This is a genomic window from Acinetobacter soli (assembly GCF_000760595.1).
Lineage (GTDB): Bacteria > Pseudomonadota > Gammaproteobacteria > Pseudomonadales > Moraxellaceae > Acinetobacter > Acinetobacter soli.
In genome coordinates, this window is record NZ_BBNM01000007.1 from 115,344 (window position 1) to 172,835 (window position 57,492).

General features: G+C 42.4%; 57 protein-coding genes (1 of these 57 cut by a window edge). 21 read left to right on the forward strand and 36 right to left on the reverse strand.

Annotated features, from left to right (window positions below; genetic code table 11):
• On the forward strand, window positions 1-313 hold the 3' portion of the coding sequence (locus tag Aso01_RS10095) for a GatB/YqeY domain-containing protein (RefSeq protein WP_025094844.1). It extends 131 nt beyond the left edge of the window; only the last 313 of its 444 coding nucleotides appear in the window; its start codon lies beyond the left edge, outside the window; its stop codon occupies window positions 311-313.
• Between the two features lie 9 nt (window positions 314-322).
• On the opposite strand, the gene Aso01_RS10100 is transcribed toward Aso01_RS10095, so the two are convergent.
• From Aso01_RS10100 to Aso01_RS10160, 13 genes are all read right to left on the reverse strand, one after another.
• Window positions 323-685, reverse strand: a complete 363-nt coding sequence (locus Aso01_RS10100) for a hypothetical protein (protein ID WP_004936674.1) — start codon at window positions 683-685, stop codon at window positions 323-325.
• A gap of 97 nt (window positions 686-782) precedes the next feature.
• The gene (locus tag Aso01_RS10105; RefSeq protein ID WP_004936673.1) at window positions 783-2,213 is read right to left on the reverse strand and encodes a M48 family metalloprotease; all 1,431 of its coding nucleotides are present in this window, start codon (window positions 2,211-2,213) and stop codon (window positions 783-785) included.
• A gap of 138 nt (window positions 2,214-2,351) precedes the next feature.
• Complete coding sequence (locus Aso01_RS10110; protein ID WP_004936669.1) at window positions 2,352-3,320, reverse strand: 2-hydroxyacid dehydrogenase; 969 nt, start codon at window positions 3,318-3,320, stop codon at window positions 2,352-2,354.
• A gap of 10 nt (window positions 3,321-3,330) precedes the next feature.
• On the reverse strand, window positions 3,331-3,972 hold the full coding sequence (locus Aso01_RS10115; protein ID WP_004936666.1) for a hypothetical protein: 642 nt from the start codon (window positions 3,970-3,972) through the stop codon (window positions 3,331-3,333).
• Window positions 3,973-4,065: 93 nt separating this feature from the next.
• A complete protein-coding gene (locus tag Aso01_RS10120) occupies window positions 4,066-5,955 on the reverse strand; it encodes a M48 family metallopeptidase (RefSeq protein WP_025094839.1) in 1,890 nt (629 codons plus the stop codon).
• 81 nt (window positions 5,956-6,036) lie between these two features.
• Window positions 6,037-7,575 (reverse strand): amidophosphoribosyltransferase, encoded by a 1,539-nt coding sequence (gene purF, locus Aso01_RS10125; protein ID WP_004936661.1) that lies wholly within the window; start codon window positions 7,573-7,575, stop codon window positions 6,037-6,039.
• 24 nt (window positions 7,576-7,599) lie between these two features.
• A complete protein-coding gene (locus Aso01_RS10130; protein ID WP_004936658.1) occupies window positions 7,600-8,190 on the reverse strand; it encodes a CvpA family protein in 591 nt (196 codons plus the stop codon).
• Between the two features lie 3 nt (window positions 8,191-8,193).
• Complete coding sequence (locus Aso01_RS10135) at window positions 8,194-9,198, reverse strand: quinone-dependent dihydroorotate dehydrogenase (protein ID WP_004936654.1); 1,005 nt, start codon at window positions 9,196-9,198, stop codon at window positions 8,194-8,196.
• Window positions 9,199-9,290: 92 nt separating this feature from the next.
• The gene (locus Aso01_RS10140; protein ID WP_004936651.1) at window positions 9,291-9,770 is read right to left on the reverse strand and encodes a type II secretion system protein GspM; all 480 of its coding nucleotides are present in this window, start codon (window positions 9,768-9,770) and stop codon (window positions 9,291-9,293) included.
• Window positions 9,770-10,909, reverse strand: coding sequence for a type II secretion system protein GspL (gene gspL, locus Aso01_RS10145; RefSeq protein ID WP_004936649.1), 1,140 nt, complete (start codon window positions 10,907-10,909; stop codon window positions 9,770-9,772). The genes Aso01_RS10140 and gspL overlap by 1 nt, the downstream gene beginning before the upstream one ends.
• 27 nt (window positions 10,910-10,936) lie before the next feature.
• Window positions 10,937-11,392, reverse strand: a complete 456-nt coding sequence (sixA, locus tag Aso01_RS10150) for a phosphohistidine phosphatase SixA (protein WP_004936646.1) — start codon at window positions 11,390-11,392, stop codon at window positions 10,937-10,939.
• Window positions 11,393-11,448: 56 nt separating this feature from the next.
• Window positions 11,449-12,522, reverse strand: a complete 1,074-nt coding sequence (locus tag Aso01_RS10155; protein ID WP_004936643.1) for an NAD(P)H-dependent glycerol-3-phosphate dehydrogenase — start codon at window positions 12,520-12,522, stop codon at window positions 11,449-11,451.
• Window positions 12,523-12,543: 21 nt separating this feature from the next.
• Entirely contained in the window at window positions 12,544-13,122 is a 579-nt protein-coding gene (locus Aso01_RS10160) for a nitroreductase family protein (RefSeq protein WP_004936641.1), read from the reverse strand.
• Between the two features lie 207 nt (window positions 13,123-13,329).
• Here Aso01_RS10160 and Aso01_RS10165 point away from each other — a divergent pair, with 207 nt between their 5' ends.
• Entirely contained in the window at window positions 13,330-13,707 is a 378-nt protein-coding gene (locus Aso01_RS10165) for a hypothetical protein (RefSeq protein ID WP_004936637.1), read from the forward strand.
• A 60-nt stretch (window positions 13,708-13,767) separates the two neighbouring features.
• Here Aso01_RS10165 and rhlB read toward each other — a convergent pair whose 3' ends face one another.
• Window positions 13,768-14,919, reverse strand: coding sequence for an ATP-dependent RNA helicase RhlB (gene rhlB, locus Aso01_RS10170; protein ID WP_004936633.1), 1,152 nt, complete (start codon window positions 14,917-14,919; stop codon window positions 13,768-13,770).
• 101 nt (window positions 14,920-15,020) lie between these two features.
• Entirely contained in the window at window positions 15,021-15,233 is a 213-nt protein-coding gene (locus Aso01_RS10175) for a cold-shock protein (protein WP_004653893.1), read from the reverse strand.
• 372 nt (window positions 15,234-15,605) lie between these two features.
• On the opposite strand from Aso01_RS10175, the gene Aso01_RS10180 reads away from it, so the two are divergent.
• The 6 genes from Aso01_RS10180 (at window position 15,606) to Aso01_RS10205 (ending at window position 19,111) form a co-directional block, all read left to right on the forward strand.
• On the forward strand, window positions 15,606-15,848 hold the full coding sequence (locus Aso01_RS10180; RefSeq protein ID WP_039909889.1) for a sulfurtransferase TusA family protein: 243 nt from the start codon (window positions 15,606-15,608) through the stop codon (window positions 15,846-15,848).
• Between the two features lie 131 nt (window positions 15,849-15,979).
• On the forward strand, window positions 15,980-16,849 hold the full coding sequence (gene rpoH, locus Aso01_RS10185) for an RNA polymerase sigma factor RpoH (RefSeq protein WP_004936628.1): 870 nt from the start codon (window positions 15,980-15,982) through the stop codon (window positions 16,847-16,849).
• Between the two features lie 116 nt (window positions 16,850-16,965).
• Window positions 16,966-17,331: a DUF423 domain-containing protein gene (locus Aso01_RS10190; protein ID WP_004936625.1), complete on the forward strand. Its 366-nt coding sequence runs from the start codon at window positions 16,966-16,968 to the stop codon at window positions 17,329-17,331.
• A 12-nt stretch (window positions 17,332-17,343) separates the two neighbouring features.
• Window positions 17,344-17,541 carry a sulfur carrier protein ThiS gene (gene thiS, locus Aso01_RS10195; protein ID WP_004936622.1) on the forward strand — a complete coding sequence of 66 codons (198 nt, stop codon included), beginning with the start codon at window positions 17,344-17,346 and terminating at the stop codon, window positions 17,539-17,541.
• Between the two features lie 14 nt (window positions 17,542-17,555).
• Entirely contained in the window at window positions 17,556-18,341 is a 786-nt protein-coding gene (locus Aso01_RS10200; protein WP_004936619.1) for a thiazole synthase, read from the forward strand.
• 80 nt (window positions 18,342-18,421) lie between these two features.
• Entirely contained in the window at window positions 18,422-19,111 is a 690-nt protein-coding gene (locus tag Aso01_RS10205; RefSeq protein ID WP_004936617.1) for a hypothetical protein, read from the forward strand.
• Between the two features lie 42 nt (window positions 19,112-19,153).
• Here Aso01_RS10205 and Aso01_RS10210 read toward each other — a convergent pair whose 3' ends face one another.
• Entirely contained in the window at window positions 19,154-19,765 is a 612-nt protein-coding gene (locus tag Aso01_RS10210) for a glutathione binding-like protein (protein WP_004936615.1), read from the reverse strand.
• 461 nt (window positions 19,766-20,226) lie between these two features.
• Here Aso01_RS10210 and trmB point away from each other — a divergent pair, with 461 nt between their 5' ends.
• The gene (trmB, locus tag Aso01_RS10215; RefSeq protein ID WP_004936614.1) at window positions 20,227-20,943 is read left to right on the forward strand and encodes a tRNA (guanosine(46)-N7)-methyltransferase TrmB; all 717 of its coding nucleotides are present in this window, start codon (window positions 20,227-20,229) and stop codon (window positions 20,941-20,943) included.
• 104 nt (window positions 20,944-21,047) lie between these two features.
• On the opposite strand, the gene Aso01_RS10220 is transcribed toward trmB, so the two are convergent.
• The 3 genes from Aso01_RS10220 to Aso01_RS10230 all read right to left on the reverse strand — a co-directional run bounded on the left by Aso01_RS10220 (window position 21,048) and on the right by Aso01_RS10230 (window position 24,197).
• Window positions 21,048-21,830, reverse strand: coding sequence for a Rossmann-like and DUF2520 domain-containing protein (locus Aso01_RS10220; protein ID WP_004936612.1), 783 nt, complete (start codon window positions 21,828-21,830; stop codon window positions 21,048-21,050).
• A gap of 104 nt (window positions 21,831-21,934) precedes the next feature.
• Window positions 21,935-23,170 (reverse strand): dihydroorotase, encoded by a 1,236-nt coding sequence (locus Aso01_RS10225; RefSeq protein ID WP_004936611.1) that lies wholly within the window; start codon window positions 23,168-23,170, stop codon window positions 21,935-21,937.
• A 10-nt stretch (window positions 23,171-23,180) separates the two neighbouring features.
• Entirely contained in the window at window positions 23,181-24,197 is a 1,017-nt protein-coding gene (locus Aso01_RS10230) for an aspartate carbamoyltransferase catalytic subunit (RefSeq protein WP_004936609.1), read from the reverse strand.
• A gap of 300 nt (window positions 24,198-24,497) precedes the next feature.
• Here Aso01_RS10230 and rlmKL point away from each other — a divergent pair, with 300 nt between their 5' ends.
• A complete protein-coding gene (rlmKL, locus tag Aso01_RS10235) occupies window positions 24,498-26,702 on the forward strand; it encodes a bifunctional 23S rRNA (guanine(2069)-N(7))-methyltransferase RlmK/23S rRNA (guanine(2445)-N(2))-methyltransferase RlmL (RefSeq protein ID WP_004936607.1) in 2,205 nt (734 codons plus the stop codon).
• Window positions 26,703-26,728: 26 nt separating this feature from the next.
• Here the strand turns inward: rlmKL and Aso01_RS10240 are convergent, their stop codons facing one another.
• The 5 genes from Aso01_RS10240 to Aso01_RS10260 all read right to left on the reverse strand — a co-directional run bounded on the left by Aso01_RS10240 (window position 26,729) and on the right by Aso01_RS10260 (window position 33,194).
• On the reverse strand, window positions 26,729-27,157 hold the full coding sequence (locus Aso01_RS10240) for a hypothetical protein (RefSeq protein ID WP_004936605.1): 429 nt from the start codon (window positions 27,155-27,157) through the stop codon (window positions 26,729-26,731).
• 195 nt (window positions 27,158-27,352) lie between these two features.
• On the reverse strand, window positions 27,353-29,182 hold the full coding sequence (gene ilvD, locus Aso01_RS10245) for a dihydroxy-acid dehydratase (RefSeq protein WP_004936603.1): 1,830 nt from the start codon (window positions 29,180-29,182) through the stop codon (window positions 27,353-27,355).
• A gap of 241 nt (window positions 29,183-29,423) precedes the next feature.
• Window positions 29,424-32,003 carry an ATP-dependent chaperone ClpB gene (gene clpB / locus Aso01_RS10250; protein ID WP_004936600.1) on the reverse strand — a complete coding sequence of 860 codons (2,580 nt, stop codon included), beginning with the start codon at window positions 32,001-32,003 and terminating at the stop codon, window positions 29,424-29,426.
• Window positions 32,004-32,351: 348 nt separating this feature from the next.
• Window positions 32,352-32,633, reverse strand: a complete 282-nt coding sequence (locus Aso01_RS10255; protein ID WP_174428799.1) for an alpha/beta hydrolase family protein — start codon at window positions 32,631-32,633, stop codon at window positions 32,352-32,354.
• A 138-nt stretch (window positions 32,634-32,771) separates the two neighbouring features.
• Window positions 32,772-33,194, reverse strand: coding sequence for an OsmC family protein (locus Aso01_RS10260; protein WP_004936595.1), 423 nt, complete (start codon window positions 33,192-33,194; stop codon window positions 32,772-32,774).
• 144 nt (window positions 33,195-33,338) lie between these two features.
• Between Aso01_RS10260 and crp the strand changes: the two genes are divergently transcribed.
• Both crp and Aso01_RS10270 read left to right on the forward strand, forming a co-directional pair.
• A complete protein-coding gene (gene crp, locus Aso01_RS10265) occupies window positions 33,339-34,043 on the forward strand; it encodes a cAMP-activated global transcriptional regulator CRP (RefSeq protein ID WP_042065398.1) in 705 nt (234 codons plus the stop codon).
• A gap of 164 nt (window positions 34,044-34,207) precedes the next feature.
• Complete coding sequence (locus Aso01_RS10270) at window positions 34,208-35,254, forward strand: NADP(H)-dependent aldo-keto reductase (RefSeq protein WP_004936589.1); 1,047 nt, start codon at window positions 34,208-34,210, stop codon at window positions 35,252-35,254.
• Between the two features lie 53 nt (window positions 35,255-35,307).
• Here Aso01_RS10270 and Aso01_RS10275 read toward each other — a convergent pair whose 3' ends face one another.
• The 5 genes from Aso01_RS10275 to Aso01_RS10295 form a co-directional block, all read right to left on the reverse strand.
• Window positions 35,308-36,087, reverse strand: a complete 780-nt coding sequence (locus Aso01_RS10275) for a M48 family metallopeptidase (protein ID WP_004936586.1) — start codon at window positions 36,085-36,087, stop codon at window positions 35,308-35,310.
• A 115-nt stretch (window positions 36,088-36,202) separates the two neighbouring features.
• On the reverse strand, window positions 36,203-36,514 hold the full coding sequence (locus Aso01_RS10280; RefSeq protein WP_004946486.1) for a hypothetical protein: 312 nt from the start codon (window positions 36,512-36,514) through the stop codon (window positions 36,203-36,205).
• Between the two features lie 109 nt (window positions 36,515-36,623).
• Entirely contained in the window at window positions 36,624-37,943 is a 1,320-nt protein-coding gene (locus tag Aso01_RS10285; protein WP_004936582.1) for an adenylosuccinate synthase, read from the reverse strand.
• A 69-nt stretch (window positions 37,944-38,012) separates the two neighbouring features.
• A complete protein-coding gene (locus Aso01_RS10290; RefSeq protein WP_004936579.1) occupies window positions 38,013-39,179 on the reverse strand; it encodes an ATP phosphoribosyltransferase regulatory subunit in 1,167 nt (388 codons plus the stop codon).
• A 164-nt stretch (window positions 39,180-39,343) separates the two neighbouring features.
• Window positions 39,344-40,369, reverse strand: a complete 1,026-nt coding sequence (locus Aso01_RS10295) for a type I glyceraldehyde-3-phosphate dehydrogenase (protein WP_004936576.1) — start codon at window positions 40,367-40,369, stop codon at window positions 39,344-39,346.
• A gap of 466 nt (window positions 40,370-40,835) precedes the next feature.
• On the opposite strand from Aso01_RS10295, the gene alaS reads away from it, so the two are divergent.
• From alaS to csrA, 3 genes are all read left to right on the forward strand, one after another.
• Complete coding sequence (gene alaS / locus Aso01_RS10300; protein WP_004936572.1) at window positions 40,836-43,472, forward strand: alanine--tRNA ligase; 2,637 nt, start codon at window positions 40,836-40,838, stop codon at window positions 43,470-43,472.
• Window positions 43,473-43,537: 65 nt separating this feature from the next.
• Complete coding sequence (locus Aso01_RS10305; protein ID WP_004936569.1) at window positions 43,538-44,818, forward strand: aspartate kinase; 1,281 nt, start codon at window positions 43,538-43,540, stop codon at window positions 44,816-44,818.
• 246 nt (window positions 44,819-45,064) lie between these two features.
• On the forward strand, window positions 45,065-45,319 hold the full coding sequence (csrA, locus tag Aso01_RS10310; protein WP_004925987.1) for a carbon storage regulator CsrA: 255 nt from the start codon (window positions 45,065-45,067) through the stop codon (window positions 45,317-45,319).
• Between the two features lie 72 nt (window positions 45,320-45,391).
• Here csrA and rnhB read toward each other — a convergent pair whose 3' ends face one another.
• The gene (gene rnhB / locus Aso01_RS10315) at window positions 45,392-45,979 is read right to left on the reverse strand and encodes a ribonuclease HII (protein ID WP_004936567.1); all 588 of its coding nucleotides are present in this window, start codon (window positions 45,977-45,979) and stop codon (window positions 45,392-45,394) included.
• 23 nt (window positions 45,980-46,002) lie between these two features.
• Window positions 46,003-46,383: a hypothetical protein gene (locus Aso01_RS10320; RefSeq protein ID WP_004936563.1), complete on the reverse strand. Its 381-nt coding sequence runs from the start codon at window positions 46,381-46,383 to the stop codon at window positions 46,003-46,005.
• A 200-nt stretch (window positions 46,384-46,583) separates the two neighbouring features.
• Between Aso01_RS10320 and Aso01_RS10325 the strand changes: the two genes are divergently transcribed.
• Window positions 46,584-47,135 (forward strand): cytochrome b, encoded by a 552-nt coding sequence (locus tag Aso01_RS10325; protein ID WP_004936560.1) that lies wholly within the window; start codon window positions 46,584-46,586, stop codon window positions 47,133-47,135.
• Between the two features lie 38 nt (window positions 47,136-47,173).
• Here Aso01_RS10325 and Aso01_RS10330 read toward each other — a convergent pair whose 3' ends face one another.
• The 3 genes from Aso01_RS10330 to Aso01_RS10340 all read right to left on the reverse strand — a co-directional run bounded on the left by Aso01_RS10330 (window position 47,174) and on the right by Aso01_RS10340 (window position 50,152).
• A complete protein-coding gene (locus Aso01_RS10330; RefSeq protein ID WP_004936559.1) occupies window positions 47,174-48,172 on the reverse strand; it encodes an adenosine deaminase in 999 nt (332 codons plus the stop codon).
• Window positions 48,173-48,234: 62 nt separating this feature from the next.
• Window positions 48,235-49,554: an NCS2 family permease gene (locus Aso01_RS10335; protein ID WP_004936556.1), complete on the reverse strand. Its 1,320-nt coding sequence runs from the start codon at window positions 49,552-49,554 to the stop codon at window positions 48,235-48,237.
• A 394-nt stretch (window positions 49,555-49,948) separates the two neighbouring features.
• Window positions 49,949-50,152 carry a hypothetical protein gene (locus Aso01_RS10340; RefSeq protein ID WP_004936555.1) on the reverse strand — a complete coding sequence of 68 codons (204 nt, stop codon included), beginning with the start codon at window positions 50,150-50,152 and terminating at the stop codon, window positions 49,949-49,951.
• A gap of 581 nt (window positions 50,153-50,733) precedes the next feature.
• Here Aso01_RS10340 and Aso01_RS10345 point away from each other — a divergent pair.
• Window positions 50,734-52,188, forward strand: a complete 1,455-nt coding sequence (locus Aso01_RS10345; protein ID WP_004936553.1) for a SulP family inorganic anion transporter — start codon at window positions 50,734-50,736, stop codon at window positions 52,186-52,188.
• Between the two features lie 52 nt (window positions 52,189-52,240).
• Here Aso01_RS10345 and Aso01_RS10350 read toward each other — a convergent pair whose 3' ends face one another.
• Complete coding sequence (locus tag Aso01_RS10350; RefSeq protein ID WP_004936552.1) at window positions 52,241-54,439, reverse strand: TonB-dependent receptor; 2,199 nt, start codon at window positions 54,437-54,439, stop codon at window positions 52,241-52,243.
• A gap of 419 nt (window positions 54,440-54,858) precedes the next feature.
• Here Aso01_RS10350 and Aso01_RS10355 point away from each other — a divergent pair, with 419 nt between their 5' ends.
• The 3 genes from Aso01_RS10355 (at window position 54,859) to Aso01_RS10365 (ending at window position 56,368) form a co-directional block, all read left to right on the forward strand.
• Window positions 54,859-55,128: a hypothetical protein gene (locus Aso01_RS10355; protein WP_004936547.1), complete on the forward strand. Its 270-nt coding sequence runs from the start codon at window positions 54,859-54,861 to the stop codon at window positions 55,126-55,128.
• Between the two features lie 408 nt (window positions 55,129-55,536).
• Complete coding sequence (locus tag Aso01_RS10360; RefSeq protein WP_004936545.1) at window positions 55,537-55,980, forward strand: universal stress protein; 444 nt, start codon at window positions 55,537-55,539, stop codon at window positions 55,978-55,980.
• Between the two features lie 169 nt (window positions 55,981-56,149).
• Window positions 56,150-56,368 (forward strand): DUF1653 domain-containing protein, encoded by a 219-nt coding sequence (locus Aso01_RS10365; RefSeq protein WP_004936541.1) that lies wholly within the window; start codon window positions 56,150-56,152, stop codon window positions 56,366-56,368.
• Between the two features lie 7 nt (window positions 56,369-56,375).
• Here Aso01_RS10365 and Aso01_RS10370 read toward each other — a convergent pair whose 3' ends face one another.
• The gene (locus Aso01_RS10370) at window positions 56,376-56,582 is read right to left on the reverse strand and encodes a KTSC domain-containing protein (RefSeq protein ID WP_004936538.1); all 207 of its coding nucleotides are present in this window, start codon (window positions 56,580-56,582) and stop codon (window positions 56,376-56,378) included.
• 253 nt (window positions 56,583-56,835) lie between these two features.
• Between Aso01_RS10370 and Aso01_RS10375 the strand changes: the two genes are divergently transcribed.
• Window positions 56,836-57,492 (forward strand): thioredoxin family protein (locus Aso01_RS10375; RefSeq protein WP_042065404.1); only part of this gene is annotated, 657 nt, incomplete at its 3' end.

Below are 57,492 nucleotides of genomic sequence, written 5' to 3' on the forward strand. Positions count from 1 at the left end.
TGACGACGCGCAAGTTCTTGCGGTCATTGAAAAGCAAATTAAACAGCGTAAAGAATCGATCAAAGCCTTTGAAGGCGCTGGTCGTGATGATTTAGCTAGTAAAGAGCAAGCCGAGATTGAGGTTATTTCTCAATTTCTACCAGAAGCTATGACTGAGGAAGCGCTTGACTCTCTCATTGAGCAAACGATTGCTGCTCAAGGTGCTACTAGCATGAAAGATATGGGTAAGGTGATGAATTCTCTACGTCCGATCATAGCCGGGCGTGCCGATCCTGCACAAGTCTCTTCCAAAATCAAAGCCAAATTGAGTTAATAGAAAAACTTAATTAAACGTACACTCAATATTGTAGGCTTTTACCAGTTGCATCTCCTTCGATGCCAATACTTGTTGAATCAAATCCTGTTTGGTCAAACGAGCATAAGATAGCGGTAAATCTCCACGATACTTCTCTGTAACTGCGTACATATGATCAATGTACTGATCGATCATGCCACAATACTGTGCTTTTTGCGCATCGTTAAATCCAGTTTGTTTCGGATTGAGTGATCGCAGGAAAGTTTTCATTTGTTCACTGTACTGCTTGGATATTTTATCTACCGCATTTAAATAGCGTTCAGGCATTGCAGCATGCCCCTGCTGCATCACCACACAAAAAACCACAACGAGTATCTGATTCAATTTCATTATTTTCAATTATTTCATTCATCTTCGGTTTAATTTTTAAAAGTATAAAAGATTTAGAGAGCTGTTACTTACTCATGATGCTTTTTAACATTTATTTTTAAATGTTTAAAGCATGGTCAGCCTGCATTTCTTTTAAACGTTGATGAATCCGCGCAGATAAAGCAGCATTAGTTGTCGCCAAACGCTGAGCATGCAGCATCGATTTAATTGCGTTTTCTTCATTGCCTGACCAAAACTGTACTTCAGCCCGATACCGCAAAGCATTGATTTGATTGACTGAAGTCTGTGGCTGAAGTGCTGCGGCTTGCTGCATCAGGCGCCATGCCTCGATATCTCTCGGATTTTGATTAATAAACTTTTGTACCAGTTGTTGCGCCTGCGATGGTTTACTTTGTTGAATATAAACAGTTGCAAGCTTATAACTCAATGCACGATTTTCTGGCATCACCTTCTGTGCTGCATTGATAACAGCGTAAGCCTGCTCATACTTATGTTGATCCAAATACACATCGGTTTGAATTAGAGCAAACAAAGTATGCTGCTTGAGCGAATCTGGAAGGCTATCGAGGACATTTTGCGTAGCCTGACTATCACCCCGATTTAAATAAAACGCAGCAAGCCCAAACTTCGCTTCATTGTTGCCTTGTTTTACGATTGTTTTAAGTTGCTCTTCCGTCGCTTGATTCGAAACGGCCGCTGTGTACCATTTTAATATTTGAAAATTCGGATCATATAAACTATGCGTCACTTTAGGCAATTGATTCGCTCTTAATCGTGCCTCGCTCATTCGCTCGGTGGTGAGTGGATGAGTCATCCAGAAATCGGGTAAAAACCCAATCCCAACACTAGAGCGCTGCATGGTTTCAAAAAAATCGGCCATACTTTGCGGATTATAACCAGCAGCATACATATATTGCATGCCAATTCGGTCTGCTTCACGCTCTTGATTACGGCTATAGGTCAGTTGTTTATCAATGAGAGCTGCTTGCGTTCCCAACATCAGTGCAGAGCCTGCTTCACCATTCGATTTAGTCGCCAGTGCCGCCCCCACCAATATGCCTGCAAGCGCCAGTAATCCTTGCCCCTTAAATGCTTCTTGAGAACGGCTATAATGCCGCTGCGTAACGTGTGCCACTTCATGCGCCATCACACCAGCGACTTCATCAATATTTTGCGCATTGGCAATGAGGCCAGTATTGAGTGCAAATAGGCCACCGGGCACAGCAAAGGCGTTAATTTGAGGGCTTTTCAGTATCACTAAACCGACGGGCTGGCTCATTTGAGTTTGCCCTAAAATTCGGAAAAAAATCTGGGCATATTGATCTTGCAACCATGGATCATGCATAACAGGTAATTGTTTCTGAATTTCCCGATATACTTTTTCACCAATCTGTTTTTCTTTTTGTTGATCGATCAAACCCACGCCGCTTGAAATCTCAGGCACATCAAAATGCACGCTATGATCAGCAAAATTAAAATCGGAATGTGCCGATGCTAGGGTGGCAACCGCAGTGACTCCCAGAATCATGATGCTACGTTTCAACTTCACACTCAGGCCGAACGAATTTTTAGTACTATAGCATCCACAACATTCGTAAAGTGCTACAAAGTGTTAGAAGAGTTTAATCATGATTCTTTTACAGTGAAGCCGTTATTGCTTTAAAAATTATTTAAATTCCGGATTGACCAGATAGGCTGGTGTCTGATCATCTAGTGCTGTCTGTAAATTTTTAAACGCAAGCTCTGCCATTTTATAGCGTGTTTGCGCAGTCGCCGAACCAATATGTGGTAATGTCACCACATTGTTTAGTTCAAACAACTCTGAAGATTGTAAAGGCTCTTTTTGATAGACATCCAAACCTGCTGCAAAAATCTGTTGCTGCTTTAAGGTGTCAATCAGCGCAGCCTCATCAATCACCGAACCACGAGAAATATTCACCAGCACAGCATGAGACTGCATCTGAGCCAGCTCATTTTTACCAATTAATGCTTCAGATTCCGTATTGAGATCTACTGCCACCACCACAAAATCAGACGATTGTAGCAGTGTATTTAAATCACAATACGTTGCATTTAGTGGTTGGGCAAGCGCCAACTTTTCACGGCGGTTATGATAAAGAATATTCATATTAAAGCCGTACAGGCCACGGCGCGCAATAGCAGCGCCAATATTACCCAGTCCAATAATACCCAGTGTTTTTCCGTAAATATCCTGACCAAACTGTGCTGGAGCAATAGTACGCTTCCATTCACCTGATTTGGTCCATCGATCTAAATGCGGCACCTGACGCGCTGCACTCATTAACAAGGTAAATGCCAGATCGGCTGTGGTTTCGGTCAATACATGTGGTGTATGTGCCAACCAGATCTGACGTTGATTGAGATAATCCACATCATAGTTGTCATAACCGACACTTACCGTTGAGATAATTTTTAAGTGCTTGGCTGGCGCCAGATTTGATTCGTTGAGTAATCGTCCCGCTCCAATCATGCCATGCGCGTCGACAACTTCTTCACGAATTTGAGTATTGATATCGCCCTGCTTAGGATCTAAAACCCAAACGTCATAGAGTTCTTGTAATTTTGCTAATATTTTTGAGTCGATCTGGCTAAATACCACTACCTTTTTTTTCATTTCTTTCCCTTTACGATGACTGCATTAATGTCCACAAACGTTTTTTGAGTATCGGCTTTTCCAACATCTCACTTAAGCTGGCCAGATACATACAATCTGTATGTGTTAAAAACTTCAGCTTACCCAAGCATAACACTTTTTTATCGATTGCTATGGCATCTAAAAACCCTTGAACATAGGCCTGCACCCCACGTGAATCTCTAAAATCTAAACGCGGAAATGGCCAGCTCAGTTCAGCATATTCACCTGGCATAGCAGCTTGAATATTTGACCAAAGCTGACTTTCAGCCTCGGTTAATCCAGTTGCATCAATCACTAACACTTTGTCCTGAAAGCAATATGCTTCAAGCTGAAACGCATCACATTCGACCAGTGCTTCAAGCTCGAGCAGTACTTTAGGCTGTTGAGGCACAGTATTTTGTGCTGTAATTTCAACATGAACCGGTTGTTCCTGAACCGGCTCCAATACAGGTAAAGATTTTGTTTCAGGAATATTGACAGCAACATCTACATACTTAGGTACGGCCAGTTGTTGCTCGGGCATTTGATCACGCCATATGGACGCCGCTGTATTTTTTTGAGCAACGTGATGACGTGGTATCCATACATCCACACCCATTGCTGCTAAAATATTCCGCTGCTGACCGACCATTCGCTTCTATCTATACATTCATTTCAACGCGCATTTTAACGTGTCTCGGCCCGCTTTGCAGCCTTTTCTCTTGCCTGTTTTGATACATAGCATTTAGATAATCATGAGGCTATTTTTCTTCTGCATTTCATCCACAATATTGGCAGACTCAAATCCAAAGCGCCAATACAATAACTCTAGAACATCCATTTCATCTTGGGTAATAATACGATCATTCCAGAGACACATCTCAGCCACACCTAAAATACTCAGACGATCACGCAACAAAAGCCCTGCGATGTCATTTAAGATTTCTGCTAGGTCAATCGGCTCATCGGATATTTCGGAAAAGAGCTGCATATCCTCAAACGTTAAAATACTTTGCAAGATACGCTCGCGCACTTCAAGCTGATTAGGACTATTGATTTGCTGCACATGCAGTAAAGCATCGATCAAACGCACAATCTGCGGTTTGACATCTTCTAATGCAGAAGGCGTATGATTAGGCATCAGGTTCAATTCATACTTTACCCGCTCAAGCAACAACGCATCGAGCAATCCAATTTCACCATCCTCTTGAATAATTAGAGCCAAACGGGTCAGAAACTGACGTGCAATACTCGCCGGCATATTACCAATGTTACGACATGCCTCATGAAAAATTTGCACATGCACACGACCATCTAAATGGAGCAGCGCATCTACAATGGCCTGACTGACCGCAGCATCTTGCGGAATAAATTCGCGATACTGCCGGATCATTAAAATCGCCACCATAACCTCACGCGAGCCTGTTGCAGTTTGGAGTGCTCGCTGTAGTAGCTCAGGTCTTGGCATACCTTGACGAATTTCAGGATTTAACGGCTTGATGGCATCATTTAAAGAAAAGCTGATCGGCGATAGCCGCAGCAGCGGTAAAGGCTGTGGTGATGTCCAAGTAATGTGAAATTCATCATGTTCGTCTTCAAGTGGCATGAACAAACTAAACAGTGCTTGGTTACGTAGTTTTTTTAAATTCTCAAGTTGTGAATCTTGTAAAATTGAAGGATTAAGCCGATGGATACGATCTTCAATACTCGGGTGGATATTCATCCAGCTTTGTGGACTGAGTGAATTGGCAAAACACATATGTGCAATGGCTTCAGAATACACACTATGAATTTGCGACCCTGCGTGGTGTACGTAAATTCGTAGTAGTGTTTGCAAATTGGCGTGGCTATCCATCAATTGCAAGGTTTTCAGATCATTTCGAAAGGTACGGCGGCTCAGGGTGAGATATTTAATAAAACGAGTAATTAAAATCCCCATACTGCCAGTGAGCCAAATGACGCCACCAATGGCCACCAAAATGGTTTCAAATCTATGTCGTTTATTTTTCTGATAGGGCTTAAAACCCAATTTGGCAATTTTACTACCCCACTGGCTAAAAGTGGTTAGACCACTATAGAGAATTTTTAACTTGGTATTTTCAACAGCCTCACCGGAAAGAATTTGATTAAACTCATGCGCCAACAAACCATATAATTCAAGCTCGTCCAGATTTTGCAAGGCGCCCCAAGTTAATATAATGACAATATCTTTTGAATGAAAACCCGCAGTCAGGGCATTTACCCCTACCTCATCGGGCAGTACATATAGTACAGGAGGTTCAAGAGCAAACTTTTTGGCCAGCTGATCGGAAATTTTTAAAGCGGAACTCTCTTCAGGCGTACTTTTAAGCAATACCAAGCGGCGCCCATTGAGCTGTTTGGCCAGTGAATGTCCGCCTTCACGAAACACATAAAACTCATAAGCGGCTGAGCCACCAATAATGAAAAACAGTAAAATGAGTAAATAAGGACTTAAAACATGCCAGACAATTGACTGGGTATAATCAAAAAAATGAACCGCAAGCCCAAGCGTAACATTGAGAATAAAGATGGTTAGCAGCATGGCAAGAAAACACATACTGATCGACCACATGATATTTTTATTTTCTATCAGATAGTGACGAACTTCTCTCAACTTGAAACAACCTTACTGCGCTTGTTTTGCCTCATCATAAAATAAAAAAGCGGGAAAAACCCGCTTTTTTATCAAGGAAACTTAGTGCTCGTGAATTCCTGTTAAATCCACTGAAGCCGCATCGATATTCACATCAATATAGCCATCGGATTTCTTTTTCGCAGTGTCATTACGCTTTTGTTCAAGGTTTTCTAGATAAGTATGGTCAATACCACCTGTCACATACACCCCATCAAATACCGAGCAATCAAACTCACGTAAATCTGGTACTTTTGTGGTACGTACTGCACTCTTAAGATCATCTAAATCTTGGAAAATCAAACGATCGGCACCAATGATTTCTTGAATTTCTTCAACACTACGCTGAGAGGCAATCAGCTCAGTTTTTGCCGGCATGTCAATACCATAGACATTTGGATATTTGACCATAGGCGCAGCTGAAGCGAAATACACTTTTTTTGCACCTGAATCACGCGCCATCTGGATGATTTCATTACACGTGGTACCACGTACAATCGAGTCATCAACCAACAAGACGTTTTTGCCTTTAAACTCAAGCTCGACCGGGTTGAGTTTCTGACGTACTGATTTTTTACGCTGCTGTTGCCCCGGCATAATAAAGGTACGACCGATATAACGGTTTTTCATGAAACCTTCGCGGAACTTCACACCCAGCATATTGGCCAGTTCGAGCGCAGAAGTACGGCTTGTATCTGGAATTGGAATGACCACATCAATTCCATGATCCTCACCCCATTCTTTTAGAATTTTGCTGGCAAGCTTCTCGCCCATTTTCAAACGCGCTTTATAAACCGAAATGCCATCGATAATCGCATCTGGACGCGCAAAATAGACGTATTCAAAAATACATGGACGATGCTGTGGATCAGCCGCGCACTGCTTGGTGAACATTTCGCCTTGATCGTTAATGAAAATCGCCTCACCTGGCTGAATATCACGTTCAATTTTAAAGCCAAGTGCTGTAATCGCAACAGATTCAGACGCAATGATGTACTCAAGCCCTTTTTCTGTTTCACGCGAGCCATAAATCAGCGGACGGATACCGTTTGGATCACGAAAGCCCACCAGACCGTGTCCTGTGATCATTGCAACAACGCCGTAGGCACCTTTACAGCGCTCATGAACACGGGAAACCGCATGAAAGACATCTTCTGCTGTTGGCGATAACTTGCCGCTTTTTTGCAATTCGTGCGCAAAAACATTCAGTAATACTTCAGAATCAGAATCGGTGTTCATATGACGCAAGTCTGTTTTAAACAAATCGTCATGAATATCCGCAGCATTGGTCAGGTTACCATTGTGTGCCAGCGTGATTCCGTAAGGTGAGTTCACATAAAATGGCTGTGCTTCTGCACTACTTGAAGAACCAGCTGTTGGGTAACGTACATGCCCGATGCCATAGTTCCCGATCAGTGCACGCATGTGACGGGTATGAAAAACGTCACGCACCATACCGTTGTCTTTACGCAAAAATAAACGACCATCATGACAAGTCACTATCCCAGCTGCATCTTGTCCCCGATGTTGCAACATCGTTAATGCATCAAACAACATTTGGTTAACTGGCGATTTACCGGCTATACCAACTACTCCACACATAGCAACCTCGCAGACAAGCTAGGATTAATAAAAAGGATTTTTCGTTGAATGGTCAGAATGGTCTTTATCGACTCGATCTAGTTCTGCCACTTCATTTGAAGGTCGATGAAATAAACGACCTTCCGATGTCACTTCACGTATCGCTTCATTGGCTACATCTTTCGACAGCTCTGTTGCCAAAGGCACATACGGCAATAAGGTTTGAATGACTTTAGACTGTTTCCAATGTGGAGAGGTTTCGACCCACGGACCTACACCTTGCATGGTAATCAAAACGATCATGAGGCCTTTTAACGTACCAAAAGCACCGCCTGCCATCCGGTTGATCGGTCCCAATTTCATGCTCTTGAGTAATGTATCCAGTAGTGCAGTGACTAGCCAGGTCAAAACAATAATAACCAGCACAATGAAAGCGAACGCCGCGATTTTCTGAACCACGGGGTCATGGCTTAACATCATCATGCTCGGTGCAAGGAGATTGGCATATTTTGCCGCGACAATCAGCGCAAATATCCAGCCAATCAAGTTCGCAAAGGCTTTAATAAATCCTTGTCGCAAACCGTTAAGCCCTCCAATGAGCAGAAATATCAGAATGATGATATCAAGCGTATTCATCGTTTAAGTTAAGGCACTCACACATTGTTTAACTAATTCAGGTCCTGTATAGATGAGGCCGCTATAGATTTGTACAAGGGTGGCACCTGCTTCTTTTTTTGCTACAGCATGTTCACCTTGCGTAATTCCACCCACACCAATCAAAGGAATCTGTCCATTGAGCACCTCTGCAAATTGACGCAGACAAGCAGTACTCTTTTCAAAAACAGGTGCACCCGATAGACCACCCGCTTCATTTCCAAATGCAAGATTTTCAACGCCATCACGTGATAATGTGGTATTCGTGACAATCAGACCGTCAATTTTAAAGGTGATTAATTGTGCGGCTATAAAGTCGATATCTTCACGGCTTAAATCTGGCGCGACCTTAAGTACCAATGGCACATAATGATGATACTGCTCTGCAAGCTCAAGCTGACGTTGTTTTAATGTATCTAACAGTTCAGTCAGTGCATCGCCACTTTGCAGACTACGTAAATTTTTGGTGTTTGGAGAAGAAATATTGACTGTAATGTAGGACGCGTAATTATAAACTTTTTCTAAACAAATCAAATAGTCATCGACTGCATTTTCAACAGGTGTATCGGCATTTTTTCCGATATTAATCCCTAAAATGCCTTTGAATTTTGAAGCCTTCACATTTTCGACGAGCTGATCGACACCGTCATTATTGAAACCCATGCGATTGATAATGGCTTTGGCTTCAGGAATACGAAACAAGCGCGGCTGCGGATTACCTGCTTGCGGGCGAGGCGTGATCGTCCCGATTTCGATAAATCCAAACCCAAGTGCCGCAAGCGCATCAATATAAGCACCATTTTTATCGAGCCCGGCAGCTAAGCCCACTGGATTTGGGAACTCAATCCCCATGCAGGTGACTGGTTTTGCGTCAATTTTCTGACGAATGAATCCCATTTTATGGGCAGACTTTAAAAGCGATAGCGTTAAGTCATGTGCACGCTCGGGTGCCATAGAAAACAACAAAGGGCGAGCAAGCGAATATAACATAAGCAGTCAAAGTCTATAGCTTTTTGAGGTGCGTCTATTATAGGCACAGGCGCCACAAAACGCTATGCTTGCAGGGGCTTTATTTTAGCAGGTTAATGCACTGTCGCCGTTAATTTAATCTGATTATTTACGGAAACTAACTCCATCTTTTCAATACTTAAGCCCGTTTGAGTTAACTGCATTAAAAAATTCGCCAATACTGCATAACTTTGATGTTGCGCAACGATTTGTAACGTTTCCCCTACTTGCTGTGCCGAAACACTCACCCCCTGCTGCTGAGAAACGCGTTGCACTTTTTCCGTAAGACTCAATTGCGTATCGGTCGAGGGTTTAAGTGATGCTGCATTGGTCTGCATCCAGACCATTTGGTCTTTGAGCACATTCAAACGTTGCTGTTGTCCATCTGCAAGGTGATGCATCATCCAGAGTGACCAACCAATCGCAACAATTGCAACAAAAAGGCTGGTGAAGATCACCAGATAGCGTTCTCGCACCGACATTCGTTCGAGTGCCTGCTGTACGGTTTCCATTTTTTGCTCAAAAGCACTTTGCAACTGATTCATGATTTTCATTATTGTATTTTTACCATTCCCAATGAGCCCGCACCATTGGCCTGTACTTGCCCTAACTCTGCCTTGAAACCTTGCTGATTAAGCTGCTTGGTCAGATTTTGTAAATCATCTGACGAATTTGCCTTAAGCTGCATCGTCAACACATTGGCCTCATAATTCACTTGTTGAGCAGAAATCTGGCGTTGCATCAGAATCGGGCCAACCCGACTTAACAAGTTTAATGCATTGGTATCGCCAGCCTGATTCAGGCGAAGCTGACTTTCAAATAAACTTTTTATATTTTGCTCAGTGATTCGGCCATTATCGCCAAACCATTCTTTGTACTGGGCAATTGACTGCTCTGCGGTTTGGTTCGCCACTTTTTTAAGTTGTACCCAACGAAGCAAATCATAACTAAACTGCACCAATATTACCGCCGCCAATATTACTGCACATACTTTCCAGTATGACGAGACTGTGACGGTACTTTTTGGTTTAGGCAGCACATTCAGCGGATGCTGTTTGGCTTTTAAAACTGGCTGAAACTGATATTCAAATACTTCATGCTCAGCTTCAGGAGTCGAGGTAAGAAGTGCATCAAACTGTGCTTCGCTCAGATTGGCATACTTATAGTGTGCAACCAAAGGTGTCAAGCTTACAAATAACCCCACATCTTCAATACTTGCGCCAGCAAATTCATGCGTTCTGGCTAATGTATGCTGATGTACGTTTGCAAGTATGATTTGATCGGGCTGAGGTACAGGTAACAATAAAAAGTCTGGTAAAAGTGCAATCAGCTTTATAGGCAACAAACTTAAAGATTGCTGCCAAAGTTGCAATGATGATAAAGCAACCCCCATGACAGTGAGCGAATCTGGTGCCTTGAAATGATGCACAATCTGCATTTGATCGATAGGTAAAGTCACATACTCTTCGAGCAAATAGCGTATGCCATCTGGACCCAATTGCTTTACATGCTGTTTTGAGATTTTCTGCTGTATAAGCTGAATGTTTCGGCTCGAAAAATACACGACTGCTTCTTGCCCCTGAAAAGGCTGAAGCTCATGTATAAGCTGTTCAAGATTGCTTGCCGATTGCCAATCATTACCTATTGACCACAACCATGCCCCGTCCGCTTCTGGCATCCATATATACAGCATAAATTTTTTACTACCGTTTAATTTTCTTTATATCGTAGGTACAAAGCTTTTTTCTTGCGATGACAATCCATTGGCAATCACAGTTTGATGATAAAGACGCGCTTCTGCAAGCGCAAAAGGATTAAAATGCTCGTGAGTCAGTTGCTCTGCAATATGTCCCACAACATTCATATGACACACCACCACAATCGACTCAAAAGGTAATTGTGCCAGCCATTCAATTGCATCTTTGGCATCATCTTCAGGCTTGATTTTATCACATATCAAAACTGGCACATTTGGAAAAATCTGCTGTATATGCTGTAGTGTTTCTTGCGCACGAAGTAGAGGACTCACCACAAAAATCTCAGGATTAACCTGCTCTTTAAGAAACTGGGCAGTTTGTTTGGCCTGTGCATGCCCCAGTGCCGTAAGTGGTCGTGTCATATCATTTCCGTCAAGCGCTGGAGATGCTTCTCCATGACGAACTAAAGTAAGTTGCATAACAATTCCTTAAAAATTATCGCGTTATTATATCGGCTGTTTGTTACATTTATTCTTCAAACTTGATGATGCGGTAATACAAACTCAACATCACTGCGGTGTCCGTTTTTCATGAGGGCCAAAGCAATATTTAAAGGTGGCGCACCTTCAAAAATCACTTCATATAATGCATTGGTAATCGGCATATAAACATCTAACTCCTGTGCACGAGTACGCACTTGCACGATGGTATTGATGCCCTCCGCGGTTTGTCCTAGAGCCTTAACGGCTTCATCTAAGGTTTTACCTGAACCTAAAGCATAACCAATCTGATAATTACGGCTCAGCGGGCTATTACAGGTCGCAAACAGATCGCCCACACCAGAAAGCCCTAAAAAGGTCAATGGATTAGCTCCCAGCTTCACGGCAAAGCGACTCATTTCAGCCAGTGCACGGGTAATAATCATACTTTTGGTGTTTTCACCAATATTATGCGCGACCGCCATACCCATAGCGATTGCATAAATATTTTTGAGCGCCCCACCAAGCTCTACGCCGTGTACATCGTCACTTCCAAACACACGAAACAGAGCACTATGCAATGCATGCTGAACCGCATAACGAACCAGTTCGGAGTCGCTTGCAATAACAGTACCAGACGGCATGCCGGCGACAATTTCTTTGGCAAGATTTGGACCAGATAACACACCATAAGGGACTTCGGGTAACTCGTTTCGAATAATTTCGCTCATAAAGCTAAATGAATTGGCTTCAATGCCTTTAGTGAGTGAAATTACAGCCTGCGCGCTAATAAAGGGTGAAATCTGCTTGATGACTTCGCGAAAAGAATGGCTTGGAATAGCCACCAAAATAATATCGCGATCACGCACCGCAAGCTCAAGATCAGAAACTGCTTTTAATCCCGCCTCTAAGTTAAAGTCTGGTAAGTATCGCTGGTTAATGTGTGTATGATTGATTTCATCTGCCATGCTCTGATCACGAATCCAGATCATGGTGTCACAGCCATTACGGGTGGCCAGATTGGCCATTGCCGTACCAAAACTTCCCCCACCCAAAACGGTTACACGCAGCGCGGTTTTCTGATCCACTGCAACGGGCTCTACGAGATCAGTAAATTTCAAATCGGTCATGCTTAATCCTGTTTTTTATTTTTAGCGAGTCGGCCACTGGGTCACGTAATCTTCAATTTTCACCTCAGCGCGCGGTGAAATAGATTTGGCAGCTGTTCCGACGTAAATAATACCAGAGATTAAGTCACGCGCTTCAAGACCTAAATGCTGTTTTAACCAGATTGATTCAATCACTGCACCAGTGCGCCACATTGTCGAGAAACCTTGTGCCTGTAGTGACAACAAAAAGTTTTGAATGGCAGCACCCGTACTTAAAGTTTGTTCAAATAAAGGGACTTTAGGATGATCTTGATAGTGCGTTGCTGCAATCACCAGCAATGGCGCACGAAATGGATGCTGCTTCACACGATCTAACTGATTTGGATCGGTTTCACCAAGATCTTGTAATGCCTGTACTAACGCTTCGCCAAATGCAGCACGCTGCTCTGTATCAATCACAAAAAAACGTGTCGGTTTTAATCGATGATGATCAGGTGCGGTCAATGCAGCTTGAAAAGCTTGATTTAACTGTTGTGCTGAAGGTGCAGGCTCAGTTAGCTGTCCAATCGATTGACGTTGATGAATTACATGATGAATTTGGCTGGCGTCTAACTCTGTCATTTATATTAAATCTAAATCATAAAACTCAAGTTAGAGTAGCACATTCGTAATGTATTGCTCTATGTTCAACTTGGGCTTTTCACAAGATTTCTATTGTCATTTCATCCAAGATGCATAACCGCATCAAAACCTATACAACACCTAAAACGTAAGCTGCAAAAAAAATGTTCAAATACAGAAGTGTCTTAAAAATCGAGTAATGAGAAAATGAACTACAAAATATTAAGTACTTTGCTGGCAGGTGGTATTTTGGTGCTGTCTGGTTGCGCCACCACCCCATCTGCAACAAATGCCATCATGCTGGCAAATAATCAATACGAAGTCACCGGAATTGGCAAATCTAATTTAATTGCAAAAAATAATGCGGTGGCTGCTGCAAATAAAACCTGTGTGCGTAGCACACCAGTGATTGTAGATGAAAAAACCGAATACAATGGCGTGTTAAAAGGTGTCGTCGACGAGCAAACCGGTAAAATAGTGGAAGCCGCTGCTGGCGTGATTGGTACACTAGCAGGCAAAAATGCATCTCTCGCTAAAGATGATGACTATCAGACCACGCTTAAATTTTACTGTAAGTCCAATTAAGCACTCCAAAAACAAAAAAGATCCCACTTTAGGGATCTTTTTTAGCTCAGCCTCTTAAGCTTAGCAATAACCTTCAATTCGAGTCAGCGGTAATTTCTTTCCAATCGCTTTTTCGATTTCTGGCAAATAAAACGCATCGTCTTCTGAAAGAAAACTAATACTTACACCTTGCGTTCCCGCACGACCTGTACGACCAATCCGGTGCACATAGTCATCAGACTGCTCTGGCAAAGTAAAGTTGACCACATGTGATACACCATCCACATGAATCCCGCGACCAGCAACATCGGTTGCAATCATGATGTTGTTTTTACCCTGCTTGAACTGTTCGAGCATTTTAAGACGCTTATCTTGAGCAATTTCACCCGACAACATTCCCACTTTGTAGCCATCCTTTTTAAGATGATCATACAAGCGGCGTACCTGATCACGGCGATTGGCAAAAATCATGACTTTATCAATCGGCTCTTCGCGCAAAATATCTTGCAAAAGACGATATTTGTCCTGTTTTGCAACCACATAAACACGCTGTTCAACATCGTTATTGGTTTTTTGCTCAGGTTCAATTTCTACTGTAACCGGCTCATGCAACCACTGACGCGCCAAATTTAGAACATCATAACTAAATGTTGCCGAGAACATGAGGGTTTGACGTTGTTCTTTACGTGGCGAAAAACGCACAATACGTTTTACAGATGGAATGAATCCCATGTCCAGTAAGCGATCGGCTTCATCAATCACCAGAAATTCGATTTGATCCAACCAAACTTCTTTTTGCTCGACAAAATCAATCAAACGACCGGGGGTCGCCACCAGAATATCCAGAACTTTTTCGTTGAGGGGTTTCTTTTGTTTGTCGAAATCGACACCACCCACCAAAGTGAGTAAATTTAACCCTGTGAAGCGAGTCAACTCTTTTGCATCACTTTCGATTTGCAAAGCCAGTTCACGCGTTGGTGCAAGAATCAGTGCACGTGGTTCACCACGGTAGCGCTGTTCTTTAATGGGGTTATTCAACAAATCATTGATTACACTGATCAGAAAGGCAGCGGTTTTACCCGTTCCCGTTTGCGCTCGACCAATTGCGTCATGCCCTGCCAATGTATATTTTAAAACCTTTTGCTGAATTGGGGTCATTTGTGTAAACCCTAATGCATCAATCGCTTTTTTCAGTTGCGGATGTAAATTCAAGGTTTCAAAACCAGATACCATAAACTCGTGCTCTAACGTTAATCACTCTGATGTAGTCAGTAGTATAAAACAAAAACGCTCCAATTTAAAAAATTGGAGCGTCAGTCAATCAATTAGATTGATTAGTCTAAAGGCTGAACGTTTTCAGCCTGAAAACCTTTTTGACCTTGTACAACGCTGAATTCTACGCGTTGACCATCACGAAGTGAACGATGGCCATCACCCATAATTGCACGGAAATGAACGAATACGTCATCACCGCCATTGCGTTGAATAAAGCCAAAGCCCTTGGTATCGTTAAACCACTTTACTACACCTTGTTCACGAGCTGTCATAAGTCAATCCTCAGAAGTTAAATTAAAGGACCTTCCGGTGTTGCAAACAGCATAGCAAACAAGATTCAAAATTCTTTGTTATTTCAAAGCTTGTAATCATTCTGTAAAACTATCAACAATTTCCCGGTTACATCCATTTGTTAAAGGGTTAATAACAATTATTTTTGATAACGCATAAATCCTAAAACCACTCGAGATTAACATGGGTTGATCACAATTAATAGATTTATTTTTGCTATTTATCTTCATTTTTTAACTAAATTTTTTATCGACTTGATCGGGAATTTTTTTAGCAGTTTGATTGTGGTTTTTACCTGTGCTTGATTTTCTGCTAGAGTAGCTTTTCAAGTGTGCAACCCATCGTTTTTATTGATGCAAGATTCAGTTTCTTCACTTTCTGTTATTGAGATTAATGCCATGGGTCAACCCTGCCCTATGCCGCTATTGATGCTTAAACGTCAACTTAAAAAGACAACCGGCCCTCAAGCCTTTAAACTTTTGTCATCTGACCCGCACAGTGAAATTGATGTAACACGATATTGCCAAATCAATCAACTGGCTTGTAAATTGACTAAAATATCAGACCACGAATTTCATTACTTGATTGAATCTTAATCATTTATTATTTAACATATTGCGCTTAGTGTCTATAAAACTTTACATTTCTCTACCCAATCTTTCTTAATTATGAAGGTGCTTCACATTAAGATGTTTTTATTGGTTATACCATCCTATAAGGAGTACTCATGAGTGACAGCAGCAATCAGTTGATGCCCCTGTCATTATCTGCGCCCGGTGTAAATTTAGGTGCCTATATCAGCACTGTAAACCAAATCCCAATTCTGACTGCCGAGCAGGAAAAAGAGCTGGCTGAACGTTACTACTACGATCAAGATCTTGATGCAGCTAAATTGCTGGTGATGTCTCATCTTCGTTTCGTGGTGCACATCGCGCGTAGTTATGCAGGCTATGGCCTACCTCAAGGCGACCTTATCCAGGAAGGAAATCTAGGTTTGATGAAAGCGGTAAAACGCTTTGATCCAAATATGGGCGTGCGTCTTGTTTCCTTTGCTGTGCATTGGATTAAAGCAGAAATTCATGAATACGTGATTCGCAACTGGCGTATTGTTAAGATCGCCACCACGAAAGCCCAGCGAAAACTGTTTTTCAATCTGCGTAGCTTAAAAAAATCCAGCAAAAAACTGACTCTCGAAGAAGCACAATCAATCGCTAATGATTTGAATGTGACACCAGAGCAAGTATTGGAAATGGAAGGTCGTTTAACTGCCTACGATGCGGCTTTTGAAGCGCAAGGCGACGATGACGATGATTCATCCACCCACGTTGCACCTGCACTGTATTTAGAAGATAGTCGTTACGACCCTGCACGACTGGTTGAAGACGAAGACTACGAAGAGCAAAGTTCAAGCGCGTTACACGAAGCAATGAACCAGCTCGATGATCGTTCGAGAAATATCTTGCAACGACGCTGGCTAGACGACGATAAATCGACCTTGCATGAACTTGCGGCCGAGTACAATGTATCTGCAGAGCGTATTCGTCAGCTAGAAAAAAATGCCATGGAAAAGATCAAGGTGGCAATGTCTGCAACCTAGTTTGATCGATGATGGAAAACTTAAGGGCCAAGTGCCCTTTTGTTTTGTTTGACTATTTTGAGCTTTCCCTTTTTATGCTAAGGTTCTAGCGTCTTTTTCTTAAGAATAGTGCGCTTATGTGGATCGCAGTTTCAGCGGTTAATCTGGCTCTAGCCGTGATATTAGGCGCCTTTGGTGCACACGGTTTAAAAGCACATGCATCTGTAGATCAGCTTGGTTGGTGGCAGACCGCAACCGACTATTTCTTTTATCATGCGCTGGGGCTTTTGCTACTGGGCGTACTTTCCAAGACCTATTCACAGCTCCCTATTAAGCTTCCGTTTCTTTTGATTCAGACCGGAATTCTATTTTTCTGTGGCTCCTTGTATATCATGGCGCTTGGCATGCCCCGTATTTTGGGCGCGATTACGCCAATTGGTGGCGCACTCATGATTGCAGGCTGGCTTGTACTGGCTTGGAATGCGACGAAATACGCAAAGTAATTAGGAATATTAATGCAGATTTATCTCAACGGCGCGCCAAAAGATACCGCGTGCCAAAACCTGTATGAGCTCATACAAGAGCTTGCGCTTGAAGGTAAACGGTTTGCGGTAGAACTGAACGAACAAATCGTTCCTAAAAGCAAATTGGCGCAATACCAGTTATCAGATCAAGATCGAATTGAAATTATTCACGCTGTTGGTGGCGGTTAAAAACGGAGCTTTTCATGCAAGACACCCCTTTGATTATTGGTTCACGCCAGTTTCAATCTCGTCTTTTAGTCGGTACAGGTAAATACAAAGACCTACATGAAACCGATTTGGCCATCCAGGCCAGTGGTGCCGAAATTGTCACCGTTGCAATTCGTCGCGTTAATATCGGACAACACGCAGACCAACCTAACCTGCTCTCGGTCATTCCACCCGAAAAGTACACGATTTTACCCAATACAGCCGGATGTTTTGATGCAGATAGTGCAATTCGCACCTGCATGTTGGCACGCGAACTGCTCGATGGCCACAATTTGGTGAAGCTTGAAGTCCTTGGCGATCAACAAACACTTTATCCGAATGTCACACAAACCATCAAAGCTGCACGTACGCTGATTGATGATGGCTTTGAGATCATGGTGTATACCTCTGATGATCCAATCGTTGCGCAAGAACTTGAAAGCATGGGCTGTGTTGCCATTATGCCTTTGGGCAGCCTAATCGGATCAGGACTGGGGATTTTAAATCCACATACTATTTCGATTATCAAAGAAAATGCCAAAGTTCCTGTACTGGTCGATGCGGGTGTTGGTACAGCAAGTGATGCTGCCATTGCCATGGAACTCGGCTGTGATGGTGTTTTGATGAATACGGCAATTGCCGCTGCACAGCAACCTGTTCTGATGGCATCTGCCATGAAAAAAGCAATTGAAGCAGGCCGTGAAGCTTATTTGGCAGGTCGTATGCCACGTAAACGTATGGCTAATGCCAGTTCCCCAGAAACTGGTTATTTCTTTAAATAGTACGTACTATTAATTATATTGAAAATTTTCAAAGGATTCTTCGGAATCCTTTTTCGTAAGAAGAATGAGAGCAAGCACAAATGCGAAAAATAATAATGGGTCTTTTAAGTGTAAGTTTTACAACAGTTACTTTTGCGAGTTCCGATCAGAAAAACTATCAACAGTTTGTACCTAAAGACTGGAAGATCATCGAAATAGCTCGTGGTGATTTAAATCATGATGGCATGGAAGATATCGTCTTGGTATTTGAGGAAAATAATCGCAAAAATATAATTCATAATGATGGATTTGGAAGCCCTAATCTCAACACCAATCCCAGAGCTTTGTTGGTGTTATTCAAAACAGCTCAGGGTTATCAGTTAATCAGTAAAAATAAAAAACTTCCTAGTGAAAATGATGCAGACTCGCCTTGTCTTGCAGATCCACTCGATGATGGTGCTGTAACGATTGCAAAAGGTATTTTAAAAATCAAATTACATTATTGGCTCAGTTGCGGCTCGTGGTATGTGACCAACAATACATTTAGCTTCCGCTACCAGAATCAAGGTTTCAAATTAATTGGTTTTGATCAAATGAGTTTTCATCGGGCTTCTGGTGAGGAAAGTTCATTGAGCATTAATTTTTCTACTGGAAAAATGAAAAAAACCACAGATAAAAATGAGTTTGAGGAGAGTATTCAGCCCGCAAAATTCGAATGGAAAAATCTAAAAAAACAATATGATTTAAAATTGGAATCTATTAATTTTAAAGAACCACCAGAGTTTGAATAAAAAAAACACCTCAATTACTTGAGGCATTTTTTCTGCGTATGGTTATGCAATCAAGCCTTCATCGCGCATCGCAATTTGTACAGACTGTCGTTCTGCAACCTTATCACGGATCGCATTGATATGTTGATAAGGACTCAAATCATGTCCAATACTTTTTGACCAGTTGGTAATGACGAATAAATAGGCATCTGCCGGGCCAAAGTTATCATCGACCAAGTAATCATTTTCAGACTCACTGATGGTTTTATCAATGTGCGTGAGCAGACGATCGACTTCTTTATAGGCTTTGCTTTTTGCTTCACCTTCAAGTGGCCCACCAAAAAATACCGCATAGGCATCATGCAATTCAGAATTGAGATAACCAAGCCATTCAAGTACTTTGGCACGCCCCATTCCCGATGGTGGAATTAAATCTTGCTTCGGATCATGCTGGGCTAAAAAAGGTAAAATTGCAACATTTTCAGTCAAGATCAATCCAGGATTAATTTCCAGTGCTGGTACATATCCTTTTGGATTGATGTCGTAATAATTTGCACCTTTTTCTGTTTGATGCGTTTTAAGGTTAACTTTTTCTAAATCAAAGTCGACATTAATTTCATTTAAAATAATATGTGCTGCGAGTGAACATGCGCCTGGTGAATAATACAACTTCATATGGGATCCTTGTTATCTAACTATTTTATGTTCTAAAACGCTTCGAAGTCACATGCAAGGGCTATATAAACTTCCTTACAAAAAGTCGATCTAAGAAAAATTTTTATACTCTACTATTAATCAAAAAAAATTCGTCACGCAAGCGATATTGTGTGTGATCTGCTCAAAATATGAGTGAACACAATACTTCTGGCTGGGTAACAGAATGTAAGACATAGAGATCGGCATGAGCAGCTTATCCAGCAACTTTAAATAATTGATGATGCTTTGATGATCAACCGCCTATAGTTTGTCTACAAAACAATCTACAAGATACACGTGACAAATACATGAAGGCATCCAATGAGCCGAGTCTTTTCCTATTCATGCTTGCTTAGTCTTGTTGAAGCTGTGATTAGCGTTTGACTTACCCCCCTAAGCATTTAAAATACGGCATCTGAATTTTTAGTATCATCAAAATCATGTCGACCGATCAGTTAGAAACGCAGATTACTGAACTGGATAATTTGCCTGAACACCGAGAAATTGTGACGTTTATGCGCCGCGCTGCGCCATTGAATACTTCACAGCGTACAGCTTTAGAGCAATATCAAGCGCTGATTTTGGAATATCCGGTAGGTGATTTACGCCAGCATTTTGAACATCCTGAACGCCCATTGACAGTCGAAATTGGTTTTGGAATGGGGCGTTCTTTGGTCTTAATGGCAAAAGCAAATCCTGAGCGTAACTTTGTTGGTATTGAAGTACATGTACCGGGGATCGCCCAATGCGTTTATGAAGCAGGAATGGCCGAACTTAAAAATTTACGCGTACTTGATGCAGATGCCATTCAGGTATTGCGTGAAATGCCGGATAACAGCATTAACTGTATCCAGCTTTACTTCCCAGATCCGTGGCAGAAAAAACGCCACTTTAAGCGTCGTTTTGTTGCTCATGAGCGTATGGAGCTGGTCGAACAAAAACTGGAGCTTAACGGTACTTTCCACGCTGCAACAGACTGGGAACCCTACGCTGAGTGGATGCTGGATGTTCTTGACAACCGCCCTGCTTTAGAAAACCTTGCAGGTAAGGGTAATAGTTATCCACGCCCAGAATGGCGCCCACAAACCAAGTTTGAACGTCGTGGTTTAGAAGCTGGCCACAAGATTAATGACTTTATTTTTAAGAAAATTGGTTAAGTCTATTTTGAGCTAAATCAGCATCAATCATGAAAAGGCATCTGATTTGAAAAATGAGATGCCTTTTTTATGTCAAACTTTTTCAAACACCGCACCGAAAACTGTTAAATCTTATCAATGCGACGATTTATAATCGCTTGACTCAGCAATTGATAAATTTCTGCCAAATCTGGACGTTTGGCTTGACTCAGTAAATCTTGATGCATATTTAGAATATTTTGGTCATTTCGCACCGCAGGTCCAGTTTGTACCAATGCTGGATCGTACAACGTGGCTTTACGCGCAGTTTCAAGTATCAATGGATAAAGCAATGAAAAATCGACCTGTTGTTGATCGACAATTTGCTTCGCCGCATCATAACAATAGTTCGTAAAGTTACAGGCAAAAACAGCGGCTAGATGCAGACTTAAACGTTGCTCAGAATTATAATGATAGACTTTATTACTTAGGCTATTTGCTATTGCTTCAAGATGTTTTAATCCCTCATCAGTTGAAGCTTCAATAAAGAATGGTGTCTCAGACCAGTCTACCTCGCGCTCAAAGCTAAAAGTTTGCAGCGGATAAAATACCCCAGCATTGGCATGCTGCTGTGTGAGCTGTTGTATTGAAGTACTGCCAGAGGTATGCACAATGAACGTATTGGGCAAATATGGATGCACAGCCTGAATTACGCTTGAAATGGCGTGATCGCTAACCGAAATAATGAGTAAATCGATAGATGCATCAAGCTGCTCAAATTGATGAATCGGTTCTGCACCAACACGGCACGCTAAAGTTTTTGCGTGTTCAACATCACGACTCATAATTTGCACGATCTGGTGCTGCGATGCACACGCGCTGGCTAAATGGGTGGCGACTTTGCCCGAACCAATAAAACTAATACGCATCTTTCAATCATCTATTTCGCCAAAATAGCGCTAAGCATGCCAATAAAAAAAGGACGAATCAATCGCCCTTTTTTTATGATCTTCTATATGAATCAAACCTATATCTAAGGTAGAAAGGTCTGAACTACTTTTCCAGTTAGATTTTGATTGAGCAACGGCGTATTTTTACCCTGAGACAAAATGGTGGTTTTATCAACCTTCCACTCAAGCGCTGGATCAACCAACACCCAGCCTTTTTCATTTAACCAGCGCTCTTGCATATTGGCTACGCGTGCCGGTGCAACAGTCACTTTCTCTACCCATTCCAGAGGTTCAAACAGCCCCTCTTGAATGAGTTGCACACCCAAAGCGACATAGGTATCAAATGCACTAATACCGGGTAAAGTTTCAGCGAATGGCATCATTTTAGCAGAGCTACTCAGTGGTTCGTGATGTGTACAAATCGCGTCAATCACGCCTGATTTGACTGCGTCACGTAAGGCTACTTTGTCTGCTTCCGAGCGAAGTGGCGGTCTTACGTGCGCTAAAGTATTAAACCCATCAATTAACGCTTCGGTTAAATGTAACTGATGCATCGCCACATCTGCCGTGACAGGCAGGCCTTTTGCCTTAGCCGCACGGATCAGCTCAATCGACTGTGCTGAAGATAATAATCCAAAATGCGCACGCACTCCGGTCGCTTCAATCATGATTAAGTATTTGGCAATTGCAATGGTTTCTGCAATGACAGGAATCATCGGCAGGCCTTGGCGAGATGCAATAAATCCTTCATGCACACAACCATCTTTGGCAATCTGTGGTTCTTCAGGATAGAACACCACCGTCAAACCTAAACCGGCTGCATATTCTAAGGTCCGAATCACCACATCATCGTTTTCAAATGCAGCATTGGCATTTGAAACTGCGGTACATCCACCTTTTTTAAGTGCTGCCATATTGGCTGGCTGACGTCCCAATAACCCTTGGGTTTGTGCGCCAATAATGTGCAAATGAAACTTGCCATCAGTCCATGCTTTTTCAATTAGACCATGAATTAACGCACCGTTATCTTGTACGATCGGCTGAGAGTCTGGCGGCGTGATCACATGCAGAATACCGTTTTCACGTGCCGCTTTACCTTCGGATTTTAGCGTGCCGTGTTGCTGCTGACCTGGCTCGCGAACGCGCGCACATAAATCCACCATGGTCGGCATTAACCATTTGCCCTGAGCATCAATCTGCTCATCGATCTGATCAAGCGAATCGACACGCTGGCCGTTTTGAAGATATACCGTTGTTGTAACATCAATTTGCGCGACAGGATCTAACAAACGAACATTTTCAAGTTTTACATTACTCATGAATAGACCCTTAGTTTGCGATTGCTTCAATTAAACCTTGTGCTTGTGCCTGACCTTGCATGGCCAACGCCAGTACGGCCATACGCACCGCAATTCCGTTAGTCACCTGATTCAGAATCACGGATTGTGGCCCATCTGCAATCGCAGAATCAATTTCTACACCACGGTTCATTGGCCCTGGATGCATCACGATACAATCTGGTTGGGCAAGCGCCAAGCGCTCTTGATTCAGACCATACATACGGTAAAATTCTGCCTGAGATGACAGCGCTGGCGAATCGATTCGCTCATTTTGAATACGTAGTGCAATAATCACATCACAATCTTTTACGCCATCATCCATTTTATTGAATAGACGCACATGATCGCCATATTCATCGAATCCAACAGGCAGTAATGTATTTGGCGCAATCACGCGAATGTCACGACATCCCAGCGTTTGTAAAGCCGCAATATCTGATCGTGCAACACGCGAGTGTTTAATATCGCCAATAATTGCGACTTTTAAATCTTCAAACGGTTTTTTGGTTTCACGGCGAATGGTCAGCATATCGAGCATTGCCTGCGTTGGATGTGCATGACGCCCATCACCTGCATTGATAATCGCAATATTCGGACATACATCTTTGGCAATAAAATGTGCAGCACCCGAAGACGAGTGACGTACCACAAAAATATCCGCTGCCATGGCTTCAAGGTTCCAAAGCGTATCGCGTAGCGTCTCTCCTTTTGAGGTGCTTGAACGTGCAATATCGATATTCAGTACATTGGCAGACAAACGCTTTGCTGCGGCTTCAAATGTGGTGCGTGTCCGGGTTGAGTTTTCAAAAAACAGGTTCATTACCGTGCGCCCTTCAAGTAAAGGTGTGGTAATCAGTTGATTTTGATCATTGAAAAAGGATTGCGCGGTGTCGAGGATTTTTGTAAGAGTTTCTTTAGACAGACCTTCAATGGTCAGGAAGTGCTTCAAATTGCCCTGCTGGTTGAGCTGAATCTGACTCGGAGAATGCAAAGCTGCCAGATGCATGAGAGATTCCTTATACGTTAAGTTAAGGCATTATACAGATATTTTTTCACCACAGGCAGATGCTGTTTTTGGCAATTGTTGTTTTCTAGATCAATTATGAAAAGAAATACAATAAAAATAAGTACCTAATAAATCATAATAAAATTTGTTTTCTATTTTTTAAAATTATGTATTTTAAAAATGTAAAATCAAGATGATCAACATTTGAATAAAAAAGAGGATTTCGAATTTAAAGACCAAGTTTTAAGGCACAAAATACGCTAAAATAACCGATTGCTTTTGCTGCTTTTGGGAAATTGAATGAACTCATCACAACGTCTTTCTACATATTGGGTAACCTGTGCGGATGGACTGGAAACCTTACTTCAACAAGAATTACAAGGTTTAGGTATTGAGAAAACTGAGCGTTTTGCAGGCCGTTTAATTCTCCAAGGCACATTAGAACAAGCCTATCGTATCTGTATGTGGTCGCGTTTGGCCTCACGCGTTCTTAAACCCATTCATACCTTTGAGCTTGAACATACTCACGATGCACGTGATGTTGCAGAGGAGCTCTATGAAGGTGCGATAAGTTTTGACTGGTCACTTATCTTTGCACCACAAAGCACCTTTGCGATCCGTTTGCATGTTGAACGCGAAATTAAAGTAAACTCACAATTTGCCACCTTACGTGTAAAAGACGGCGTGGTTGATTCCTTTATGGAAGCAGTTGGACGACGTCCGAGTATCGATACCAAACAACCAGAAATTACCTTGTTTGTTTTGGCAGGTAAAACCGAACATACCTACTGCCTCGATCTTTCAGGCGACTCCCTGCATAAACGCGGCTATCGTCGTTATATGACCGACGCGCCAATCAAAGAAAACCTCGCTGCTGCAATTTTGCAAAAAGCACAGTTAAAAACGCTGAATCCTGATCTGATTTTAGATCCAATGTGTGGTTCGGGTACGTTTATCATCGAATCACTGATGATTTTAACCGACCGTGCCCCAGGCTTGGTGCGCCGCTTTGGATTTAATGGCTGGCATGGCCATGACCGCGATTTATGGTTATCGCTTAAAGCCGAAGCCACTGAGCGACATGAAGCAGGTTTAGCGCAACCATTACCGAAATTCTTTGCCTACGATGCCGACTGGGAGGCCGTAAAAGCCACTCGTCAAAATATTGTCGCTGCCGGATTTGAACAGCTTCTAGATCAGATTCAGATTGAAGAACGTACCTTAGCCGACTGGCCTGCATTCGATGCTGAAAACAAAACTGCGTTTATTGTGACAAACCCGCCATATGGCGAGCGTCTAGGTGATAAAGCATCGAATCGTGCTTTGTATCTCGGTTTGTCTGCCCTACTGCAACAACATTTTCCAAACCAGCACACCGCAGTGATTGCTGCTCAAGTTGAGCAAGCCGATGTACTGGCGCTTAGTGAGCCTGAAACACTACGTCTGATGAATGGTAAATTGCCAATTTACATTCGTTTTGGTCAGATCAAGCCATTAAGCAATAGCCAACCGTTTTTAACCAATTGGCATGCAGACCCAGTTGAAGTTGAGGGTGCGCAAGATTTTGCGAATCGCTTGCAGAAAAACATGGCGGCTTTGAAAAAATGGGCAGTGAAGGAACAAGTGTATTGCTTGCGTTTATATGATGCCGATCTTCCAGACTTTAACGTCGCAGTCGATTTGTATGGTGATCGCCTGCATGTTCAGGAATATGCACCACCCAAAACCATCGACCCAGAAAAAGCCAAGAAACGCTTTAATTTAGCTTTGGCTGCGATTCGTGCAGTTACTGGTTTACCTCGTGATGCCGTATTTATCAAAACACGCGCACGTCAGGAAGGAAAAAACCAGTACACCAAACAAAGTACCGCGTCTAAACGTTTTGTCGTACAAGAAGGCAAAGCCAAAATTTTGGTGAACTTAACAGATTACCTCGACACCGGACTTTTCCTCGACCATCGCCAGATGCGTTTACGCATTGCGAATGAAGCCCGTGGCAAGCACTTCCTCAACTTGTTTAGCTATACCTCGACAGCCAGCTTGCATGCTGCCTTGGGTGGCGCAGCCAGTACCACCAGTGTCGATTTATCGAATACCTACATCAACTGGTCAAAAGAAAACTTTGTACTGAATGGGCTCACTGTCGACCATGCAGACGAGCAGCATATGTTCTTTGCCAGTGACTGTTTTGAATGGCTCAAAGAGGGTCATGAGCAATATGACCTGATTTTTATCGACCCGCCGACCTTCTCAAACTCTAAGAAGTTTTACGGGACATTCGATGTGCAACGTGACCATGTGTCATTGTTGAAACGTGCCATGAATCGTTTAAGCCCAGAAGGTACGTTGTACTTTTCAAACAACTATCGTGGCTTTGAACTGGACGAAGAGATCGAAGCTGTCTTTTATGCACAGGAAATCACCAACGATACCATCGGTCTAGATTTCAAACGCAATCAAAAAATTCATCGTGCATGGAAAATTCAACATCCGCACATGGGTTAATCTAAACTGCATGAGCGTCAGGTGACTTAACGCACTGTGACGCTCACATCTCCTCTTGCACCTGCCACATCTGCGCCACGAAATAAAAGTGGATTGATGGATGAATCGGCAGAGGTATTTCTCACTACAGGAATCGGATTGTAAACCAGCTTTCCAGACTGTGTCGCATCGACCGTTTTCTTTTGTTCTTCATGTGGCGACAATGCTACAGATTGAATATTTTGTTTTTTTCGCTCACGACTATATTCTTCTGCGCGTTTTCGATTTTGTTGCTGTTGAACTGTCACGGGCTGTTGCACATCTTGCTTCACGGCATCGACCAGCTCTGGTGTGACTGAAGAAGACTGACTGGCCTGTTCTGCAAGTACTGCATCGTTAAGCGGTGCTGCTGCATAGACCATACCCGAGAGCATGCCTAGTGAGCAAAGCACGAGCTGTTTCATTAACATATTCATTTGATTGCATTCCTTGTTATGATGTCTCGGTATAATTTTTATTCTTTGTTTAAGCTAACAACTTTTGGTCTAATCCGCAAGATTCAACGCCTTTAAGCTGATCATCGGCATTAAAAAAACCCAAAGCACACGTTACTTTGGGTTTTTAATTTCTTATGTCATCGCACGTTTAAAAATTGCTACGATGAAGAAAAATTACAAGATACGTACCGCACCTTTGGCAGCACTGGTGGTATGCATTGCATAAACTTTTAATGCTTTCGATACTTTACGCTTACGCTCTTCCACTGGCTTCCAGCCTTTTTCATCTTGCACTTTACGACGTGCCGCAAGCGTTTCGTCGTCTACTTTAAGATGCATGCTACGGTTTGGAATATCGATTTCGATCAAATCGCCATCTTCGACCAAACCAATCGCACCGCCTTCTGCCGCTTCTGGTGAAATGTGCCCAATCGACAAGCCTGACGAACCACCAGAGAAACGACCATCTGTAATCAGCGCACAGTCTTTACCTAATCCTTTCGATTTTAGGTAGCTGGTTGGATACAGCATTTCCTGCATACCCGGACCACCGCGTGGGCCTTCGTAACGAATGACTACCACATCGCCTGCTTTGATTTCATTACCCAAGATCGCTTCGACAGCCGCATCCTGACTTTCAAACACACGTGCCGTACCGTTAAATTTTAAGATCGATTCGTCGACGCCTGCAGTTTTTACAATACAACCATCTAATGCAATGTTGCCATACAGTACTGCCAAACCACCATCTTTAGAAAAAGCGTGTTCAGCATTACGGATCACACCGTTTTCACGGTCACCATCGAGTGTAGAATAGTAACGATTTTGTGAGAAGGCCACTTGAGTTGGAACACCGCCCGGTGAAGAACGGAAAAATTCATATACTTCAGCATCTTCAGTACGGATGATGTCCCATTTATTCAACGCATCCTGTAAAGTTTCTTCGTGTACGGTACTGACAGTGGTATCGAGTAATTTGGCACGATCAAGCTCGCCCAAAATCGACATAATCCCACCTGCACGGTGAACATCTTCCATATGTACATCTTGTTTTGCTGGTGCAACCTTACACAGTACTGGCACTTTACGTGACAAACGATCGATATCGTCCATGGTAAAATCCACTTCTGCTTCACTTGCTGCCGCCAACAAATGCAATACTGTATTGGTCGAACCACCCATTGCGATATCGAGCGTCATGGCATTTTCATAAGCCGCTTTAGTTGCAATTGAACGCGGTAAAATACGACCATCATTTTGTTCGTAGTAGCGTTTTGCCAGGCTCACAATAAGCTCGCCAGCTTTTAAGAATAACTTTTTACGGTTGGCATGCGTTGCCACAATCGACCCGTTACCAGGCAAAGACAAACCAAGTGCTTCTGTTAAGCAGTTCATTGAATTTGCTGTGAACATTCCCGAGCACGAACCACATGTTGGGCAAGCAGAACGTTCAAACGCTTCGACTTCTTCATCGGTATAGCTTTCATCGGCTGCGACTACCATGGCATCAACCAGATCAATGGCTTTTTCATTGCCGCGGAATTTCACTTTACCCGCTTCCATCGGCCCACCAGACACAAAGACGACTGGAATGTTCAGGCGCATTGCTGCCATGAGCATTCCCGGTGTGATTTTGTCACAGTTCGAAATACAAACCATTGCATCAGCGCAGTGTGCATTGACCATATACTCAACCGAGTCTGCAATCAGATCACGTGATGGCAACGAATACAGCATGCCGTCATGTCCCATAGCAATACCATCATCTACGGCAATGGTATTAAATTCTTTTGCTACACCACCAGCCGCCTGAATCTGCTCTGCCACCATCTGACCCAAATCTTTTAAATGAACATGACCGGGTACAAACTGAGTGAATGAGTTGACGACAGCAATAATCGGTTTTCCAAAATCCTCATCCTTCATTCCTGTTGCACGCCATAATCCACGTGCACCAGCCATATTTCTTCCATGTGTCGATGTTTTAGAACGATAATCAGGCATTTAGGTGTTTCCAACAAGTTGAGCTTGAGAAGAATATTGTATTCTCTCTGGCTGAATGAGACTGTTACGCAAAAGATAACCAGCCGAAATAATGTGACATCATACTACAACTTGTTTTTAACTGAAGAGCCTTAAGGCGATCTTTTTTATATGACTTTTGCTCATGAAGTAAACAAGAAAAGATGAATAATAAAAAAGAGAACATGCGAACATGTTCTCTTTTTTTAAGCTTTAAAAGTGATTAGCTAAGTTTGAGCTTATCGAAATGTAGATTACCCTGATCACCTTTAATCACAATGTTATCTCCCGCCTGGAATTCGCCGGCCAGTATTTTCTGAGCCAGTGAGTTTTCAACCTGTTGCTGGATAGCACGTTTAAGCGGACGCGCTCCATAGACTGGATCAAAGCCTGCATCGATCAGGATATCAAAGGCATCGTCATCGACAGTCAATCCAATATCACGCTCGGCCAAACGAGCACGTAAACGATCGAGCTGGATGTCTGCAATACCGCGAATTTGCGATTTTTGTAGCGCATGAAACACCACCAGCTCGTCAATCCGGTTAATAAACTCTGGACGGAAGTGCTGACTCACCGCCGACATCACCACTGCACGAACCTCTTCATCGGTTGCACCATCGCCGAGCTCACGTACATCTTGTGAACCGAGGTTTGATGTCATCACGATCACCGTGTTTTTAAAATCGACCACACGCCCTTGAGAGTCGGTCAAACGACCATCATCGAGCACTTGCAGCAAGATATTAAACACATCTGGATGTGCTTTTTCGACTTCGTCAAACAGCACCACACTATATGGTTTACGGCGGACAGCTTCGGTTAATACACCGCCTTCTTCATAGCCGACATAGCCCGGAGGTGCACCAACCAAACGGCTCACCGAGTGTTTTTCCATAAATTCGCTCATGTCGATACGGATCATGGCGTCGTCACTATCAAACAAAAAGTTTGCCAATGCTTTGGTGAGCTCGGTTTTACCTACACCCGTTGGCCCAAGGAACAAGAACGAGCCACTCGGACGGTTAGGATCTGACAAGCCAGCACGTGAACGACGTACAGCATTCGACACTGCAATGACAGCTTCATCTTGCCCCACCACGCGATTGTGCAAAAATGTTTCCATTTGCAGCAATTTCTCACGTTCACCTTGTAACATTTTTGACACTGGAATGCCTGTGGCGGCGCTCACCACTTCTGCAATTTCGTTGTCGGTAACTTTATTACGCAGTAGTTTCGGCTCTTCACTTTCTTCAACCACTTCATCTTGCTCGAGCTGCTTTTGCAGTTCAGGAATGACACCATACTGTAAACGCGCAGCTTCTGCCAAATCACCTTCACGTTGTGCTTTTTCAAATGCAATCCGCGCCTGATCGAGTTTCACCTGTGCATCTTTTGTCCCTTCTACTAGGGCTTTTTCTGCACGCCAGATCTCTTCCATGTCGTTATATTCTTTCTCGACACTGGCAATCTGCTCTTCTAGGTAACGAACTTCAGTTTTACTGCCCTGATCTTCGTCCTTTTTCACGGCTTCAAGTTGCATTTTCAACTGAATGATACGGCGCTCCAAACGATCAAGTGCTTCTGGTTTTGAATCCAGCTCCATCTTAATTCGTGAGGCAGCTTCATCAATCAGATCAATCGCTTTATCTGGCAGTTGACGGTCGGTGATATAGCGATGTGACATTTTTGCCGCTGCAATAATCGCCGAGTCGAGAATTTTGACCCCGTGGTGAACTTCGTAGCGTTCTTTTAACCCACGTAAAATGGCAATGGTGTCTTCCACACTCGGTTCATCGACCAGTACTTTTTGAAAACGACGCTCAAGCGCAGCATCTTTTTCAATGTATTGACGATACTCATCTAGCGTTGTGGCACCTACACAGCGTAACTCGCCGCGTGCCAAGGCAGGTTTGAGCATGTTGCCTGCATCCATGGCACCGTCGGTTTTACCCGCGCCCACCAGCGTGTGGAGTTCATCAATAAACAAAATCACTTGGCCATCTTGTTTGGCCAAATCATTCAAGACCGCTTTTAAGCGCTCTTCAAACTCACCGCGGTATTTGGCACCTGCAAGCAATGACCCAAGATCGAGCGACAATACGCGCTTGTTTTTCAAGCTCTCGGGTACTTCACCATTAACGATTCGTTGCGCCAGACCTTCAACGATGGCAGTTTTACCGACGCCCGGCTCACCGATCAGTACGGGGTTGTTTTTGGTACGACGCGACAATACCTGAATGGTACGACGAATTTCATCGTCTCGCCCAATCACAGGATCAAGTTTCCCCGCCAAAGCACGTTCGGTCAGATCAATGGTATATTTATTTAATGAGTCACGCTGATCTTCATGATTATTGCTCATGACTTTGTCATTACCTCGAATAGATTCAATTACTTTACGCAGTGCCTCTGTGGTCACACCCGTACTTTGCAATAAGCTTTTAGTGCTGCCAGTTTCAGTTAAAGCCAGCAATACCCAATCCGTCGATAAAAATTCATCACCCGCTTTTTGTGCGTGTCGATCGGCCAGATTAAGTACCTTAACCGCATCTGGATTCAGATTGACATCACCAGTGGGATTACTAATGGTCGGCGCATCCTTGAGCGCCTGTTCAAGTTTTTGTTTAATTTCAGGTAATCTGGCACCCGACTGCTGTAACAGGCTCAGGTTTGATGGCTCATCCATCAATACCGAAAGAATGTGCAGTGCATCAATCGAGGTATGATCTCGACCGGTTGCCAATGATTGCGCATCTGAAAGTGCCTGCTGGAGGCGATTGGTAAATTTCTCAAAACGCATTCTTGTTATTCCTCATCATCAATTTGCTACTTGACTAATACATGGGAACGTTTTTTAAAATTTCAAATAAATTCTCATATTTTTCATTATCTTATATTCAAAACTTAATTCATATAAGTTGGTTTTAATATGGGTGCTTTTCTAAAAAATTTCAAGTGAATACCGATGCTGTTTTTGTTAACTTCGCTTTCAAAATACAATGATCAGACTTTAAAAAATACCCGAATCTTAAAGGTAATCATACTTCATCCGATTCAGGCGCCTTGTATCATCATGTTATGCTTTTGATATTGGCAGATGATCTGTGGCTTGGCATATGGTTTAACATCTATGTTTTAAATTAAAGAGCTAAGTTGCGATATGCGTAAAATAGGCATCTAAGATGCTGTAATGATTAACATCCTTAAGCAGATGCAGTTCGACACGGATTTGATTCAACCCTTTTAGAGCATGATAAAACTGCTCGCTTTGCCATTTAAGCTCCTGAAGCTCATCTGCACCACAGTACAATTCGCAAGGAGTATCATGCGAGAGCGTATGTACTACTGGACTCAAGCGCTCGGCGTCATCCAGACTTAACTGAAGCGCCTGATTCAGATGCGTATCGCATAAAGGCCGCAGATCATACAAGCCACTGAATCATTCTCGACAAAGTCATTCAGAAAAATCCGATCTAGAGTGATTGAGCTACAACATCAAAAGGCATAAAAAAGCTGACTCAAAGTCAGCATTTTTTATCACTGTTTTTATACTTTGAACGATGTATGCTTATGTCGCTTCAATGATCTCAAAGTCGTGGGTAATTTCAACTCCCCCATCGGTCAGCATTTTACTTGCAGAACAATATTTCTCTGCAGAAAGTTCGATGGCTTTGGCCACTTGCTTTTCTTTGACCGCTTTGCCAGTGACCACAAAATGTAAATGGATTTTGGTGAATACAGCAGGAATGGTGTCTGCTCGCTCAGCTTTCAGCTCACACACGACATCTGTCACATCTTGACGCGCTTTCTTTAAAATAGTCACAATATCAAACGAAGCACACCCACCAAGTCCCATTAAAATCAATTCCATAGGACGTGGACCACGGTTTTCACCCCCATAAGCGGCAGAGCCGTCCATGGTCACAGAATGGCCACTTTCGGATTTTGCTTCGAAGGCGACATTCTCTAACCAATGTACACTTGTTTGCATTGCAACTCCTTAAAAAAAGCTATAAATTTACAGTATAGCTGTACACTAGCATAAAATGGGTTGATAAGGAATTTCATCTCCCGTGTATGAATACACTCATTTGAGTCTTGTGCGATCTTATTATCCTCTTTGGAAACTTTAGTAATGACATCAAATTTCTCACAACTTAGTACAGTTGCTCTATCACCTGGTCAGTTACCTGAATCAGTCAAAGCACTATTAAAAAGAGCAAACATCAATCGTTATCCTAAACGTACCACGATCGTTGATGCAGGTTCAGAATCTAAGTCTTTATATTTGATTTTAAAAGGTTCAGTTTCCATTATTTTACGTGAAGATGACGAGCGTGAAATCGTTGTGGCTTATCTCAATCCAGGCGACTTCTTTGGCGAGATGGGACTATTCGAATCGAACCCACAACGTACAGCAGAAGTAAGAACGCGTGATGTATGTGAAATTGCTGAAATCTCTTACGATAATTTTCATGAACTCAGCAAGCAATTTCCAGACTTAAGCTATGCGGTTTTTGCTCAACTGGTGCGTCGCCTGAAAAATACCACGCGTAAGGTGACCGATCTTGCGTTTATCGATGTTTCGGGCCGTATTGCACGTTGCCTCATCGATCTTGCGAGCCAGCCAGAAGCCATGATTTTACCGAATGGTCGTCAGATTCGAATCACACGCCAGGAAATTGGCCGGATTGTTGGTTGTTCTCGTGAAATGGTAGGTCGTGTTTTAAAAACGCTTGAAGAGCAAGGCATGATTGAAACCGATGGTAAGGCAATCCTGATTTTTGATGCTTCTTTAGAAGCACAAAATTATCACGATGATGAAACTGATGACGAATAAGTTTTTCTAAATACCAAAAAGCAAACCTCAGGGTTTGCTTTTTTTACAGCCCTAAATGCACAACAATACGAAAAACTGACATTTATAGCTCTAATTATGCTTTAAGTTAATTCAAATCTTATCTATTCATGCATGACATGACTCACATTAAGGGAATACTTAGTATGCAATTTAATCGACTCGGTCACAGTGATATAAAGGTACCTGAAATTTGTTTAGGCACCATGACCTTTGGCGAACAAAACTCCCAGCAAGAGGCCTTTGAACAGCTCCATTACGCGCTCGAACAAGGGATCAATTTTTGGGATACCGCAGAAATGTATTCGGTTCCTCCTAAGCCTGAAACCTACGGCGCCACAGAAAAAATTTTAGGACAATGGTTTGCACAGCATGGTCGGCGCGATCAGGTATTTTTGGCATCGAAAATTGCGGGGCCAGCCTTTGGGGGAAGTCATATCCGTGAAGGAGAAACGCGTTTTGGCCAACATATTTCCGAAGCACTCGACCTATCCTTAAAACGCCTCCACACAGATTATATCGATTTGTATCAGTTGCACTGGCCAGAACGTAATACTAACTTTTTTGGCACATTAGGTTATGCAAACGCACAAGCAGAGGCCGAGTACGATGTACAGGCCATGCATGACACCTTAATTGCGCTGCAAAAAGAAATCCAAAATGGTCGAATTCGTTATATTGGTTTATCGAATGAAACCCCTTGGGGCACCATGAAGTTTTTATCACTGGCAAAAGAGCTGGGTGTAGATCGTTTTGTGAGTATTCAAAACCCGTATAACCTGCTAAACCGAACCTATGAAGTAGGCATGTCGGAAATTGCCAAATATGAAGGTATTGGGCTATTGGCCTACTCGCCATTGGCTTTTGGTTATTTAACCGGTAAGTTCAGACATGGCGCACGCCCGGCCAATGCACGCGTCACACTTTTTCCGCGCTTTACCCGCTATAGCAACCCTCAAAGCGAATGGGCCACCGAGCGCTATGCACAATTGGCAGAACAACATGGCCTAACTCTAACTCAACTGGCACTGGCCTTTATCAAACAGCAATTCTTTGTAACCAGCACCATCATTGGTGCCACCAGTCTTGATCAGTTAAAAGAAAATATTGCTGCGTTTGATCTCACACTCGATCCAGCGCTGTTACAAGAAATTGAAAAGATCCATATTCAACAACCTAACCCTGCGCCTTAAGCTGAACAGACAAAAAAAAGGGATGCGATGGCATCCCTTTTTTCATCATTTTATTAACGGCGGTTGTTATAAACAGCCATTGCAGCAGGTAAATTCTTGCGCATTTCACCAATACGCTGTGAATTTGAAGGGTGAGTCGATAGGAATGACGGACCACCTGCACCTTCGAGTTTATTCATTTTTTCCCACAATGTAATTGCAGCCTGCGGGTTATAACCTGATTTAGCCATGAGCATGAGACCACCGTAATCGGCACGTGTTTCCAAATTACGAGAGTACGGTAGACCTACACCGACCTGACTGCCTAAATCGAGTGCAGCAGAGCCAAACTGACCAATACTGTCACCCGCATAGGCTTTGCCTAAATTCAGCGCTAAGCCAGTAAGATTTTGAGCACCAAGCTTACTTTTTGCATGCTCTTCTAAGGCGTGGGTCATTTCATGTCCCATTACGGCAGCAATTTCGTTGTCAGACAAATTAAGCTTATTGACAATTCCGGTATAAAACACAACTTTGCCGCCTGGCGCTACATATGCATTAATGGTATCCGACTTGATCACCGCCAGTTGCCATTGGAACGGCTGACCTGTCTGATTCATCTGGTTGGCATATGGAATCATACGCTGCATTACAGTATTAATACGTCGATAGGTCGATGAGCTGGTATCGAGTATGCCTTTTTGCTGTGCTTCTTGTCGCATTTGCGAGAAACTTTGCGCTGCACTAGCATTTAAGGTCGCAGAATCTGTGCCTGAAAATTCACCTAAAGACGCACATCCAGAAAGTGAGATGGCTGTGGCCGCGCAAAAACCCATTAAAAATTTATTATTCATCGTTTTACTCCAGAACGCGACATGAACGAGTGTATGTCTCTGTTTTCGGGTGCATTATATTTAAAACATATCGAAGAATTGAGAAAACATCATAGGATTTATGTAACCAGTGTGATTAAACCACTACAAAGTACACCCAAGAGGCCAAACAACATAAGTCCACCACAAAGTAAAACTTGGATAATGGTTTGATTTTATCATCGAGTAGCACGTTGTTGCGCTTGACCAGCAAATAGCTATTTTGAATAAGCACAACAGGAACCAGCACACAGGCGATAATTACGGTCAGACCAATAAATGCAGTTAAAATTAAATCGGGATTCTGGGTTTGAATGCGTGCAATCCACATGCCGATGGTGGGTGCACCACCAATTGCAAACAATAATGAATAAAAAATAGTTTGTGCAATATTGGGCAAAATTTTCATTGATGGATTCTGCTTCTGTTCATCTTTAATGGTTGTTTTTATTTTAACAATATCCAAAAGAAAAGCTCCCTTAAGGAGCTTTTCTTTAGTCGTAGGTCACGGCATTTTCTTATGCAGAAAATGGATGACGCAATACGATCGTCTCTGCACGGTCTGGACCCGTCGAGATAATGTCGATTGGACAACCAATCAGTTGCTCAATACGTTTTACGTAGGCAATTGCATTGGCAGGTAACTGATCTACGCTGGTTAGACCCACTGTAGATTCCGTCCAGCCCGGCATGCTTTCATAAATAGGTTTCAAGCTTTCAAATGAAATCGCATCTGAAGAACCTGCACAGCCTGAATCTGTATTTTCATAACCCACACAGATTTTCACTTCTTCCAAACCGTCTAAAACGTCGAGTTTAGTCAAGCAAATACCAGAAAGTGAGTTTACATCAACCGAACGACGCAAAATTTCTGCATCGAACCAGCCACAACGACGCTGACGACCAGTTGATGCACCAAATTCGTGACCCACAGTACCCAAGTGCTTACCAACTGCATCACCTTCATCGGTCGCTGCATTGTAAACCAATTCCGTTGGAAACGGACCAGAACCCACACGCGTGGTATATGCTTTGGTAATACCAAGCACATAGTCAAGATGCAATGGCCCCATACCCGAACCAGAACTTACACCACCTGCTGTAGTGTTCGAGCTGGTAACAAACGGATATGTACCATGGTCGATATCAAGCAATGAACCTTGCGCACCTTCAAACATGATCGCTTTACCTTCTTTGCGGTAATCATGTAGAACTTTGGTGACATCAATGACAAGTGGTGCCAAAACTTCGCGCCATTCGTTGCACAGTGCAAGTACATCTTCAAACTTCACTTCTTCTACACCGTAGAATTGAGTGAGCTGGAAGTTGTGTAGCTCAAGCATTTCTTGAAGTTTTTCTTCAAGTGCTGCACCACCACGAACCAAATCGGCAACACGTACTGCACGGCGCGCGACCTTATCTTCGTACGCTGGACCAATACCACGACCTGTTGTCCCGATTTTGGCATTGCCGCGCTTTTTCTCACGCGCTTGGTCAAGAGCAATGTGGTTTGGCAAAATAAGTGGACAGTTTGGAGAAATACGTAAACGTTCCTTCACAGGTACGCCTTCTTCTTCCAAAATTGCCATTTCTTTAATTAATGCAGCAGGCGAAAGTACCACGCCATTTCCAATTAAGCACAACACGTTTTCACGTAAAATGCCTGATGGAATGAGGTGCAATACAGTTTTCTTTCCACCTACGACAAGAGTATGCCCTGCATTGTGCCCGCCTTGATAACGTACGACTGCAGCCGCCTGATCTGTGAGCAGGTCGACGATCTTACCTTTACCTTCGTCGCCCCATTGGGTACCGAGTACCACAACATTTTTGCCCATAATAGCCTCATTACATCATGCTGTTAAAATTGAACATTTATTTGCCTTGCATGCTTGGCAAACAAACACTTAAATCTTGTGAATTGTCCATTGTGCTTGCGCAAACACCATCTGATGCGTTGCATAAGGTACTGAACTTAAATCGTCGTTGCCAAGCAGTTGAATCACGCGTAATCCATTCTGACGTGCCTGTGCAATTGCAGCTTGTAACGCTGGTTCTTGTCCAGCAGGTGCCACCACAATATCGATCTCTTTGAACTGCCCGCCACACAGTGCGTATAAGTCACAACTAAAACCTGTCGCAGGACGTGCGCGACCAAAGTGCTCACCAATGCCATCATAGCGCCCGCCTTGTGCAAGCGGTGCCGCACGATTCGGTGCGTAAACAGCATACATGAGGCCTGTGTGATAGTGGTAACTGCGTAGTTCAACCACATCAATGCCAATATGTAAATTTGGCCAGCGCGTTTGAATTTGTGTCAGTGTGGTTTTTAAATCATGCAGTGCACGGCTAAACGCGGTGTCACTTAACACATCTTGGCTTAAATGCTGCTCAAGCGCATTTAAGTCACTTGCATAACGTCCGAGTGCATAAAAATCCGAACCAAACGGCAGTGTTTTCGTCACTTGCTCAAGCTCCGGCAATGCCTTGCGTTGATACAAGTCAGATAAATCCTGTTCGGTTTGCTTGTTTAGGCCAGCACGTTTAACCAGACTACGAAACAGTCCAACATGTCCAAGATCTAGATGTAAACCATCTAGCTTTATAGCGTGCTGAATCAGCCCGAGCATCACATCGACCATTTCGATGTCTGCTTCTAGGCTTTCATGACCATAGAGCTCTGCACCGAGTTGTAATGGTGCACGCGTGGAATTGAAATTCTGTGGTTTTGTATGTAAGACCGTGCCCGCATAGCAATAGCGCGCTACACCGTCGATTGAACGAACATGGGCATCAATACGTGCCACTTGTGGGGTCATGTCTGCACGAACACCCAGCAACCGCCCAGAAAGCTGATCGATCACCTTAAAAGTGACCAAATCAAGGTCATTGTTAGACTCTGATAATAAAGACAAAGATTCGATATATTCGATAAATGGTGTATATACCAGTTGATAACCTCGGGATGCGAGGAAATCGAGAGCTTGTCGGCGAAGTGTTTCGATTACTTGCGCTTGTTCGGGTAATACATCTGCAACCCCGTCAGGGAGCAACCATGTCTCTGAAATCGGCATGTTTCAAACCTAAAATCTGTTTAAGGCGGCATATAACCCGCATAAAAAAATCGGGAACACACCCGATTTCTCCTAGTCTAGCACGATACTTTCACGCATGCACCTGAGAATTTTAGGATTTATTACATATCCACAAATTTAATTCTGTTTCAGGTGCTTAAGCCTCAACCATGGAAGGATTCGCACAAATCGAGCAACCGATTTGCATAGCCCCACTCGTTATCGTACCACGCAAAAACCTTGGCCTGACGCCCTACTACGAGTGTCTGGGTTAAATCCACAATCAATGAGTAAGGTGAATGATTAAAATCACTCGATACGAGCGGCTCGTCGGTAACGGCCATGATTTCGGCATAGTCGAGGCGCGCAGCATTACTGAGCACCTCATTTAAATGATGCACCGTAACCGCAGATTGCGCCACAAAACTCAGATCAATCGCGGCAACATTGATGGTTGGAACACGAATCGAATACCCTTCTATACGATGTTCCATTTTAGGCAAAACACGCTTTAATGCACCTAAGGCACTCGATGTGGTGGGAATAATATTTTGACCCGATGCACGTGCCCGACGTAAGTCCCGATGTGCATGATCCAAAACAGCCTGATCGGCAGTGACAGCATGTATTTCGGTCATTAGTGCTGTTTCGATGCCAAATGCATCATCGATAATCTTGACCAAGGGAACCAATGCCTGCGTGGTACAGGACACACTGGAAATGATTCGATCTGTTGGTTTTACATCAGCGTGGTTGACGCCGTACACAATCGCTGCATCGACTTTATCGAATGGCGCTGCACCGATAATCACACGTTTTGCCCCAGCGCCCAAATGCCGAATAGCATCGGCATGTGATCTAAACAATCCGGTACATTCTAGTACAACATCCACATCAAGCGCTTTCCAAGGCAGATTTTCAGGTGCTTCTTCACGATACACCTGTACTTTGAGTGTTCGCCCATGCGCCTGAATCGACAAATAAACCTGCTCATTTTCAATTTCGATGGCAACCTGACCATGAAAAGGTCCATGCGTGGTATCGTACTTAAATAGATGCGCGAGTGTTTTCACATCGGCTACATCATTTAATGCCACAATTTCAAAATTAAACGACTTCGGATTTTCGAACCAAGCACGCAGAACATTTCGACCAATTCGACCAAAACCATTAATGGCAATACGTTGCATGGTAAATCCTTGACACACCAAAACTTAAACTGCATCTATGGTAATGGATTGACCCGATTGAAGATAGCCTTCCACTGTGCTTAAACGCTGCTTTATTATTTTTTAACCGGCCATGTTGATGTCTGATTTTAGAGTTAAAAGCGAATATCAAAAATAGATGCACATTTTTCAAACAAATAGATTGCTATACAAAGCGAGGCAATTTTGTATCAATTGATTGAAAAATAACTCTTATCTTGAGTTAGAGAATTTAAGATGCACAGTTCAGGGGTTAAATTGCACAGTTTTGTCATCATTTCTCTTTAAAATCATTGGTCGAATAGGTATTTTCCGTTATAATTTAGCGCTTTTAACATTTATGCCACGCCGCAATTTAGTGCTTGTTTAAAATCGATGATCAATACAAATTGCGTGCATATAGCCTATTAAGAATTTATGGAGTGACTTGGTTGTGAGTACTCGTTTTATGACATCAGCTGAAATCCGTGAAGCGTTTTTGCGTTATTTTGAATCGCAAGGCCACACACGCGTTGAATCGAGCTCACTTGTCCCAGCCAATGATCCAACACTTCTTTTTACCAATGCCGGAATGAACCAGTTTAAAGACTGCTTTTTGGGCCTTGAAAAACGTGATTATGTTCGTGCTACATCGTCACAAAAGTGTGTCCGTGCAGGCGGCAAGCACAATGACCTCGATAACGTAGGTTATACCGCACGCCATCACACCTTTTTTGAAATGCTCGGTAACTTTTCTTTTGGTGATTATTTCAAGCGTGATGCACTGCATTTTGCATGGGATTTTCTGACCAGCGAGCAATGGTTAGGCTTACCAAAAGACAAACTGTATGTGACGGTTTATCACACCGATGATGAAGCCTACGACATCTGGAATAAAGACATCGGTATTGCAGCTGAGCGTATTATTCGTATCGGCGACAACAAAGGTGAAAAGTACGCCTCAGACAACTTCTGGGCCATGGGTGATACAGGCCCTTGCGGTCCTTGCTCAGAAATTTTCTATGATCATGGCGATCATATTTGGGGTGGTTTACCGGGTTCTCCAGAAGAAGATGGCGATCGTTTCATCGAAATCTGGAATAACGTCTTCATGCAGTTTAACCGTACCGCCGATGGTGTTTTACATCCGCTTCCAGCACCTGCGGTTGATACTGGCATGGGCCTTGAGCGAATCAGTGCAGTATTACAACATGTCAACTCTAACTACGACATCGACCTGTTTCAGCATTTGATCAAATCTGCCTGCGAGATTATTGGCGTTGAAGATAACGGACAACCGTCATTACGTGTGGTTGCCGATCATGCCCGCTCTTGCTGCTTCCTGATTGCAGATGGTGTAAATCCATCAAATGAAGGCCGTGGTTATGTATTGCGTCGTATTATTCGTCGTGCAGTTCGCCATGGTAACAAATTGGGTGCAACAGGCTCGTTCTTCCACAAAATGCTACAGCCATTGATCGATGTGATGGGTGACGCTTATCCACAGCTTAAAACCGATCAAGCACGCATCGAAGCCACACTCCTTAAAGAAGAAGAACAGTTTGCCAAAACACTTGAGCAAGGTCTTAAATTACTTGAAGGTGAACTTGCTCAGCTTTCTGGCAAAGTGATTCCAGGCGAAACCGTTTTTAAACTATATGACACCTATGGTTTCCCAACAGATTTAACCGCAGATATCGCACGCGAACGTGATCTTGAAATCGATCAAATTGGTTTCGAGCGCGAAATGGAAGCACAGCGTCGCCGCGCACGTGATGCGGGCAAGTTTGCAGTCGACTACAACAGCATTGTGAAAGTTGATGGCGAAACTCAATTTGATGGTTATGATGCAACTTCGGGTCATGGCCAGATTATTGCCATCTATAAAGATGGTGAACAAGTTGACGAAATTGCAGAAGGTGATGAAGCCTTAATCGTGCTGAATCAGACACCATTTTATGCTGAAAGTGGCGGCCAAATTGGTGATACAGGTATTTTCAAAAACGATACCGGTATCTTTGAAGTACAAGACACTAAAAAATCTGGTGGTGCTTTTGTTCATCAAGGTATTGTTACCATGGGTAGCCTTAAAGCCACTCAACAAGTTGATGCGATTGTTAAAGCAGATTTGCGTGCTGCAACGGCCCGCAATCACTCTGCTACGCACTTGTTACACGCTGCCCTTCGTCAAATTTTAGGTACGCATGTACAGCAAAAAGGCTCTTTGGTTGCAAGCGATATCCTGCGTTTTGACTTTGCCAATGATCAACCTGTGAGTTTTGAACAATTACAGCAAGTTGAACAACTGGTTAATCGTGAAATTATTGCCAATACTGCTGTCGGTGTTGAAGTACTCGATATCGAATCTGCCAAAGCCAAAGGCGCGATGATGCTTTTTGGTGAAAAGTATGGCGATGAAGTGCGCGTACTTTCAATGGGTTCGGTGATTGACGAGCGCAACTTCTCGATTGAACTCTGTGGTGGTATCCATGTACAGCGTACAGGCGATATCGGCTTGTTTAAGATTACATCTGAAGGCGGTGTGGCTGCCGGTGTACGTCGTATTGAGGCGGTTACAGGCACCAAGGCACTTGAAGTTATTCAAAAAGCAGACACTGATATTCAGCAAATTAATAGCTTACTAAAAGCTCAAAAAGATCAAACTGTTGAACGTGTTCACGCTGCTGTCGAACAAACATCAGCATTGCAAAAGCAAATTGAACAGCTTAACCAAAAGTTAGCAAACTTCCAGGCGGCTGAACTTTTAAGCCAAGTTCAGACCGTAGCAGGTCGTTCGACACTGATCACCACTGTACAGAATATGGATGCGAAATCACTTCGCAACTTACATGACAGTGTGAAATCAAAATTAGAGGATGCAGTAATTGTATTGGCTGGAGTTGAAGGCGACAAAGTGAGCCTAATTGCCTCTGTTGCTAAACAGTTCACTGCCAATCTAAAAGCAGGCGATATCATTAAGCATCTTGCAACCGAACTAGGCGGCAAAGGCGGTGGTAAACCTGACTTAGCACAAGGTGGCGCGCCACTAAACGAGAAGTTTGAGCAAGTGATTGCAGCATTACCTGCATGGCTTGAACAGCACTAAAACTTCACTTTTGTGTAACTGACCCTGAATAAGCCTCTCAGGGTCATGGCTTATATGGAACAACTATGGCATTAATCGTTCAAAAATATGGCGGTACTTCTATGGGTACTCCCGAGCGCATTTTAAATGTTGCTCGTCGTGTGAAGCGTTGGCATGATCACGGCCACAAGGTTGTTGTGGTTGTATCGGCTATGAGTGGCGAAACCAATCGCCTACTTGCTCTCGCGAAAGCCATTACCGACACCCCTGACCCACGCGAGTTAGACCAGATGGTTTCAACCGGTGAACAGGTGACGATTTCGATGTTAGCAATGGCACTCAACTCGATTGGGGTCGAAGCTAAATCATATACAGGTCGTCAAGTTGGTATCAAAACAGACAGCGCTTACAATAAAGCACGTATTGAATCGATTGATACCGACGTGATGACCGCAGATCTTGACGAAGGACGTGTTCTTGTCGTTGCGGGTTTCCAAGGGGTAGATGAAAAAGGCAACACGACCACATTAGGTCGTGGCGGTTCAGATACTACAGGTGTTGCATTGGCTGCCGCACTCAAAGCAGACGAATGTCAGATTTATACCGATGTGGACGGTGTTTACACCACAGACCCACGTGTTGCACCAAAAGCCAAAAAAGTGGATCGTATTTCTTTTGAAGAAATGCTGGAAATGGCATCATTGGGTTCAAAAGTTCTACAGATTCGCTCTGTAGAGTTTGCAGGAAAATATCAAGTGCCCCTCCGTGTATTGTCAAGCTTTGACAACGACAACGACGGTGCATTTGATGAAGAATTTAAACAAAACGTAGGTACACTAATCACAACTGAGGCGGAAGATACAATGGAACAACCGATTATCTCTGGTATCGCATTTAATCGTGACGAAGCAAAATTAACTATTTTGGGTGTTCCAGATGAACCGGGTATCGCCGCTAAAATTTTAGTTCCTATCAGTGCTGCCAACATTGAAGTCGACATGATCGTTCAAAATGTTGAAGAAGATGGAACTACCGACTTTACCTTTACAGTAAACCGTGGTGATTTGGCTAAAGCCAAGAAAATTCTTGAAGAAACTGCTTCAACCATTGGTGCACGTGAAGTCTCAACCCGTGATGATATTGTAAAAGTATCGATTGTGGGTGTAGGCATGCGTTCACATGCGGGTGTTGCAAGTAAAATGTTCATGGCTTTAGCTGAAGAAAGCATCAATATTTTGATGATTTCGACGTCTGAAATCAAAGTTTCAGTCTTGATTGAAGAGAATTATTTAGAGCTTGCAGTGCGCACACTTCATACTGCTTTTGGTTTAGACCGCGAGCATGGTGAAAGCAGCGCACGTGCTTAATGATTAACCAGTTAAGCCGAAGTTAGTTCACTTTTCAAAGAATCGTGACAAAAAATCAGGGCCACTATAGTGTTTTTTATAGTGGCTCTGTTATATTAGCGCTAGAGGTTTTTAAGAAAATTTCAACAGAATTTATAAGAAATTCTCATTTTCTAATAATTCTGTTAAAATTCTCTCAATTCCGAGGTTGTGTTTTCACTTTTTGAAAAAACTATCGCAGGTTTAGCATTTTGCAAGGAGATAAACATGCTGATTCTTACCCGTCGTGTCGGGGAAACATTAATGATTGGGGATCAAGTCAGTGTAACTGTGCTTGGTGTTAAGGGGAATCAGGTACGTATTGGTGTGAATGCACCGAAAGAAGTATCGGTTCACCGTGAAGAAATTTATCAACGTATTCAACATGAACGCGCAATGCATGAACATCTTCAGCACCTAGATCAAGATTATCAGCCTTCTTTTGAAGACGATAACTACTCTCAAAATAACTTTAATCGCTAAAGTTTTATTTATACCCTCCCAAATTAAAGCGGCTAATTTAGCCGCTTTAAACATTTTAGCAATTTCACTTTTCTATTGGTCTTGGTTTAAGGCACGTTTAACGGGTGCATAACTGCGTCTGTGCTCATCAATGACACCATACTGAGCTATTGCCTCAAAATGTACCTTGGTTGGATATCCTTTATGTTTAGCAAAACCAAACAATGGATATTTTTGATCCAGTTCAACCATTTGACGATCACGAGTCACTTTGGCTAAAATACTTGCAGCACTAATTTCGGCATGCGTTGCATCTCCACCGACAATCGCTTCACAGGCAATTGTCATTCCCTTTGGAATCTGATTGCCATCTACAATCACTTTCATGGGCTGCTGCTGCAAGCCATCAACCGCGCGTCGCATGGCTAAAAAAGTAGCTTGCAGGATGTTGAGCTCATCAATTTCAGTATGTGTAGCTTCAGCAATCGACCAAGCCAATGCTTTTTCCTGAATTTCAATAAACAACTTTTCACGTTTTTTTTCCGTTAATTTTTTAGAATCATTCAATCCAGCAATGGGATGATCAGGATCTAAAATCACGGCTGCCGCTACCACAGAACCGACTAAAGGGCCACGCCCTGCCTCATCGACTCCTGCAACAAATAGGTTGGTTTGTTCCAAAGTAAAACCCCAGATTGATTAGTTTAATTTAAGGTTTGTACCACACATTCACTCACGGTTTTAGTGACAATCTGATTGACGATAGTTGCTCGTGCAGCTGGGTCAAGACTGGCTGTTGCAATGTCCATCGTGGTCACACTATATGGTGCTTTTTCACTGACACAACCGCAAACTTCGGTTTGAATGCTTTGCTTTTGCTCGTTCGACATCACTTTGGTCGCACTTTTCCAAGCAGGTAAGGTTTCAATTTTATTCAGGCACTGAACATTGACCGCAACTTTTAAAGCTGCCATACCAAGTTGCGATGAACCAGAAGAGGTCTGTGCTGTTCCTGTGGTATCCATTGTGGTGCATGCAGTAAAAATCAAACATACAGGTAATACCATCAGCGCTAACTTTTTCAAGTGCTTCACCTTCAAAATTCAAATAGCGTATTGTGCCCAACTCCATCTATTTATGAAATAGCGTGATGCGCTTTAATCCGACAACCAGATCAAATCGTTCTGTTTAAAAGACACATCGTTACAAGTTCTTGGTTTTTAATCGCATCAAGACTTTTTATGATGGTGATATAAAAATGATGACCTTGTTGGGATTTAAAAAAATGGTTTCTTCCCCTCAGTATTACACGCGCACTGCTCAAATACTTCACTGGCTTATGGCGATTATCTTTATTGCCGCTTGGATGATTGGCTTTTATAGTGGCAACTTTTTAAGTTACGAAAACGATGGCAGCTTTAAAGGAGATGTGATTACGCTGCATAAAAACATTGCAACCACGATTATTTTTCTGGTGGTAATACGTCTTTTTTGGCGCTATACACATCCTGTTCCGCAGTTACCAGAGACTATGTCACCTGCGATGAAAACGTTTGCTCATATCGGGCATTTAGCGCTGTATCTTATTTTGCTTGCAATGCCGATTACAGGCTGCTTGTACAGCTGGAGTGCGGGCCACCCTGCACCTGTACTCTATTTATTTAATATCCCACAATTGATTGGAGAAAATCCTGAAGTCACCGCCATTGTAAAACCTCTACATATCTATATTTCATGGATTGCAGGATTCTTGGTGGTGGGGCATTTACTGGCAGCTTTGAAACATCATTTTATTGATAAAGATAACGTGCTCAGAAGTATGACAAGACAACGTTAGACACAAAAAAAAGCATCCCGAGAGGATGCTTTTTTCTTTTAAATGGCTTTGATTTCTTCAATCCATTTTTGCTTTTGCTCATCGGCAATAAATGACGCTTCAAACGAGTTAATCGCAAGTTGCTTTAACTCATCTTGACTTAAATCCAAAGCCTCTTGAATGGCAACAAAGTTATCATTCATATATCCGCCAAAATAAGACGGATCATCAGAGTTCACCGTAACCTGCACGCCTTGCTGAAGCAAACGGCGAATGTTGTGCTGCTTCATGTCATCGACAACGCAAAGCTTGAGGTTACTGAGTGGACACACCGTGAGTGGCATTTTTTCCTGAATCAGACGTTGCATGAGTGCCGGATCTTCTTCAGAACGAACACCATGATCAATACGATTCACTTTGAGTAAATCTAAAGCTTCCCATACATATTCAGGTGGCCCTTCTTCACCAGCATGTGCGACAACCAAGAAGCCTTCTTCACGCGCTTTTTCAAAAACACGCTCGAACTTAGAAGGAGGATGTCCAACTTCACTTGAATCTAAGCCCACAGCAATAATATCTGATTTATACGGTAAAGCTTGTTCGAGCGTTTTAAATGCGTCTTCTTCGCTTAAATGGCGCAAGAAGCACATAATCAACTCAGAGCTAATTCCCAGTTGCTCTTTCGCATCTGCACAAGCGCGTTTTAAGCCGTTTAATACAATCTCAAAAGCAACGCCACGCTCAGTATGTGTTTGTGGATCGAAAAATATTTCTGTATGAACCACGCGGTCTTCCGCACATTTTTTAAAATATGCCCAAGCAAGATCATAAAAATCACGCTCATTGACCAGAACGTTAGCACCCGCGTAGTAGATATCTAAGAAAGATTGCAGATTGTGAAAGTTATACGCCTGTTTGATTTCCTCAACCGACTGGTACGGAATATCGATATGGTTACGCTGGGCAATTTCAAACATTAGCTCAGGTTCAAAAGTTCCTTCAATATGCACATGCAATTCTGCTTTCGGCAGGGCACGAATTAGTTCTGCTTGATTCATCCAAACTCCTTACAAAATAAAAAAGGGTGTAAGTCACTACACCCTTTAGTTTAAAACAAAAATTAACCGCCAAATGCTGCAAATTTGAAAACCCAAAGCACAGCAACAATCCAGACCATATATGGTACGGTTTTAGCCTTACCAGTCAGCAATTTAATGATCGCATAGCTGATAAAACCCATTGCAATACCATCGGCAATTGAATAAGTAAATGGCATAAATACAATCGTGAGGAAAGCCGGTACCGCTTCTGTAATGTCGTCCCAATCAATATTGGTAATACCGTGAATCATGAGCACACCGACAAAGAGTAGCGCTGGTGCAGTCGCAAAACCAGGAACAGATTGAGCAAGCGGTGATAAAAACAAGCATGCTAGAAATAGCACAGCCACCACCACTGCGGTCAAACCCGTACGCCCACCTGCTGCTACGCCCGATGCCGATTCGATATATGGTGTTGTTGAAGATGTTCCCAAAGCTGCACCCGCAACAATTGCAGTTGAGTCGGCAAACAAGGCCTTTTTCAAACGTGGTAGCTTACCATCTTTGAGCAATCCGGCACGGTGCGAAACACCAACAAGTGTTCCGGTACTATCAAACAAATCGACCAAGAAAAACACAAAAATCACACCAATCATGGTTGCTGTAAACAGGCCTTCGAAGTCCATTTGCATAAATGTTGGTGCAATTGATGGGATGGCACCGACTACACCTTTTAGCTCATTTAAGCCGAGTAGCGTGGAAAGACCAGTAATCGCCAGAATACTGATAATAATTGCACCACGTACTTTTAACTGGTGCAAAACTACGATAATGATAAAACCAAGAAAGGCCAACAAGACAGTTGGAGATTTGAGATTACCTAACCCCACCAGTGTGGCAGGATTATCTACAATAATACCGGCATTTTTGAGTGCTACCAGCGCCAAAAATAAACCAATACCGCCACCAATAGCGAACTTAAGTGACATTGGAATCGCATTGACAATCGCTTCTCGGATTTTTAAGAAACTAATCGCCAAGAAAACAAGACCAGAAATGAAAACGGCAGCCAAAGCTGTCTGCCAAGGCACACCCATACCCAAACATACAGAATAGGTGAAATATGCATTTAAGCCCATGCCCGGTGCCAATGCGATTGGGTAGTTGGCAATCAAGCCCATGACCAAACAACCAATTGCTGCAGCCAAACAGGTTGCAACAAAGACAGCACCGTAGTTCATTCCCGTTTCTGAAAGAATGATCGGGTTTACAATAATGATGTAACACATGGTCAAAAATGTAGTTACACCTGCAAGTACTTCAGTTCTGAAGTTTGTCTTGTTTTCGCTTAGCTTAAACAAGCGCTCAAGCAAACCTACTGAAGGATTAGGAGTGGTCATATCATCGCCCTATGAGAAAATTGAGCATTTCGTAATTCTGCGATCATGTTTACAGGCCACGTTAAAAGCACTGTATTGCACATGAAAAATCTGTTTAGGCCTGAGCAAATACTATGCCATCAGCTTGATTATTATTTATTTAAAATAATCAGTATGCTGGCTTTGGATAATGACAAAGGCTCCCCCAACAGAAAAAAGCCGCATGAGCATGCGGCTTTTTCAACCTAACGATTAAGTAATTCAGCCCCAATTGCTGTCTTTTAATCACTTAATACTTGACGGTGGATTATAACAGATTGATTTTATTTTGTTTATTTTTTTATAAATACGTGTTTTTCTAAATTAATCGTGCAACAAATCAATTACTTATTTTTCCCGACGGTCAACTTTGAAGTTAAAACTGCTCTTGAGTTGCACGCTCAGTTAGAAATTTGTGATTGATATGATTCGGATTGGCTTCAATCATTTTTATACCTTTTTCGGCATCTTTAATGATATGCAATATTTCTTGACGTTTTTTGGCACGAGAATCTATATAGATCCCATAACCCAAGACCAATACAAGCCCAACAACGGACACAGCAGCTATTTTTTTCATATCTTAAAAATCTTATCAGTAAAATGAATTTTTCAGGCGATCGACTGATGCAAACGCCACTTGGTGCCTACCATTTTATAGACACGCTATTAAACTATAAAACAACACTTTTTGACTACATTTTTGTGACTTAATTCACACTTATTCGCATTATTACTGTGCAAATGTCTTATTTTTGTCATTTATATCATGACATTAAAGGCATCATTTTATCTCTATCATACGATGCTTAGTTGATCATACTCTGATTACATTAAATCACAAAGAGCGCACTGTAGATTTTTAAGATATATACATTTTTCCTTCAAGCTCAGGCTTTAATATGGCTCTTTATTTTACTTTTCCTCTCAAGCACTTCTTGGCAGCATGCACGCCCAACCTGTATTTTCATACCTGCATGTGTTAACCTACGCGCTTCAAAACCCACCTCCTCGATTTATTTACATGATCCTTACGCCACCTTAATTGATCTTCTTTTAGTTCTCATCAATTGAAATCATCACTGTCTGGTGATGTGGTGTAGTCGTGTGTAAATATCACATCGCTAGCCTGTACGAAATAAAAAATTTTATAGGCTTTTTATGTTTGCTCAAATTCAACAGCAATGGCTCTCCAATATTCGTGGAGATGTTCTCGCTGGTTTAGTTGTTGGCCTTGCACTGATTCCTGAAGCAATCGCTTTTTCTATCATTGCAGGTGTCGATCCACAGGTTGGTCTTTACGCTTCTTTTTCGATGGCAGTGATCATCGCATTTGTAGGTGGTCGACCGGCCATGATCTCAGCCGCCACTGGCGCGATGGCTTTGCTCATGGTGACGTTGGTCAAAGAACATGGACTGGACTATCTGTTTGCAGCCACAATTTTAACCGGGATTATTCAAATTATTGCGGGGCAGCTGAAACTGGCCAAGCTGATGCGCTTTGTGTCTAAGTCGGTTGTAATCGGTTTTGTAAACGCACTGGCCATTTTAATTTTTATGGCTCAACTCCCCGAACTGATACATGTCTCATCTTGGGTATATGTGTTCGTTGCACTTGGATTAGCCATTATTTACTTGTTTCCATACTTGCCCGTGATTGGAAAGCTTGTTCCCTCCCCATTGGTATGTATTGTTTTAATTACTCTCATCGCCTATTTAATGGGTGTAGATGTACGCACCGTTGGCGATATGGGGAATCTTCCCAATCAATTACCGCACTTTTTTATCCCTAATATTCCTTGGGATCTTGATACATTATGGATCATTCTGCCCTATTCCTGTGCAATGGCTGCAGTCGGCTTACTCGAGTCGATGATGACCGCCACAATTGTAGATGAACTGACCGACAGTGCCAGCAACAAGCATCAAGAATGCAAAGGTCAAGGTATTGCCAATATCGTTACGGGGATGATGGGTGGTATGGCCGGTTGCGCCATGATTGGACAGTCGATGATTAATGTAAAATCTGGTGCACGCACTCGACTCTCTACCCTAGTTGCGGGTGTGTTTTTGCTGATTTTAGTGGTGTTTATTAGTGACTGGCTCAAGATCATCCCTATGGCAGCTTTGGTTGCTGTCATGATCATGGTTTCGATCAGTACCTTTGATTGGGGATCAGTCAAAAATATTCGCCGTAACCCAACCACAAGTACTGTGGTGATGCTGGCAACCGTGGTAGTGGTAGTGGCTACCCATAACTTGGCGATTGGCGTATTGGTGGGTGTTTTACTGTCGGCATTATTTTTGGCACAAAAACTTGAAAATGATGTACATATTGAAACCTCCCGTACAGACAACATTCGCCACTATGATGTACGTGGTCAACTCTTTTTTAGTTCATCAGAGCGCTTTGCACATGCATTTGATTTTTCTGAGGATGTTATGCATGTGGTGATTGATTTGACCCATGCACATATCTGGGATGTCACCACCGTCGCAACATTAGACAGCATTGTAGATAAATTCAAGAAAAATGGCGTTTTGGTGAGCGTAAGAGGTTTAAACGAAGCTAGCTCGATCATGATTGAACAATATGGTACCCACTCGAAGATATAAATACGTCAAAGATCACCCATGCAGGATTAAATCTGCATGGATGATTATTCATTTAAAACTGATAACCAAAGCGTAATAAAACATTGCGTGGCGTGCTCGGTAATTCAGCCGAGCGCCAATACTGCTTGTCGGTTACATTGTTTACTGCAAGCGTCACGTTCCAAGGTGCAAAGCTATAGCCAATTGCTGCATCGAGTCGTGCAAAGCCATTGATATGTACAGGCGTGCTGTTTAAATTACCATTTTGGTAAGCGTAAAACGAACCTTGATAAGTTACTCCTGTCTCAAAATACAGTTTTTCAGTTGGCAAATAACGAACAAATAGATTTGCTGTGTTTTTAGAGACTTTATCTAGAGGATTATTCTCTGTCAGCGGATATTGAATATTTTCTTTTACCTTTGCATCGGTATAGCCATAACCACCGCGGATAAACACGTTATCGCGTAATCGGCCAATAAAGCTAAATTCTGCTCCATGTGCCTCATGCTCGCCTGCAACAGCCCACAGATCAGGGTTGTTAATGGCATCGGGTTGATAGCGAATATTGTGTTTACGAATGTCATAAACCGAAAATTGCGTGCTCAAACGCTGATCAAGCCAGTCACTTTTAATTCCAACCTCAAATTGATCGTTGTATTGAGGCTCGGCATTGACCACAGTACTCGAAACAGCGTTCACACCTGTTGAACCACCAAATGGTGCAAAACTACGACTATACGACGTATAAATACTATGTGCATCGAGAGGCTGCCAAACTAAACCGATATTTGGACTAAACGTGCCTTCAGATTTTGAATAGTATTCATCTACGGTCAGCTTGTTTCTGATTTTGACCTGTGTAGATGAATCATAGATATCGTATCGGGCACCGAGCATCAGTTGTAACGAAGCGTTTAAGCGAATCAAATCTTGGGCAAAAAACCCTAAATTTAATGCTTCACTATAATTCTGAGTGGTGATCTGAGCATTTGCACGATCAAAAGTTTCAATGGTATCACCCGTGTACGGGTTGAAATACCCATATAACTGTGTACTGCCACTCGAATAATTCCCCAGTCTTGGCTCACGTGTCTCTTTAGTAACATCGGCCCCTAACAGTACACGATGTTCGAAACGCCCAGTATTAAACATACCTGTTAAGTCAAAAGTATTAGTGATGGTTTTATTGGTGGTCTGTTGCCATGCATAGCTTTGACGAATGTAGCCCGGATACAAACATGTCACGCTTTTTGTGGCGCAGTAAGTTCCACCAAAATAATTATCAAAATCTTGAGACGCTTCGCGGTAACTTAAAGCCCAATGAAAGTTCCAATTGGTCGCATATTGATATTTCAAATCAGTGCGAATCAAGTGTAATTCATCATCGATATAATCACCATCGTGCGCAAAACCTTGCTTAATTGAAGGATACACACCACTTTTTGCCAAATCAAAATAAGATGGGCCACGGTCTGGAATCCGGTGCAATTTGTCGTAGGTATATTGAGTGGTCCAAGTGATTGTCTGGTCATCATTACGATAAGTCACACTGGGTGAGGCCATCACCTGCCGTTGCTGAATTCCGCGCCTAAAGCTGTCTGTTTCGCCATATTCACTGGTTAGGCGTACCGCCCAGTTTTGATCAATCGCCTGATTTAAATCAATCGTTGTTCCGCGGTTGTTCCAAGAGCCGAGGTAGCCACCTACCGTACTTTTCGAATCGAAGTTGGCATATTTGCTGACCATATTGATCACACCACCTCCACCACTACGACCGTAAAGTACCGAAGCTGGGCCTTTTAAAATTTCAATTCGTTCAATATTGGCCGTACTACGACGAATTTGCCCGCTGTCACGGATACCGTCTCGATATATATCGCTGGTGTCGGCGTTGAATCCTCTAAGCACAATCCCATCACCGCGTGTATCATAATTGGTGGTCACACCCGGTGTACCTTGTAACATCACACTTAAATCATTGGCACCATAAATCTTATACTTTTGCACATCAATGGTATCAATGGTCTGAGGTATATCTTTCTTATCTAGACCATTTCGTGTCACATTGGCTTGAGCATAATCCACATAGCTTTTGATCGGGTCAAGCTCGCTCATCGCTTCCAACGTCAGAGTTGGCATCACGGCAGTCGAATTTTTAACATCTTCATTTTGATTGGCAAAAGCGTATTGTATTTGCACAATCATAAGACTAAGCAAGCTCAATCTGAAGGCTGCGGTTCCTGGCTGTTTAAAAAAACGTTTCTGAATCATCGACGCAATATCCAAAGTGGGGATACAAAGCGCAAATATTAATAAAAAACATTCCCATTTGCATTACTTTTTTTATACAATTTCTTAAATTTTACTTACAAACCAATCTCATATTATTTATTTGGTTTTATACCTAGAATTCGAATTTAAATCATTTACATATCATTTATTTGTTTAAATATATATTTAAAGTCTATCCATTCATTACAGATCTCGATTTATATATGTATACAAATACATCAAAAAATATATTTCAAATAAATCTTTTATTTTAATTAAATTAAAAAAAATAAAAAAAGAAGCTTTTTGCAATTTTCTTTTCTTCTATTTTTATTATAAATATAAGCCTTAAAAACTTTATGACTTGATAATTAATTTAAAAGTTAAAACACGGTTAACGATTTAAGGAACCTATTTAGATGAATATTATTTTGATCGATCTAAGCCAGTCTCCCTCGAAAAACTTGGGATTAAAAACGATTGGTATTTCTCCTCAAGTAGGCGAATGGATTGAACTAGATCACGATAAGAGCTCCGCCATCTACGAAATTTTAACTATTGTGCATAAAGTAGATCGTACACCCGAAGTTTATGTACGCTATTTAGGCCACCTTCCCGAATTAATTCGCCAGCGTTTCTCTGTCGGTCAGAGCTTTAGTCTAGAAAGATGGGACAAATGCTTTAATTAAATCTAGAAAATCCAATGCGCATTAAACTGCGCATTGAGTTTAAAAATCTTCAAAGATACCGTCAATAACGAGCGTGCTAAATTGCAGACGTTTTAGATACTTAAGTTATTTTTTCAGCGTATCTGCACGATTATAAATATTATCGTTACTTATCTTAACAATTTGAATTCGGTCATTATTTTAATAAAAAACTGATAGCATTCAGGTTAAACAAAAGAAGATGAACAAAATTCAAAAAGATATTTCAAATCATTTTTCTCAGTTTATCTTATTGTAATTGGTCTTGTGGTTATTTGTATTTGATTTTATTATAAAATTAAAGGGAGATGATGCTTGGATTGTCCATCTGAACTTAATCACTCTTTCGCACATTACATAACAATTACGCATAACATAGGAATAAACATTATGAGTTACCAACATATCTTAGTTCCCGTTGACGGCTCTGAAATTTCTTTAGCAGCTTTCGAACATGCTGCATCGCTCGCCAAAGCTTTTGGTAGCAAATTGACTGCAATTAGCTTATTGGCTGAGGATCCGTTTAGCGGTGTCGATTTTTACTATGTATCCCCGATTATGAAAGACTATTTCATTGAAGCACAGGCAAAAGCACAAGAAACCTTGGCACATGTAAAGAGCACTGCGACTGTGCATGGTATTGAGGTCGAAACACAGATCGTAAAAGGTGAAGTGTCTGCTGAAGGTATCATTAAGGCTGCTGAAGATTTGAAGATTGATTTGATTGTGATGGGCTCACACGGTCGTAAAGGTGTTCAAAAGTTTTTCTTAGGTAGCTTTGCTCAAGATGTGCTAGGGAACACTGAACTTCCTGTTTTAATTGTAAAAAAATAGACTATATTTGGCTCTGCTCATCATTAATGTGTCAGAGCCGAATTTTTTAACTCGAATTAATTAATTTTAATGCACTTCAATCAAACGATTGAATGCTACGATTACCCGCTTTGTAAAGAATACGATAACATAGTAGCTTCTACAGCATTAGTATTTAAGGCGAGCGATCATGTCACTTCGTAAAGGCATATACCAGCATTATAAAGGTCAGCTTTACCAAGTTTTGCATGTTGCAAAACACAGCGAGACTGAAGAAGAATTGGTGATTTATCAGTGTTTATACGGAGATTACTCCATTTGGGCGCGCCCGCTCACCATGTTTATTGAAACCGTAGAACACGACAACGAAATCAAACCACGCTTTCAGTTTTTACATTGTGTAGACTAACACTGGCTTATAAAATCGAAAGTCGATTAAAGTGTAAGTCAAATTCAATATACTTGTGAATGAAAGCTGCTTTATCGGTCGCACGTAATAAATTGTCATAGATAAATACAGGTACAGGATGGTATAAGGCCCCTGTACCATTCTCATAAAAAATTTTAAGATGGCGTGATATTGCATCGTATTGCCATGACTTAACACTCACCAGTTGCTGCATATAAGCTCCTTTTCCATACAAAAAGATCACTTTTTAGGCATCTTTTATTCTTTTGACATTACAAGAATCTGAATCGCGCACAAAGAGAATATTTGTAAAGTGAATGAACTGTTAAATAAATTTTTACTGACTAAAAGTCATATTTATTCAAAAAACCGATTGTATTGATAAAAACATACCGTTTCCCCTATCAATGCATTTATCTTATTCTTCTCAACAAGTTAAATTATTTACTCCTTTGGAGCTGTTAGGCATGTTAGACCAAAATATCAAGACTCAACTTAAAACTTACCTAGAACGCTTAGAAAGCCCAATCGAACTGGTTGCTGCGCTCGATGATTCGGATAAAGCCGCAAAGATCAAAGAACTGGTGACTGAAATCGCAGAACTCTCTGATCGTGTAACGGCTCGCTTTGATGGCCAGAATCCACGCCGTCCAAGCTTTGGTATTGCCAAAACAGGTGAACAGCCACGTGTGTTTTTTGCTGGCTTGCCAATGGGCCATGAGTTCACCTCATTGATTCTGGCGTTGCTACAGGTATCAGGCTATGCCCCTAAAGTTGCGCCTGAGCTTTTAGAGCAGATTAAAGGCTTGCAGGTGAGCGATCATTTTGATGTATTTGTGTCGTTAAGCTGCCATAACTGTCCAGATGTGGTACAGGCCCTCAACCTGATTGCCATTTATAACCCGAATGCAACAGCCACCATGATTGACGGTGCCTTTTTCCAGGATGAGGTTGAAGAACGCAAGATCATGGCTGTGCCGATGGTGTTCCAAAACGGTCAGCATATTGGTCAGGGCCGCATGACGCTTGAAGAAATTGTAGCTAAACTCGACAATAATTCGGCTGAAAAAGACGCTGCGGCCATCAATGCCAAAGCTGCCTTTGATGTGCTGGTGGTCGGTGCT

Excerpts from the sequence above, each read along its gene's own strand:
- Aso01_RS10100 (WP_004936674.1), bottom strand. The coding sequence starts at position 685 with ATGAAATTGAATCAGATACTCGTTGTGGTTTTTTGTGTGGTGATGCAG.
- Aso01_RS10105 (WP_004936673.1), bottom strand. The coding sequence starts at position 2,213 with ATGATTCTGGGAGTCACTGCGGTTGCCACCCTAGCATCGGCACATTCC.
- Aso01_RS10110 (WP_004936669.1), bottom strand. The coding sequence starts at position 3,320 with ATGAAAAAAAAGGTAGTGGTATTTAGCCAGATCGACTCAAAAATATTA.
- Aso01_RS10115 (WP_004936666.1), bottom strand. The coding sequence starts at position 3,972 with ATGGTCGGTCAGCAGCGGAATATTTTAGCAGCAATGGGTGTGGATGTA.
- purF (WP_004936661.1), bottom strand. The coding sequence starts at position 7,575 with ATGTGTGGAGTAGTTGGTATAGCCGGTAAATCGCCAGTTAACCAAATG.
- Aso01_RS10130 (WP_004936658.1), bottom strand. The coding sequence starts at position 8,190 with ATGAATACGCTTGATATCATCATTCTGATATTTCTGCTCATTGGAGGG.
- Aso01_RS10135 (WP_004936654.1), bottom strand. The coding sequence starts at position 9,198 with ATGTTATATTCGCTTGCTCGCCCTTTGTTGTTTTCTATGGCACCCGAG.
- Aso01_RS10140 (WP_004936651.1), bottom strand. The coding sequence starts at position 9,770 with ATGAAAATCATGAATCAGTTGCAAAGTGCTTTTGAGCAAAAAATGGAA.
- gspL (WP_004936649.1), bottom strand. The coding sequence starts at position 10,909 with ATGCTGTATATATGGATGCCAGAAGCGGACGGGGCATGGTTGTGGTCA.
- sixA (WP_004936646.1), bottom strand. The coding sequence starts at position 11,392 with ATGCAACTTACTTTAGTTCGTCATGGAGAAGCATCTCCAGCGCTTGAC.
- Aso01_RS10155 (WP_004936643.1), bottom strand. The coding sequence starts at position 12,522 with ATGACCGATTTGAAATTTACTGATCTCGTAGAGCCCGTTGCAGTGGAT.
- Aso01_RS10160 (WP_004936641.1), bottom strand. The coding sequence starts at position 13,122 with ATGACAGAGTTAGACGCCAGCCAAATTCATCATGTAATTCATCAACGT.
- Aso01_RS10165 (WP_004936637.1), top strand. The coding sequence starts at position 13,330 with ATGAACTACAAAATATTAAGTACTTTGCTGGCAGGTGGTATTTTGGTG.
- rhlB (WP_004936633.1), bottom strand. The coding sequence starts at position 14,919 with ATGGTATCTGGTTTTGAAACCTTGAATTTACATCCGCAACTGAAAAAA.
- Aso01_RS10175 (WP_004653893.1), bottom strand. The coding sequence starts at position 15,233 with ATGACAGCTCGTGAACAAGGTGTAGTAAAGTGGTTTAACGATACCAAG.
- Aso01_RS10180 (WP_039909889.1), top strand. The coding sequence starts at position 15,606 with ATGCAAGATTCAGTTTCTTCACTTTCTGTTATTGAGATTAATGCCATG.
- rpoH (WP_004936628.1), top strand. The coding sequence starts at position 15,980 with ATGAGTGACAGCAGCAATCAGTTGATGCCCCTGTCATTATCTGCGCCC.
- Aso01_RS10190 (WP_004936625.1), top strand. The coding sequence starts at position 16,966 with ATGTGGATCGCAGTTTCAGCGGTTAATCTGGCTCTAGCCGTGATATTA.
- thiS (WP_004936622.1), top strand. The coding sequence starts at position 17,344 with ATGCAGATTTATCTCAACGGCGCGCCAAAAGATACCGCGTGCCAAAAC.
- Aso01_RS10200 (WP_004936619.1), top strand. The coding sequence starts at position 17,556 with ATGCAAGACACCCCTTTGATTATTGGTTCACGCCAGTTTCAATCTCGT.
- Aso01_RS10205 (WP_004936617.1), top strand. The coding sequence starts at position 18,422 with ATGCGAAAAATAATAATGGGTCTTTTAAGTGTAAGTTTTACAACAGTT.
- Aso01_RS10210 (WP_004936615.1), bottom strand. The coding sequence starts at position 19,765 with ATGAAGTTGTATTATTCACCAGGCGCATGTTCACTCGCAGCACATATT.
- trmB (WP_004936614.1), top strand. The coding sequence starts at position 20,227 with ATGTCGACCGATCAGTTAGAAACGCAGATTACTGAACTGGATAATTTG.
- Aso01_RS10220 (WP_004936612.1), bottom strand. The coding sequence starts at position 21,830 with ATGCGTATTAGTTTTATTGGTTCGGGCAAAGTCGCCACCCATTTAGCC.
- Aso01_RS10225 (WP_004936611.1), bottom strand. The coding sequence starts at position 23,170 with ATGAGTAATGTAAAACTTGAAAATGTTCGTTTGTTAGATCCTGTCGCG.
- Aso01_RS10230 (WP_004936609.1), bottom strand. The coding sequence starts at position 24,197 with ATGCATCTGGCAGCTTTGCATTCTCCGAGTCAGATTCAGCTCAACCAG.
- rlmKL (WP_004936607.1), top strand. The coding sequence starts at position 24,498 with ATGAACTCATCACAACGTCTTTCTACATATTGGGTAACCTGTGCGGAT.
- Aso01_RS10240 (WP_004936605.1), bottom strand. The coding sequence starts at position 27,157 with ATGAATATGTTAATGAAACAGCTCGTGCTTTGCTCACTAGGCATGCTC.
- ilvD (WP_004936603.1), bottom strand. The coding sequence starts at position 29,182 with ATGCCTGATTATCGTTCTAAAACATCGACACATGGAAGAAATATGGCT.
- clpB (WP_004936600.1), bottom strand. The coding sequence starts at position 32,003 with ATGCGTTTTGAGAAATTTACCAATCGCCTCCAGCAGGCACTTTCAGAT.
- Aso01_RS10260 (WP_004936595.1), bottom strand. The coding sequence starts at position 33,194 with ATGCAAACAAGTGTACATTGGTTAGAGAATGTCGCCTTCGAAGCAAAA.
- crp (WP_042065398.1), top strand. The coding sequence starts at position 33,339 with ATGACATCAAATTTCTCACAACTTAGTACAGTTGCTCTATCACCTGGT.
- Aso01_RS10270 (WP_004936589.1), top strand. The coding sequence starts at position 34,208 with ATGCAATTTAATCGACTCGGTCACAGTGATATAAAGGTACCTGAAATT.
- Aso01_RS10275 (WP_004936586.1), bottom strand. The coding sequence starts at position 36,087 with ATGAATAATAAATTTTTAATGGGTTTTTGCGCGGCCACAGCCATCTCA.
- Aso01_RS10280 (WP_004946486.1), bottom strand. The coding sequence starts at position 36,514 with ATGAAAATTTTGCCCAATATTGCACAAACTATTTTTTATTCATTATTG.
- Aso01_RS10285 (WP_004936582.1), bottom strand. The coding sequence starts at position 37,943 with ATGGGCAAAAATGTTGTGGTACTCGGTACCCAATGGGGCGACGAAGGT.
- Aso01_RS10290 (WP_004936579.1), bottom strand. The coding sequence starts at position 39,179 with ATGCCGATTTCAGAGACATGGTTGCTCCCTGACGGGGTTGCAGATGTA.
- Aso01_RS10295 (WP_004936576.1), bottom strand. The coding sequence starts at position 40,369 with ATGCAACGTATTGCCATTAATGGTTTTGGTCGAATTGGTCGAAATGTT.
- alaS (WP_004936572.1), top strand. The coding sequence starts at position 40,836 with ATGACATCAGCTGAAATCCGTGAAGCGTTTTTGCGTTATTTTGAATCG.
- Aso01_RS10305 (WP_004936569.1), top strand. The coding sequence starts at position 43,538 with ATGGCATTAATCGTTCAAAAATATGGCGGTACTTCTATGGGTACTCCC.
- csrA (WP_004925987.1), top strand. The coding sequence starts at position 45,065 with ATGCTGATTCTTACCCGTCGTGTCGGGGAAACATTAATGATTGGGGAT.
- Aso01_RS10325 (WP_004936560.1), top strand. The coding sequence starts at position 46,584 with ATGGTTTCTTCCCCTCAGTATTACACGCGCACTGCTCAAATACTTCAC.
- Aso01_RS10330 (WP_004936559.1), bottom strand. The coding sequence starts at position 48,172 with ATGAATCAAGCAGAACTAATTCGTGCCCTGCCGAAAGCAGAATTGCAT.
- Aso01_RS10335 (WP_004936556.1), bottom strand. The coding sequence starts at position 49,554 with ATGACCACTCCTAATCCTTCAGTAGGTTTGCTTGAGCGCTTGTTTAAG.
- Aso01_RS10340 (WP_004936555.1), bottom strand. The coding sequence starts at position 50,152 with ATGAAAAAAATAGCTGCTGTGTCCGTTGTTGGGCTTGTATTGGTCTTG.
- Aso01_RS10345 (WP_004936553.1), top strand. The coding sequence starts at position 50,734 with ATGTTTGCTCAAATTCAACAGCAATGGCTCTCCAATATTCGTGGAGAT.
- Aso01_RS10350 (WP_004936552.1), bottom strand. The coding sequence starts at position 54,439 with ATGATTCAGAAACGTTTTTTTAAACAGCCAGGAACCGCAGCCTTCAGA.
- Aso01_RS10355 (WP_004936547.1), top strand. The coding sequence starts at position 54,859 with ATGAATATTATTTTGATCGATCTAAGCCAGTCTCCCTCGAAAAACTTG.
- Aso01_RS10360 (WP_004936545.1), top strand. The coding sequence starts at position 55,537 with ATGAGTTACCAACATATCTTAGTTCCCGTTGACGGCTCTGAAATTTCT.
- Aso01_RS10365 (WP_004936541.1), top strand. The coding sequence starts at position 56,150 with ATGTCACTTCGTAAAGGCATATACCAGCATTATAAAGGTCAGCTTTAC.
- Aso01_RS10370 (WP_004936538.1), bottom strand. The coding sequence starts at position 56,582 with ATGCAGCAACTGGTGAGTGTTAAGTCATGGCAATACGATGCAATATCA.